Here is a 57548-nt window from a genome sequence, read left to right on the forward strand (position 1 = left end):
CTGCCATGCCAGCCACCGCATCGTCGGCGACACGGCACAGGTGGCGATGCCCGAATGTGCCATCGGCTTGGTGCCCGATGTCGGCGGCTCGGCCCTGCTGGCGCGGGCGCCGGGCAAGCTGGGGGCCTGGCTGGGCACCACCGGCACGCGGATGGGGCCGGGCGATGCGATCTATGCCGGGTTTGCCGATCTCTACCTGCCCGAATCCGACTGGCCCGCCCTGATCGCGCAGCTTTGCGCCACGGGCGACACCGCCAGCATTGCCGCCAAGGCGCCGCCCCCGGCCCGCCTGCCCGCCCTGCAACCACAGATCGACCGGCATTTCGCCGAACCCCGCCTGCCGCTGGTGCTGGCCTCGCTGTCCGCCGACGACAGCGATTTCGCCCGCGACACGCTGAAAGCCCTGTCCAAGGTCTCGCCCCTCGCCGCAGCTCTCACCCTGGCACTGCTGGCCCAACACGGCCCCGCGCCGGATCTGCGCGCAGCACTGGAACGGGAATACCGCATCACCTTCCGCGCGCAGGCCCAGACGGATTTCCTCGAAGGCATCCGCGCCATGATCATCGACAAGGATCGCAAGCCGCGCTGGCGCCATGCCTCTGCCGCCGCCGTGCCGCAGGCCGAGATCGACCACCTTCTGGCGCCGCTGGGCGCCGACACCCTGACCTTTACGGAGTAACACCATGCGCATCGGTTTCATCGGTTTGGGCAATATGGGTGGCCCCATGGCCGCCAATCTTGCGAAAGCGGGGCATGAGGTGCGGGGCTTCGACCTTGCCGCCCCGATGCCCGAAGGCGTGACCCGCGCCGCCACCGCGACCGAGGCCGCCAGCGGCGCCGACGTGGTGCTGACCATGCTGCCCAACGGCGCCATCCTGCGCGCCGTGGCGGCCGAGGTCATCCCCGCCATGGAACCCGGCGCCGTGCTGTGTGATTGCTCCACCGTGGATGTGGACAGCGCCCGCGCCGTGGCCGCACAGGCCGAGGCGGCAGGCCTTGGCGCGCTGGATGCGCCGGTGTCGGGCGGCGTCGGCGGGGCTGCGGCGGGCACGCTGACCTTCATGGTCGGCGGGTCGGATGCCGCTTTTGCCACCGTCAAACCGCTGTTCGACATCATGGGGCAAAAGGCCGTGCATTGCGGCACTTCGGGCGCCGGGCAGGCCGCCAAGATCTGCAACAACATGATCCTCGGTGTCACCATGATCGCCACCTGCGAGGCGTTCGCGCTGGCCGACAAGCTGGGGCTGGACCGGCAGAAGATGTTCGATGTCGTCTCCACCTCCTCGGGCTATAGCTGGACGATGAACGCCTATTGCCCGGCCCCCGGTGTCGGCCCGAAATCGCCCGCCGACAACGATTACAAGCCCGGTTTCGCATCGGAACTGATGCTCAAAGACCTGCGGCTCAGCCAGCAGGCGGCGGAAAGCGCCGATGCCGATACCCCGATGGGCCAACTCGCCGCCGACCTCTACCGCCGCTTCGTCGAAGAGGAAGACGGCAAGGGGCGCGACTTCTCGGCCATGCTGCCACGTTTCAGCGCCCGTCATCGCGGCTGACCCTTGGCGCTGCCCCCGGTGCCCGCTATGCCGGGGGCATGACCTGGGTTCACACCGCCGACCTCGCAGACCTCACCCGCCCCCAGATCGCCGCACTGGAGGCGCTGCCGCCGCGCAGCCTCCCGCAGGGCACGCCGCTGTTTCACGCGGGCGACCGGGCGCAGGGCTTTCTGATGGTGCTGGAGGGCCGGGTGGAGGTGTTCCTCACCGGCCCCTCCGGGCGCGAAATCCTGCTTTACGCCGTCGAACCCGGCCAAAGCTGCGTGCAGACCACGCTCGGCCTGCTGGGCGACGAGGCCTATTCAGGCGAGGCGCTGACCGCCACGCCCTGCCGCGCCGTGATGATCCCGCGCGGCCTGTTCCTCTCGCTGATGGACGACTCGCCCGCCTTCCGCCGCTTCGTCTTTCGCGCCTTCGGCCAGCGGATGCAGGGCATGACCCAGCTTCTGGAACGCCTCGCCTTCCAGCGGGTCGAGGCGCGGCTGGCCGGCGCCCTGCTGGATCTGGCACAAGGCGGCGCGGTGCACGCGACGCAATCCGAACTGGCCACCCGCATCGGATCAGCCCGCGAAGTGGTGTCGCGGCGGCTGGAGGCGCTGGCCCGCAAGGGCCTCGTCACCGTCGAACGGGGCCGGGTACTGCTGCTTTCCCCCGCAGCGCTGGAAGAAATCGCCCGCTCCGACGCGGATATGTGACCAGATCACAGACGGCAGGCGCTGATTCGGCCTAACTTTGCTTCATGGCCCGGGTGACGGGTGTGCAAAGAAGGAAGTTCGACATGGCAAACAATGTTGGCGGCATCGACAAGATCCTGCGCATCGTGATCGGCGCGGCTCTGCTGGTCTGGTTCTTCGTCGATCAGGGCACCGGCTTTTGGCATTACGCCAAGCTGATCGGCATCGTGCCGCTGCTGACCGGGCTGCTGGGCACCTGCCCGCTCTACTCGGTCATCGGCATGAACACCTGCCCGCGCAAGGTCTGACCCCGAACAGGCGGGTTGGCGCCGATGGCCCGGCCCGCTCTGGAACCCGGATGGCGACATGGGCATTGTTCTCCGTAACAGAACAGGAGACATTCCATGTTTAAACCCATGATCCGAACCGGCTTTTTGGCCGCGTTGGTCCTTGGACTTGCAGCCCCTGTGCTTGCCGATGGCAAGGGCAACGGACAGGACAAACAGCCGCACGGCAACAAGGCCGTGCCAATGCATGTGGCCAATCCGGCCACCGGCGCCTGCCCCCCGGGCCTGGCCAAGAAGAACCCGCCCTGCATTCCGCCCGGTCAGGCCAAAAAGCAGTATCACTATGAGGTCGGGGACCGGCTGGAGGGGGACTATATCCTCATCCGCGATCCCTATCGCTATGGGCTGACGGACGGCACCTATTACCGGCTGGGTGATTATGTCTATCAGGTGGACAGCAACACGCTGCAGGTTCTGGCGATCACCGGCTTGGTCTCGGCCCTGCTGAACTGACCACAGACGCGGCGGCGGATCACTCCGCCGCCAGCTTTTTCTTCTTCTGCAACAAGGGCTTCAAATAGCGCCCGGTATGGCTGGCCTCGACCTTTGCCACCTGTTCCGGTGTGCCGGTCGCCACGATCCGCCCGCCGCCATCGCCGCCCTCCGGCCCGATGTCGATCACCCAGTCGGCGGTTTTCACCACATCCAGATTGTGTTCGATCACCACCACGGTATTGCCCTGCTCGACCAACTCGTGCAGCACGTCCAGCAGCTTGCGCACATCCTCGAAATGCAGCCCCGTGGTCGGTTCATCCAGAATATACAGCGTGCGCCCCGTCGCCCGGCGGCTCAACTCTTTCGACAGCTTCACCCGCTGCGCCTCGCCGCCTGACAGCGTAGTGGCCTGCTGGCCGACCTTGATATAGCCAAGCCCCACCTGACACAGCGCTTCCATCTTGTCGCGGATGCTGGGCACCGCCTGAAAGAACTCGCGCGCATCTTCACATGTCATGTCAAGAACGTCGGCTATGTTCTTGCCCTTGAAGCGAACTTCCAAAGTTTCACGGTTATAGCGATGGCCCTTGCAGGTCTCGCAGGTCACATAGACATCGGGCAGGAAGTGCATCTCGATCTTGATGACACCATCGCCTTGGCACGCCTCGCAGCGCCCGCCCTTGACGTTGAAGCTGAACCGCCCGGCCTGATAGCCGCGCGCCTTGGCCTCGGGAAGCCCCGCGAACCACTCGCGGATCGGGGTGAAGGCGCCGGTATAGGTGGCCGGGTTCGACCGCGGCGTCCGCCCGATCGCCCGCTGGTCGATGTCGATCACCTTGTCCAGATGCTCGAACCCCTTGATCGTCTCGCAGGGTGCCGGCGTCTCATGCGCGCCGTTCAACCGGCTGGCGGCGGTCTTGAACAGCGTCTCGATGGTCAGCGTCGATTTGCCGCCGCCCGAAACCCCGGTCACGCAGACAAACTTGCCCAGCGGAAAATCGGCGGTAATGTTCTTGAGGTTGTTGCCGCAAGCCCCCACCACGGTCAGCTTTTTCCCGCTCCCCTCGCGCCGGACACGCGGCACCGCGATCTCGCGCACGCCGCTCAGATATTGCCCGGTCAGGCTGGCCGGATCGGCCATGATCTGCGCCGGTGTGCCATGCGCCACCACCTGCCCGCCATGCACCCCGGCGCCGGGGCCAAAGTCGAACACATAATCCGCCTCGCGGATCGCGTCTTCGTCATGTTCCACCACCAGCACGGTATTGCCCTGATCGCGCAGGTTTTTCAGCGTGGTCAGCAGCCGGTCATTGTCGCGCTGGTGCAGGCCGATGCTCGGCTCGTCCAGCACATACAACACGCCGGTCAGCCCGGAACCGATCTGGCTCGCCAGCCGGATGCGCTGGCTTTCGCCGCCCGACAGCGTGCCCGCATTGCGGGAAAGCGTCAGATAGTCGAGCCCGACATTCACAAGGAATCCAAGGCGTTCGCGGATTTCCTTCAGAATCGCCTTCGCAATCTCGTTCTTCTGGTTGCTCAGGCTGTCGGGCACCGTGCCGATCCAGGCATAAGCCTCCTTGATCGACATTTGCACCACTTGCCCCACATGCAACCCGGCGATGCGCACCGCCAGCGCCTCGGGTTTCAGCCGGTAACCGTGGCAGGTGCCGCAGGGCCGGTTGTTCTGATAGCGCTCCATCTCCTCGCGCGACCAGGCGCTGTCGGTCTCGCGGTAGCGCCGTTCCATGTTCGGGATCACGCCCTCGAACACCCGGCTCACCTGATAGATCCGCCCGCCCTCGTCATAGCGGAAGGTGATCTCCTCGCCGCCCGACCCGCGCAGGAACAGCTCCTTCACCTGGTCCGGCAGGTCTTTCCACTTCTTCTTCCTGTCGAAACCGTAATGCTTGGCAAGCGCCTCGATGGTCTGCAGGAAATACGGGCTTTTCGATTTCGACCAGGGCGCAATCGCCCCCTGCGCCAGCGTCAGCCCCTGATCCGGCACCACAAGCCGTTCGTCAAAGAACAGCTCCACCCCCAGCCCGTCACAGGCCGGGCAAGCGCCCAGCGGCGCGTTGAAGGAAAACAGCCGCGGCTCGATCTCGGCAATGGTGAAGCCCGATACCGGGCAGGCGAATTTTTCCGAAAACGTCTTGCGCTCCGGCTCGCCTTCGCTGGGGGCGGTTTCCAGCACCACGATCCCGTCGGCCAGATCCAGCGCCGTGCGGAAACTGTCGGCCAGCCGCGTGGCGATATCGCCGCGCACCACGATCCGGTCCACCACCACGTCGATGTCATGGCGAAACTTCTTGTCCAGCGTCGGCGGCTCGTCCAGCTCGTAGAACTGCCCGTCCACCTTCACCCGCTGGAAGCCCTGCTTGCGCAGCTCCAGAAATTCCTTGCGATACTCGCCCTTGCGGTCGCGCACGATGGGGGCCAGCAGATAGGCGCGCGTGCCCTCCTCCATCGCCAGCACGGCATCCACCATGTCCTGCACCTGCATCGCGGTGATCGGCAGGCCGGTCGCCGGGCTATAGGGCGTGCCGACGCGGGCGAACAGCAGGCGCAGGTAATCGTAGATCTCGGTCACCGTGCCGACGGTCGAGCGCGGGTTTTTCGAGGTGGTCTTCTGTTCGATCGAAATCGCCGGCGACAGCCCCGAGATGTGATCGACATCCGGCTTGCCCGCCATATCCAGGAACTGCCGCGCATAGGCGCTCAGGCTTTCCACATAGCGGCGCTGCCCTTCGGCATAGACCGTGTCAAATGCCAGCGAGGATTTGCCAGACCCCGAAAGCCCGGTGATCACCACGAACTGATCGCGCGGAATGTCGAGATCGACGCCCTTCAGGTTATGTTCGCGCGCGCCGCGCACCTCGATGAACTTCTGTTCCGCCATTTCCGCACCCAAATCGTTCCGCGTCAGATTTAGGGCATGCTGGCCGAGTCTCCAATCGGAAAACGTGAACAATCTATGAACGGATCTGCTTTTCCTCACCTTTGCGCGATTTTTCTCCGGCGGGCGCGTAACGGACTTGCAAAACACACACATTCATTTATTTGAATGTAAATGCTTCCCAAGAGGTGCCCCATGCTGTCCTTCTTCAAATCCTCCGGCCCGCGCGTGCAGCCCATCGCCCCGGCCGAGGCCGTAGCCCGCGCCGCCAAGGGTGAACTCACCCTGATCGACGTGCGCGATATTTCGGAACTGAAATCCTCAGGCAAGGCCAAGGGCGCGCTGCATGTGCCGCTGGCCGTGCTGCAAACCAAACTGAACCCGCAGATGGGCGAACTGCCCAAGGGCCTGACCACCGAGACCGCGATCTGCCTTTATTGCGCGTCCGGCGGGCGGTCGGGCATGGCAGGCGATGCGCTGCTGCGCATGGGCTTCACGCAGGTCTATAACCTTGGCGGCCTTGGTCACTGGCAGGCGGGCGGCGGCGCGGTCGAACGGGTCTGACGGCGCCAGCCCTGCCACAGATGCAGGGCAATCCCCAGCGCTGAAAAGCCCAGGATGAAGCCCGCCAGCCCCGTGCTGCCAAAGCCAAGGATCAGCGCCGACAACAGCGGCGTGCCGGTCGTGGTGCCCAGATTGCCCAGTTGCGCCACGGCCCCTGCGGCCTGCGCCCGGTCTGCCCCCGCCGCGTTCAACTGCGGGATGGACGCGAAAGAGGCGCCCTGCACCACGCCAAGCGCGGCGGCAATCACCAGACAGGCGGCGATCATCGACGCCGCCTGCCCCCAGACCACGCCCAGCACCGCCGCCGCCAGCACCGCCACGGCAAAGCCCAGCACCACCACCCGCACCGCGCTCATCCGCCCCAGCAGCCAGACGCCCAGCGTCAACGACACGGCAATGCTGGTCAGCGGCATGGCGGTGGCCAGCAGCGCCTGCAGCCCCGGCCCGGCAAACGGCGGCAGCAGCGTCAGCACCGCAACATAGGTGATCGTGTAGCACACGAACCCCATCGCTGGCGCCGCGATCCGGGGCGAGGCGTAAATCGTGCCATGCTGGCGCAACACCGCCTCCGGCGACAGGTTCAACCCGCCGCGCGGCGGATCGGCGGGCAGCAGCCGCGCCAGCAACAGCGCAAACCCCGCCATATAGGCGCCATGCGCCAGCAACAGCGCGCCCGGCCCCATCGCCTCGGCCAGCGGGCGGCCCAGCAGCGCCATCACCGCATAGGTCACGCCGAAAAAGCTCGACCACAGGGTCATCGCCAACCCCTGCCGTGCCACCGGCGCCACCTGTGCGATCAGCACCGGCGCCGCCACCACAATCGCCAGATGCGACAGCCCCTCGATCACCCGCAGCCCCAGCATCAGCGGCAGCGGCAGCATCGGCGCCTGCACCAGCGACAGCACCGCCCCCAGCGCCAGCGCCGCCACCAGCACCCGGCGATAGCCCAGTCCCTGTACGAAAATCCCCGCCGTGGTGCCGAAGATCAGCCCCGGAAAGCCGATGATCGACACCAGCAACCCCAGCGCCATCGGCCCGGCCAACGGATAGCGCAGCGCCGACAGATCATGGATCACCGACATCTTGCCGAATTGCGCCGCAGCGCCCAAGCCCGCGCCCCACAGCGCGATGACCAGCCAGAAGGAAGAAACGGATTTCATGCCGCCAGACCTAGCGCGGTGGTGCTGCCGGGGCCAGATGGAAAACGTGGCGCGGGCGGTGCGGGCAGACCGGGGGCTTCACGCCCCCGGACCCCCGTGGGATATTTGAACCAAGATGAAGGCAGAAGCGCCGGGGATTCGGCGCACCCGCATCAGAAATGCAACGCGCGGCCATAGGCATCCAGCACCGCCTCGTGCATCATCTCGCTCAGCGTCGGATGCGGGAAGACGGTGTTCATCAGGTCTTCTTCGGTGGTTTCCAGCGCCCGGCCCACGACATAGCCCTGAATCAACTCGGTCACCTCGGCGCCGATCATATGGGCGCCCAGCAGCTCGCCGGTTTTCGCGTCGAACACGGTTTTCACCAGACCCTCGGCCTCGCCCAGGGCAATCGCCTTGCCGTTGCCGATGAAGGGGAAGCGGCCGACCTTGATCGTATAGCCCGCGTCCTTGGCCTTCTGTTCCGTCAGCCCGACCGAGGCGACCTGCGGGTGGCAATAGGTGCAGCCCGCGATGGAGTTCGGCTTGATCGGATGCGGATGGCCGCCCGCGATCAGCTCGGCCACCATCACGCCTTCATGGCTGGCCTTGTGCGCCAGCCAGGGCGCGCCCGCGATGTCGCCGATGGCGAACAGACCTTCCACCCCGGTACGGCAATATTCATCCGTCACCACATGCGTCCGGTCGATCTTCACGCCAAGCGCTTCCAGCCCCAGACCTTCGACATTGCCGATGATCCCCACGGCGGAAATCACCGTGTCAAACTCCTGCGTCGTGGTGCCCTTGGCATCTTCCAGATGCGCCACCACCTTGCCGGGGCTGCGATCCAGCTTCTTCACCGTGGTTTTCTCAAGGATCTTCATGCCTTGCTTGACGAAGCTCTTCTTGGCAAAGGCGCTGATCTCGGCATCTTCCACCGGCAGCACGCGGTCCATCACCTCGACCACCGTGGTATCGGCGCCCAGCGTGTTGAAGAAGCTGGCAAATTCGATCCCGATCGCGCCCGAACCGATGACCAGCAGCTTCTTCGGCATCCGCTTGGCCACCAGCGCGTGCTTGTAGGTCCAGACCAGATCGCCATCCGCCTCCAGCCCCGGCAATTCGCGGGCCCGCGCGCCGGTGGCCAGGATGATCGCCGGGGCGGTCAGTTCCTCGACCCCCTTGTCGGTGGTCACCGAAACGACGCCCTTCTTGGGCAGCGTTGCCGCGCCCATCACCACGGTGATCTTGTTCTTCTTCATCAGGTGGCCGATGCCGCCCGAAAGCTGCTTCGCCACACCGCGCGACCGGGCCACCACGGCGTCCAGATCATAGCCGATCCCGTCGGCCTTCAGCCCGAACTCCTTGGCGCGGTGCATCAGATGAAACACCTCGGCCGAACGCAGCAGCGCCTTGGTCGGGATGCAGCCCCAGTTGAGGCAGATGCCCCCCAGATGCTCGCGCTCCACAATGGCGACGTTCTTGCCCAACTGGGCCGCACGAATGGCGGCGACATAGCCCCCCGGGCCCGCACCGATCACGATCACATCAAAGTTTCTGGCAGCCATGCTTCCCCTCCTCGGAAATTAGTTTGCCATTAAACTATTCTTGAAAGTCAAGCAATGCAGCTGGCAGCATGGGCACATGCAGCCACTGCATAGCTCAGCCACGAAGATGGTTTACCATTGAACCATATCCGCCGCCTGCCAAGAACTCGTCTTCTTCCATCCGGCTTTCCCGCCCCAGCGCGGCATTGCGGAACGGAAAGCGCCCGAACCGCGCGATGATCGCCTGATGCGCCCGGGCATGCAGCGCCATTTCCGGGTCGGATGCCATCCGCTCCTCCATCATCCGCACCGCAAGCGCCTGATCTTCCGCATCTTCGCTATGCTCGAACGGCATGTAGAAGAACTGCCGCTCCGGCTCTGGCGCGTTCAGATCCCAGCCCGCCGCCAGCGCCTTGCGCGCGGTGTCGCGGGCCAGCGCATCGGTGGCAAAGGCCTCGGCAGTGCCGCGGAACATGTTGCGCGGAAACTGGTCGCACAGGATGATCAGCGCCAGCGATCCCACCGTGCCATCGGCCCAGTGATCCAGTCCCCCGTCGCGCGCCGCCAGCCACAGATCCAGCCACAGCCCGCGAATCTCGCCATCCAGATCGTCACCGGCCGCATACCAACCTGCCGGGCCTACCTCGCCCAGCCAGTAATCCAGCACCATCACCGGGTCAGACATCGCATCTTCCTTGGGGCGCCCTGCCCGTCGGGGGAAGCCTGACAGGGATTGCTCGGTCAGGCAAGGCCACTGCTAGCGCTATCAGCGATGCGAGGGCGCGTCTTCCGCCTGTTCCATCACCGCCCCCACGGCAAGCGCCGAGGCGGTGGGCGCCAGCGGCGCATAGCCCCCGGTGCCCAGCGGCGCCGCGCGCTGCGTCATCCGCCAGCCGGCATAGGCCGCCAGCGCCACGAACAGCACGCAGATGAACAGGAAGAACCCATGCGGCCCGATCTTGTCCATCAACCAGCCCGTTGCCAGCGGCCCGAAAATCGCCCCCAGCCCGTTCAGGAACAACAGCCCGGAAGACGCCGCCGCCATATCCTCTTTCTGCAGAAAGTCGTTGGTATAGGCGATCAGCAGCGAATACAGCGGGTTGGTGATCCCCCCCAGCGCCATGGCAATACCCAGCAGCGCCACGAAGGGCAGGTCCACCACCGTCGCCACCGCCATGGCCAGCGCCGCCGCCACCGACAGGCCAAGGATCAGCCGCCGCCGGTCGCTGCGATCCGACAGCCAGCCGATCGGATATTGCAGGATCAGCCCGCCCACATACATCGCCCCGATGAACAGCGAGATTTCCCGCACGCTCAGCCCCGCCTTCGCCCCCCAGACCGAGGCCATCCCGAACATCGCCGCAAACACCCCGCCCGTCAGCAGCATCCCCATGCAGCCCAGCGGCGAGATGCGGAACAACTCGCGGAAGCTCAGCCCCTTGATCGTCTCGAAGGTCGGCGCCGGGGTGGCGGCCAGCAGGATCGGCATGAAGGCCAGGCTCACCAGCACCGACGGGATCACGAACAGCGTGAAGCTGGTCGGCTCTGCCACGTTCAGCAGGATCTGGCTGGAAATGATGCCGATCATCTGCACGATCATATAGGCCGACAGCGCCTGCCCCCGCGTGTCATTGGTGGCGGTGTTGTTCAGCCAGCTTTCCGCCGTGACATAGACACCGGAAAAGCAGAACCCGCTCAGCACCCGCAGCGCCGTCCAGACCATCCAGTCCGGCATCACCGGATAGATCACGATCACCGCCGAAATCATCGACCCCAGCGCCGCGAACACCCGCACATGCCCCACCCGCCGGATCATCGTCGGGGCCAGCCGCGTGCCGCCCAGAAAGCCCGCGAAATAGGCCGACATGACGACCGACAGTTCCAGCGTCGAGAATCCCTCGATCGAGCCGCGAATCCCCAAAAGCGACCCCTGTATCCCGTTGCCCACCATCAGCAGCATGACGCCCAGCAGCAGCGGCCAGGACGAGGCGATGACTTTCAACATGAGGCAGGCTCCGCTTTGTGCAGGGAATTTTGCAGGGAAAGGATAGCACGCCCCGCCCGTTGGGCTGGGGCAAAGGCGACATCGGCAGGCGGCTGCGCGCCTCAGGGAATCAGCAGCGAGGCATCGCCATAGGAAAAGAACCGATAGCCGTGGCGGATCGCATGGTCATAGACCCGCATCATCCGGTCCTTGCCCATCAGCGCCGACACCAGCATCAGCAGCGTCGATTTCGGCAGGTGGAAATTGGTCATCAGCGCATCGGCGATCTGAAAGCGGAAGCCGGGATAGATGAAAATATCCGTGGTGCCGCGCCATGCCTGCATCTGCCCGCCCCGGCCCGCGCTTTCGATCAGCCGCAGCGCCGTGGTGCCGACCGGGATCACCCGCCCGCCCGCCGCCTTGGTGGCATTGATCGCCGCCGCCGCCGCTTCCGTCACCTCGCCCCATTCGGCATGCATCCGGTGGGTGGTCACATCCTCCACCTTCACCGGCAGAAAGGTGCCCGCGCCGACATGCAGCGTGACCTCGGTAAATTCCACCCCGCGCGCGCGCAGCGCCGCCAGCAGATCGGCATCGAAATGCAGGCTGGCGGTCGGGGCCGCCACCGCGCCGGAATGGCGGGCAAAGACCGTCTGGTAATCGTCGCGGTCCTGCGCATCGGGGGCGCGCTTGGCGGCGATATAGGGCGGCAGCGGCATCTGCCCGGCCTCGGCCAGCGCCGCGTCGAAATCATCGCCCGCGAGGTTGAAGCGCAACTCCACCTCGGTCTCGCCCTTCTGCACCACCTCGGCCGAAAGCTGATCGGAAAACACGATCACCTCGCCCGCCGCCAGCTTGCGCAACGGCTTGGCCAGCGCCCGCCAGCCGCCTGCGGCGGTGGGCTCCAGCAGCGTGATCTCCACCTTGGCCACCACCGGCCCCTGTGCCGACTGCCGCTGCCGCTGCCCGGTCAGCCGCGCCGGAATCACCTTGGTATTGTTCAGCACCAGCCGGTCGCCAGGCCGAAAAATATCCACCAGATCCGCCACATGCAGATCGCGGATCGCCTCCCCCTCGGCCAGCAGCAGCCGCGCTGCCGGGCGCGGTTTCGCGGGCCGGGTCGCGATCAGCTCTTCCGGCAGGTGAAAATCGAAATCGGACAGTTTCATCCCTGTTTCTCCAGCCGTGGCACCGGGCGGCGAAAGATCTCGCGGAACATGCCGGGGGTGAAGATCGACAGCGGGTTCACGCGGATACTGGCCCGCTCCACCGTGCCGCTGATCGCATAGTTGAAGCCGAACAGCCCCTCGCCCCGGCGCGAGACGATCTGCCCGATGCCGTTCAACAGATAGATCGGCGAGATGACGCCCTGCAAATCAAACACCTTCCGGTTGCTGTCATAAGTGCCCGACATCGACACCCCCATCGAGGCGCCGACCGCCGAGCCTCTCCTGATCTCCACGCCCGAGGGCGTCAAGCGGAACTGCGCATCGGCCTCGTTGAACACCAGCCCGTCGCCATTCAACTGCTCCAGAATCCCCACGACCGACACCGCCGACAGCAGTTCCGCCAGCAGCGGCGCGTCGCGCACCCGGAAATTCGTGGCGGTGGCGCTGCCCTTGTAATAGCCGCGCTCGCCCGTCGGGGTCAGTTGCAGATCCAGCGCACCGCCTCGCGCCCGGCTGAAGATGCCCGAGGCTGCCAGCACCCCGCCCGCATCCTCCGACGTGATGCGCACCGCCGTGCCACCCTTCACCTGCACCACCGTCCCATGCACCGCCGCCGCCCCGTTCACCGCCGCATTGAACGTGCCATTGAAGCCGCCGCGCGTGGTAAAGCCACCCTTCAGCCCGGTCAGCGCGATACTGTCGCTGACCTGTAGCCGCTCCAGCGCCACCTCCATCGTGGTGCTGCCGCCCTTGCCGCCGCTGGTGCCAAAATCGGGCAGCCGCCGCAGGTCCAGCGCGCCCCCTGCCACCTGCACCTTCGGCGCCCGCCCCTTGCCGGTGCCGATCAGCACCACCGGCGCGCGCAGCCAGTCGCCCACCCGCAGCTCGCTCAGGCTCAGCCGGTCCAGCCCGCCATCGCCACGCAGGCTCACCCGGCCCTGCGCCTGCAGCCCCGGCGCCTCCAGCCGCAACGCCTCGACCGCCGCCGGCTTGCCCAGCCGCGCCGTCACCTCCAGCTTGCCCGCCACACCCGCGCCCTTGCGCCACGCCAGTTCCGGCACCTGCAAGCTCACCCCGCGCAGATCCGACCGCGCCACCAGCAGCGGCGGCTCGCCTTTGCGCAGCGACAGGGTAAAGCTGCCCAGCCCCTTGCCGCCCAACATCCCCTCGGGCAGCCCCAGCGCAAATTCGCGCACCAGCAGCGGCGAAAGCTCCGCCGTGCCGGTGATCTCGGCCCGGCCCTTGGCCTCGGGGCCGAATTTCTGGCGATAGACCGCCTCGAACGGCACCGCGCCAATCTGCCCCGGCCCGCCGATCTCCAGCCCCGCCGGGGTGGCGGTCAGCGCCAGCCGGTCCGCCGTCAACACCCGCCCCGGCACCAGCACCTCAGACCGCACATCGCTCAGTTGCCCGTCCACGCGATAGGACACATCCTCGATGCGCACCTTCTTGACCAGCGGCAGGCGCAGCACCGCCTGCACCTCGGCCCGCCCCACGCCCAGCCCGACCGGCAAGCCCGCCTTGGTCAGAAAGCGGAACGGTTCCTGATCCAGCAAGGACAGCGCTGCGGTCAGGCTGGATTTTGTCTTCAGCCGGATCTCCGCCTGCGCCGGTTTCTGCAAGATATCCAGCACCGAAAAGACGGATCCCGCCATGTCGATCCGCCCGCCCTCGGGCGGCGTCACCTCGCCCCGGTCCAGCACCATCGTATAGCTGTTGCCGTCAATCGTGGCATAGCCGCTGCCCTTGCGGATCGGCGGCAGGGTTTTCAGAAAGCGCACATCGCCATCCAGAAAATCATAGCCCAGCGAAAAGCGCGGCTCGGCCCCCGGCTCCAGCCGCAGCGCCACCTTCACATTGCGCAGCAGCCCCTGCTGCACGTTCTCCACCAGCCATTCGCGCGTCTTGGGCACCGCTGACACCGGCCACAACGCCAGCAGCCGGTCATGGCGGATCACATCCAGCGCCAGATCCAGCCCGACATGCCAGCCCGCCGCATCGGCACGCGCCTGCCCCTTGGCCTGCAAGCGCCGCCCGTCGCCCAGCAAGGTGAACTGCCCCACCTCGATGCGGAACGGATCCAGCCGCAGCCGCATATCCACCGCCCCTTCGGTAAAGCTCACCGGCTCGGTGAACAGCCCTTCGGGATCGACCATCAACTGCGAGAACGCCACCTGCGCCAGAAAGCTCTCGGCCCGCCCGGTCAGCACCCCGGGCGCGTAAAGATGGCCCTGCGCCTTCACCCGCAGCGACGGGCTTTGCACATCCAGTTGCGTCAGCGTGATCACCTCGCGCGCCGCATCGAAGCCCAGCCCCAGCTCGGCCTTGTCGAACAGCACCGGGCGGCTGCCCGCTTCGGGGCGCAATGCCCCCGCCCCAAGCGACAGCCCGCCCTCGAACGCAGTCAACTTGCCATCCGCCCCCAGCGCCGCCGTCAGCTTGCCGGAAATCGGCGCCTCCAGCACCGACAGCAGCGCCAACACCTGCGATTGCGCCGCAATGTCGCGCGCCGCCACCCGGTCCACCGTCACCCGCAACCGCGCCTCGGACGAGGCTTTTTGCGAGGTCACCTGCAACAGCGCCTGCGCCGGGACGCCATCGGGGTTGGCCAGTGACAGCCCAAATTCCATCCCCAGCGTCTGGGGGTCATTGGCCAGCACCAGCCGCCCGTCGCCCACCCGCCAGACCCGCCCGGCCCGCGCATCCTCCAGCGTCAGCGACAGCGCCTCGGCCTCCACCTGCCGCAGCCCGGCCAGTTGCGGCACCGCAAACAGCGCCTCCACCCGGTCCAGCACTTCGGCAAAACTGCCCAGCGGGCGCATCGCCGTGCCATCCCCCAGCGCCAGATCGAACCGCCCCGCCGCATCGCGCCGCAACCGCAGCGTCATGCCCGACAGCACCACCGACGATGGGCGCAACCGCACCTCCAGCAGCGCCGCCGGATCAAAGGCCACCCGCGCTTCGGGCAGGCTGACAATCGTGCCACCGCCCTGCCGGGTCAGCCGCAGATCCTCCAGCCGCAGCCGGGGCACCCAGTCGCGCCCCACCGTGATCTCGATCCGCTCCAGCGACAGGCTGGCATCCTTCAGCGGCAGCGCCGCATTCAGCCGCGCCTCCGCCTCGGCCACCACCCAGACCGGCAAGGCGATGGGCCGCCCGGTCAGCGCCAGCACCCCGATACCCGCCACCGCCGCCAGCAGGCCCAGGCTCAGCAGCAGCCACAGACCAAAGCGCGCACGGCGGCGCCTGCGGCGCGGTGCCCGCCCCTGCTCTGCCTGTTTGCCCTCGCTCTCGCCCATCGTCGCCTTCTGCACCCTTTTCGCCGGGGTTGCCTTTATCTTTGCCGGAAGGCAACTAAAACCCCAAGCACCTTCATCTTTCCGGCAAGGAGCCGCCCATGATCGACCTCGGACAGCCCGCCCCCGATTTCACCCTGCCGCGCGATGGCGGCGGCACCGTCACCCTCTCCGCCCTGCGCGGCGGCAAGGTCGTGCTATATTTCTATCCCAAGGATGATACACCCGGCTGCACCACCGAAGCGCTGGATTTCACCGCCCGCGCCGCCGATTTCGCCGCCGCTGGCGCAACCGTGATCGGCGTCTCCAAGGACAGCGTGAAGAAACACGACAAATTCGTCGCCAAACACGGGCTGGGCATCGCGCTGGTGTCGGATGAGTCCGGCACCACCTGCGAAGATTACGGCACCTGGGTCGAAAAAAGCATGTATGGCAAAACCTACATGGGCATCGAACGCGCCACGGTCCTGATCGACGCGCAGGGCCACGTCGCCCGCGTCTGGCCCAAGGTCAAGGTTGCCGGCCATGTGGACGAGGTTCTGGCGGCAGCACAGGCGCTATGACCACTCTGGCCGACATGGCGGTAGAGGTGCTGACCACCGCCGACGGGCGCGCGAAATGCGCGCTGTCGCGCGCCCATGCGGCGGCGTGGTTCGCCGCACGCGCCGCAGGCACGCCGCTCCCCATCGGCACGGCACAGCCGCCGCTGCACCCCGCCCGCCCGGCCCGGCCCGAACTGCTGCCCCCGCGCGACGTGCCGCGCCGCCGCCCCGGCAGCCCGCAGGGCCGCATCGCCCTGCTGCACGCCGTGGCGCATATCGAACTGAACGCCGTCGATCTGCATTGGGACATCCTCGCCCGCTTCGGCCATGTCCCGATGCCGCTCGGCTTCTATGACGACTGGGTGAAGGCGGCGGATGAGGAATCCAAACATTTCGGCCTGATCTGCGACTGCCTCGAGTCGCTGGGCAGCCATTACGGCGCCCTGCCCGCCCATGCCGGCATGTGGCGCGCCGCCGAAGATACCGTGGACGATCTGTTTGGTCGCCTCGCCGTAGTCCCCATGGTGCTGGAGGCGCGCGGCCTCGACGTGACCCCCGGCATGATCGAGATCTTCCGCAAGGCGGGCGTCACACAGGCCATCGACGCGCTGTCGGTGATCTATGCCGAAGAGGTGGGCCATGTCGCCTATGGCTCCAAATGGTTCAACTGGCTGTGCGGGCGCGACGGGCTGGACCCGAAAGAACAGTTCCACGCACTGGTGCGCCACTATTTCCATGGTGCGCTGAAGCCCCCCTTCAACGAGGAAAAGCGCGCCGAGGCGGGCCTGCCTCCCGATTTCTACTGGCCCCTCGCCGAACAGTCCGACGAACCGGCAGCCCCCTGATCGGCGAGATATTGCCGATCTGCCGCCCGCTGTCGGAACCGTTCCGCCTGTGCGACGCCAAACCCGTTGCGACAGGGCCGGGCGCGCTTTAATCACAGCGCGGGGGATATATGCCGCTTCCCACCCAAGCGGCGGGCCTGTTTGCGCTGCCTTACGCGAACGGGCAAAACTGAAGTGGAACCTGCCACGTGCTGACGCGCCTTTCCTACCGGATCAACGCCGCTCTCGAACGCATCCTGCCCGAGCAACGCCTGTTCCTGAAATCGGACGCCTCGACCCGGTTCATCCGCCTGCGCCCGATGACGCAGGCCGCAGCCCTCGCCATCTCGACTGCGCTGGTCGGCTGGACCTTCGTCGCCACCTCCATCGTGGTGATGGACAGCATCGCGGCGGGCTCCGACGAAGACAATGCCGGGCAGCGTCAGGCGCTGTTCGAACAACGCCTCACCGCCCTGTCCAACGACCGCGACCTGCGCGCCGAAGAGGCCGTGCGCGCGCAAGACCGCTTCAACGTGGCACTGGCGGAAATGAGCCAGATGCAGACCCGGCTCCTCGCCTCCGAAGACCGCCGCAAGGAGTTGGAAACCGGCATCGACGTGATCCAGAACACCCTGCGCCGCACCATCCAGGAACGCGACGCCGCCCGCGCCGAGATTGACCGGGTGGCCGCCCAACTCACCGCGACCGGCCAGCCCCATACCGAGGCGGGCCGCGTGCAGGATACCGTGGCCACGCTGGAAATCATGTCCGGCGCGCTGAAACAGACCGCCGAACAGCGCGATGAACTGGCCCGCGTCGCCACCGAAGCGCGCGAGGAAACGCAAGCCATCGCCGAGGCCAAGCAGGAACTGCAACTGCGCAACGACGCCATCTTCGCCCGGCTGGAAGAAGCCGTCACCGTGTCGATGGAGCCGCTGGACAACATGTTCCGCGCGGCAGGCCTGTCGCCCGAGGCGCTGCTGAAACAGGTGCGCAGCGGCTATTCCGGGCAGGGCGGCCCGCTGATGCCCATCGTCTCCACCAAGGGCAGCCCGCTCAGCCCCGACGAGGCCCGCGCCAATGGCATCCTTGGCAGCCTTGACCGGATGAACCTTTACCGGCTGGCCGCCTTCAAGGCGCCTTTCGCCAACCCGATTCCTTCGGGCCGCTACCGCTTCACCTCCGGCTTCGGCGTGCGGTCAGACCCGTTCAACGGCGGCGCCCGCCGGCACGAGGGGCTGGATTTCGCCGGCTCCTACGGCACCCCCATCGCCGCCACCGCCGACGGCACCGTTGTCACCGCAGGCTGGAAGAACGGTTATGGCCGCGCCATCGAGGTGCGCCACGACTTCGGCCTCACCACGCTTTACGGACATTTGTCTGAAATCCATGTGACCGTCGGTCAAAGGGTATCGCGCGGCGACGTGATCGGTGATATGGGCAATTCAGGCCGGTCCACCGGCACACATCTCCACTATGAGGTCCATGTCGGCGGTCGCCCTGTCGATCCGATGACCTATATAAAGGCTGCGAGCAATGTTTTCTAAAAGCAGAATCAACGAACCCGGTCCGAAGCAGGTTGAGGCTGACAAGCCGAAGACGCCCGACCTTCCGGCGACGAAGCCTGCCATGGATTTCGGCGCGCCGCTGAAAGCCAAACCCAATGCCTCCGTGCTCTCCTCCGACCTCACGGTCGTCGGCAACCTGAAAACCTCCGGCGACATTCAGGTCGAAGGCACGGTGGAAGGCGACATTCGCGCCCATCTGCTGACCGTTGGCGAAACCGCCACCATCCGCGGTGAAATCGTGGCGGATGACATCGTGGTCAATGGCCGCGTCATCGGCCGCGTGCGCGGGCTGAAGGTTCGCCTCACCTCCACCGCGCGGGTCGAGGGCGACATCATCCACAAGACCATCGCCATCGAAAGCGGCGCGCATTTCGAAGGTTCGGTGCAGCGGCAGGACGATCCGCTGAACGGCGTGAAGGCCATCGCCCCGCCGCAAGCGGAATAAGCAACCCGCACCCTACGGCAAACAGGGGCGCCTTCGGGCGCCCCTTCGCGTTTCAGGCCCCTGCGTGTTTCACGACAGCGCGCGCCGATACAGATGCCATGTCGCATGGCCCAGCACCGGCAGCACCACCAGCAGCCCCAGAAACCCCGGCAACATCGCCAGAAACAAGCTGGCGCCGACAAACGCGCCCCAGGCCAGCATCACCAGCGGATTGGCCTGCACCAGCGCGAAACTCGTCAGCATCGCGGTCACGAAATCCACCTCGCGCTCCAGCAGCAGGGGCAGGCTGACCACGGTCAGCGCATATAGCAGCGTGGCGAACACCGCCCCCACGCCGCTGCCGATCAGCAGCATCAGCAAGCCCTGCCCGGTCAGGAACACCTCGAACGAGCTGGAGATATTGGTCAGCGTCGAAGTGCCCAGAAACAGCGCAAAGATCATATGCGCCAGAAAGTTCCAGAACAGGAAGAACACCACGATCACCGCCGCCATCGACGGGATCTGCCGGTCCTTCTGCCGAAAGATCACCCCGGCGATGCCGCCCCATTGCAGCGCCTCACCCGCCTGCAAGCGCCGCGAAATCTCGTAAAAGCCGCAGGCGATGAACGGGCCAAGGATCGGAAACCCGGCGCTGGCGGGCAGCGTCCACCACAATTGCCCCTTGGCGGTCACCGCCCACAGGATCAGCCAGCCGCCCAGCACATAGACCGCCGAAAACGCCAGCCCATACAGTGGCGCGGCGCCAAAGTCGCGCAGCCCCGCCCGCAGGCTCGCCGCCAGATCGGCAAAGCCGACCTCGTTGATTTCCGGCACATCCGGCGGCCCGGTCTCGGTCTGCGGCATCTTGTCCTCCCTCTTTCGCCGCAGCTTAGGCGAGAGGGAAAGGCGCGGAAAAGATGTATCTTTCCCGCGCCTATGCCTTGCTCGGCGCCAGCCCCTGCGCCCGCGCGTCTGTCTTCTGGAAACCCGTCAGAATCCCAGGGCGTCTCAGCCCTCGGCGTTGGCCTCGGCGCGCGATTTGCCCGCCACATCCATCGCCAGCGTCGCCGCCATGAACTTGTCCAGATCGCCGTTCAGCACCCCGTCGGTATCCGAGGTTTCCACCCCGGTCCGCAGATCCTTCACCATCTGATAGGGCTGCAACACATAGGACCGGATCTGGTTGCCCCAGCCCGCATCGCCCTTCGCCTCATGCGCCGCGTTGATCGCCGCATTCCGCTTGTCCAGCTCCATCTGATACAGCCGCGACTTCAGCGCCTTCATGGCGATGTCGCGGTTCTGGTGCTGCGATTTTTCCGAACTGGTGGTCACGATCCCGGTCGGCAAGTGGGTGATCCGCACCGCCGAGTCGGTGGTGTTGACGTGCTGCCCGCCCGCGCCAGACGAGCGATAGGTGTCGATGCGAATGTCGTTGGGCAGAACCTCGATCTCGATATTGTCGTCCACCACCGGATAGACCCAGACCGAAGAAAACGAGGTATGCCGCCGCGCCGCCGAATCATAGGGCGAAATCCGCACCAGCCGGTGCACGCCGCTTTCCGATTTCAGCCAGCCATAGGCATTCGGCCCGCTGATCTTGTAGGCCACCGATTTGATCCCGGCCTCTTCGCCCTCCGACATGGATTGCATCTCGACCTTGTAGCCCTTCTTCTCGGCCCAGCGGACATACATCCGCGCCAGCATGCTGGCCCAGTCGCAGCTTTCGGTGCCGCCCGCGCCGGCATTCACCTCAAGGAAGGTGTCATTGCCATCGGCCTCGCCGTCCAGCAGCGCCTCCAGTTCCTTCGCCCGCGCGGTTTCCACCAGCGCCTTGATCGCCGCCTCGGCCTCGGCCACGATTTCCGCGTCGCCTTCCATCTCGCCCAGCTCGATCAGCTCCAGATTGTCGCGCAACCCGCTGTCGATCAGCTTGTAGGTGCCCACGGCATCCATCAGCATCTGCCGCTCGCGCATCAGCTTCTGCGCCTTGGCCGGATCGTTCCACAGGTTCGGGTCTTCGATCATCGCGTTGAATTCTTCCAGGCGATGCGGCGCCGTCTCCCAATCCATGCGCTGCGCCAGCAGGGCCAGCGACTTGCGGATGGCTTCGGCGTGGTTCTGGGTCTCGGCGCGCATGAAAAGGCTCTTTCCGTCGAAGGTATGGAACTTGGCGCGGGTGATACCCGCTTGCAGGCCGCCGGGCAAGGGACAGGCGGCCCGCTGCAGGCAGGTTCAGTACAGCCCGCCCGAAGACAGCGTGCCGAAATCGGCCTTCTTGGGGATGACCTTGGTCTTGCCCGTGGCCGTGGTCACCGTCGAAGAGCCGCCGCTGTCCGTTTCCCCCGCCGCGAACAGCGGCAGATTGGCGCCCATGGCAAAGCCACCATCCACCATCTGGCCGATGCCATAGCTGTCTTCCTGTCCGTCGCGGAAATATTCCGCCACCACATTGTCGCCTGTCGCATCGTCGGACAGGCGCGCGCCGCTGAACCGGTCGATCTTCACGAAATGCCCGCCCGGCGGTATGGCAAATTCACCGCCACCATATTTCTTGATCGCGGTGCGCATGAAGCTTTCGAACACCGGCCCGCAGAGCCCGCCCCCCGACACGCTGCCCAGCGTGCGCGGATTGTCATAGCCGATGTAGCAGCCCGCCACGATATTCGAGGTGAAGCCAAGGAACCACACGTCCTTCGCGTCATTCGTCGTCCCGGTCTTGCCCGCCACCGGCACCGGCAGGTTGATCCCCCGTGCCGTGCCGCGTTTCACCACCCCCTCCATCATCGAGGTCAGCTGATAGGCGGTGATCGGGTCCATCACCCGCTCGCGTTCCGACACGATCTGCGGCGCGGCGCCACTTGCCAGAACCGGTGCCGCGCAATCGTCGCAGCGGCGGGTGTCATGGCGATACACGGTCTTGCCATAGCGATCCTGCACCCGGTCCACCAGCGTCGGCTCCACCCGCTCGCCGCCATTGGCGAACATCGCATAGGCCGCCACCATCTTGAACAGCGTGGTTTCCTGCGCCCCCAGCGAATTCGACAGGAAGGGCTGCATCCGGTCATAGACGCCAAAGCGTTCGGCATAGGTCGCCACCGTCTCCATCCCGATTTCCTGCGCGATCCGCACGGTCATCAGGTTGCGGCTCTGCTCGATCCCGGTGCGCAGCGGCGTCGGCCCGTAGAACTTGTTCGACGCGTTCTTGGGCCGCCACAACCCCTGCGGCGTGTCCAGCTCGATCGGCGCATCGACCACGATGGTCGCGGGGGTAAAGCCGCTGTCCAAAGCCGCCGCATAGACAAAGGGCTTGAAGCTCGACCCCGGCTGCCGCGCCGCCTGCGTGGTGCGGTTGAACACCGAATCCTGATAGGAATAGCCGCCCTGCATCGCCAGCACGCGGCCCGAAAACACATCCATCGCCATGAAGGCGCCCTGCACCTCGGGCACCTGCCGCAGCGACCAGCGCACGAAACTGTTGTCCTCGTCCGAGGTGATCGCCCGCACCAGCACCACATCGCCGACATCGACCAGATCGGCGGCCACCCGGGCCTTCTTGGCCAGCTTGCCATCCGACAGCCGCTTGCGCGCCCAGACCACGTCCTCGGCCGGGATGAAATGCCCGTCGGCATCCTCCTCCACACCCTCGATGCCGATGCGCGCGGCACTCTCGCCAAGACTCAACACCACCGCCGGATGCCAGCCCTCGATGTCGCGCGGCACCGCCGTCTCGGCCAGCGCCTTGCGCCAGTCGGCCTCGCGGCCCAGGTGATCGGCGCTGATGGTCTTGCGGGTGCCGCGCCAGATGCCCAAGCCCCGGTCGTATTTCTCCAGCCCCGCCCGCAGCGCCTTGGCGGCGGCGGCCTGCAATTCCGGGTCCACCGTGGCGCGGATCGCCAGACCACCCGAGAAAAATTCCTTCTCGCCGAACGAGCCGGAAAGCTGCCGGCGGATTTCATCGGTGAAATAATCGCGCGGCGGCAGCGACTGGCGGAAGGCGCCGTAATCGCCGCGCTGCACCGATTTCAACTCGGTCGCGGCTTCCGCCTCGGCGGTGGCCGCGTCGATATAGCCATTCTGCCGCATCTCGCGCAGCACATAGTTGCGGCGATCCACCGCCTCGTCATATTGCCGCACCGGATGCAGTTCGGCAGGCTTTTTCGGCAGCGCCGCCAGATAGGCCGCCTCGCCCGCCGTCAGCGCCTGCAGCGGCTTGTTGAAATAGGTCTGCGCCGCCGCCGCCACGCCATAGCTGTTGGCGCCCAGATAGATCTCGTTCAGATAGAGTTCCAGAATCTTGTCCTTGGGCAGCGCCTGCACCAGCCGGGTGGACAGGATCAATTCCTTGATCTTGCGCTCTGCCGTGCGGTCGCCCGACAGCAGCATGTTCTTCGCCACCTGCTGCGGAATGGTCGAGGCCCCGCGCAACCGCCCGCCCCGCGCCGCATCCAGCGCGGCCGAGGCCATGCCCATCAGATCGAACCCCTGATGGGTGTAGAAATTCTTGTCCTCGGCGCTGATGAAGGCGTGTTTCACCAGATCGGGCACATCCTCGATCGGCACGAACAACCGCCGCTCTTCGGCGAATTCGTCGATCATCCGGCCCTCGCCGTCATAGATCCGGCTGATCGTCGCAGGGGTGTAATGGGTCAGCAGCTCATAGCTCGGCAGATCGCGCGAATACATCCAGAACACCGCGCCAATCGACAGCGCCGTGAACAGCAGCCCCAGTGTCACCAATGTGAAAATGGCCCCGAAGAAGGATCCGATGAACCTGACCACGCAATCACCCCCGCTCAGCCGTGCCCCCATATAGGCGCAAAGGGGCGCAAGGTCAAAACCCCGCAGCCCCCGAACCGGCGCTTTCCCGCCCCGTTCGCGCAAGCGTGACCGTCAGTTATGCGCCGCCCCCTGCACCGCCGCATCTTCCGCCGCCCAGACCTTGATCCCGTCGCGGATCGCCCCGGCCATTTTCGCCCGCCACTCCGGGTCGCGCAGCCGCGCCAGATCGCGTTCCGACGACATGAACCCCAACTCGATCAGGACCGAGGGGATATCAGGCGATTTCAGCACCGAAAACCCGGCCTCCTGATGCGGGTGGCGGTGCATCTTCAGCTTGGCCGCCTTGATCGCCGCCTCCAGCGCGGTCGCCAGCCGCGCCACGCGCGGCGCGGTTTCGGTGCGCGCCATGTCCATCAACACCTTGGCCACGGTATCATCCTGTTCGGTCAGATCGACCCCCGCCAGCAGATCGGCCCGGTCATGCCGTTCGGCCAGCGTTTCCGCCGCCACGTCAGACGCCGCGTCCGACAGGGTGTACAGCGTGGCGCCCACCGCCTCGCCCTCGGCCAGCGCATCGGCGTGCAGCGACAGAAACACCTGCGCCCCCGCCGCCCGCGCAATCGAGATGCGGGTTTCCAGCGGCACGAACACATCCTCCTCGCGCGTCAGCACCACCACAAAACCGCCATCGCGCAGCAGTTCTTCCTTCAACTCGCGCGCAAAGCCCAACACCAGATCGGCCTCGTTGCCACCCTCGCGCTCGGCGCCCGGATCAATCCCGCCATGGCCCGGGTCCAGCACCACCACCAGCGGCCCCTCGCCCTGTTTCACCGGCTTGGGCACATCCGCCGCCGCCGGCAAGGCCCAGCCCGCAGGCTCCGGCGCCGCCGCCTTCTCGGCAAACTCCGCCGCCGTGGCGGGGCGCAGCGTCACCTCCACCGCCGCAGCGCCCTCGGTCACCATGCCCGCGCGGGCCACCACCATCGGCCCCGGCAACACCGCCACCAGCCGCGACCAGCCGGGGCGGAACACGCCCGCGCGCAGTTCCACATTGCCCTGACGCGGCACCGCATCCAGCCCCGCCCAATCCACCTCGCGGAAATCCATCACCAGCCGGGGCGGCTGATCCAGCAGCCGCACCCGCCACGGCACCGGCTGCGTCAGCCCCAGCCGCAGGCTCAGCCCGCCGTCCTCCACCGCGATGCGCGACACCTCCGGCTGCAACCGCGCCAGCGCCGAAAGCTCCTGCGCCACCGCGCCAAAAGCCGCCCAGATCATCACCAGCGCCAGACCCACAACCCGCATCACGCCCCCCATTTCACCCTGGCACAAATACTCTCGCCGAAGGCGCACATCCAATCACGCCTGCGCGCGGCCCGCCATGAAGACCTGCAACCGCCGCAGCCCTTCCACGATATCCGCCGTGGACCGTGCATAGGAAAACCGCAACCTGCGCGCCCCGCGCACCGGATCGAAATCCAGCCCCGGCGTCACCGCCACCCCGGCGCCCTCCAGAATCTCCGCCGCAAAGCCCAGCGAATCCTCGGTCAGATCCGACACATCGGCATAGATGTAGAACGCCCCGTCCGGTGGCGCCAACCGGGTGAACCCGGCTTTCGGCAAACCCTCCAGCATCAGCCGCCGGTTTTCGGCGTAAACCGCCCGGTTCGCCTCCAGCTCGTCGATGCAATCCAGCGCCGCCAGCGCCGCGATCTGGCTGGCATGGGGCGGGCAGATGAACATGTTCTGCGCCAGCCGCTCGACAATGCGCACATGATCCTCCGGCACCACCATCCAGCCGATCCGCCACCCCGTCATGCTGAAATACTTGGAGAAACTGTTGATCACATAGACATCGTCACTGATCTCCAGCGCACTCACCGCCCGGTCACCGTAATGCAGCCCGTGATAGATCTCGTCCGACACGAAGCTCACGCCCCGCTGATCGCAAAACCCGATCAGATCGGCCAACGCCTCGCGCGACAGCATGGTGCCCGACGGGTTGCCCGGGCTGGCCACGATCAGCCCGCGCATCGCCACCCCCTCCAGATCGGCGGGCACCGGCTGCAGCCGGTTCGCCTCGGAGGCCGGTATCCCCACCGGCTCCAGCGACAGGGCGCGCAGGATCTGCCGATAGCTCGGATAGCCCGGCTCCCCCAGCGCCACCCGGTCGCCCGCATCGAACAGCGCGGTGAAGGCCAGCAGAAACGCCGCCGAAGACCCCGCCGTCACCACCACCCGCTCGGGGTTCAGATCGACGCCATACCAGCGCTTGTACAGTGCCGCGATCCCGGCGCGCAGTTCCGGCAGCCCCAGCGCCACCGTATATCCCAGCGCATTGCCATCCATCGCCGCCGCCAGCGCCACCCGCGCGCCCGCTGGCGCCGGGGTGCTGGGCTGGCCCACCTCCATATGGATGATGTGCCGCCCTGCCGCCTCGGCCGCCCGGGCCGCCTCCATCACATCCATCACGATGAAGGGATCGACAATTCCGCGTCTTGAAACCTGCATCACAGCCCCCTTAAAGTCGGCGCGACACTGGCCCGGCGGGGCGCGCGCGTCAAGGCGGGGCCCCGCTCTTGCGCGCCCGCCCCCCTGACGGAGACTTTGATGCGCAAGACCCTGCTGACGACCGCCCTTCTCACCCTGCCCTTCGCCACCCCGGCGCTGGCCTTCGACCCCGCCGCGATGACCGAGGCCGAACGCGCCGCCTTCCGCACCGAAATCCGCAGCTATCTGATGGAAAACCCCGAAGTGCTGATGGAGGCGATCGGCGTGCTGGAACAACGCCAGCAGGAAAACGCCGCGCAGGCCGATCTCGACATGCTCGCCACCAATCACGACACCATCTTCAACGATCCGGCAAGCTGGGTCGGCGGCAACCCCGAGGGCGACATCACCGTCGTCGAATTCCTCGATTACCGCTGCGGCTATTGCCGCAAATCCTATGAAGAGGTCGAGGAGCTGGTGAAATCAGACGGCAATATCCGCTTTGTCGTCAAGGAGTTCCCGATTCTCGGCGAACAATCCACCCTGTCCTCGCAATTCGCCATCGCCACCCGCATGGTCGCGGGCGACGAGGCCTATAAACGCGCCCATGACGCGCTCATCACCCTGCGCGGCGATGCCACGCCGGACACGCTGGGCGCGCTGGCCAAAGACCTTGGCCTTGATGCCGACGCGATCCTTGCCAAGATGTCCGCGCCCGAGGTGCAGGCGATCATCGCCGCCAACCACGCGCTTGGCACCACGATGCAGATCAACGGCACGCCCAGCTTCGTGATCGACCAGACGATGGTGCGCGGCTATGTCCCGCTGGATGCGATGCGCCAGATCGTCGAAGGCCAGCGCCGCGACGGCTAAGCGGCCTCAGCGCGGCTCCGCCACCGGGGCCGCGCCGCGCACCTGCCGCAGCACGATCAGAAACGCGCCAAGCGCCAGCAGCCCGAAGCCCATCATCTCGAACGCGCCGCGCAGCCCGAAGGCGGCCACCAGCGGCGCCGACACCAGCGGCGAGGCGAACTGCCCGGCAAAGAACGCCGTGGTCAGCAGACCCGAAGCCCGGCCCCGCTGCGACGCGGGCACAAACCCCATGAAATAGGTGGTGTAATTGGGCATCGACGGCCCCATCCCCACCCCGGCCACCAAAGACCCCAGCACGATCAACCCCGCCGATTGCGCCTGCGAAATGATCAGCAGCCCCAGCCCCATCAACAGATAGGACGCCGCAAAGATCCCCATTGGCGACAGGAACCGCCGCACCTGCCCATACAGCAGCGCCCCGGGCATCGAGGCCAGCGTCATCGACGCCATGATCGCGCCGGTCACCAGCGTATTGGTCATCCCCAGCTCCGCCAGCAGGAACGGCAGCCGGGTCGGCATCACATAGAAGGTGACCATGAACAGAAAGGCCAGCGGCGCCACCACCGCAAAAGCCCGCCACGGAAACGCCTCGCGCGGGGCGGCGGCCTGCTGCGCGCGCCGCGCATCGCGGCTGGCGGCATGGGCGCGGGCATGGGGGGCCAAGGCGCTCAGCGCCAGCAGCGCAATCGGCAGCACCAGCGCATAAACCGCAAAAGCGCCGCGCCAGTGCAGCGTCGCCAGCGCGCCCCCCAGCAGCATCACCACGATGCCACCGCCCGACATCGCCGCCCCCTGCAAGCCCATATAGCGCGCCCGCGCCTCACCCTGCCACAGATCAGCGGCCCAGGCCATCGACAGCGTCATCGTGCCCGCGACCCCCAGCCCCAGCACCACCCGCCCGGCCAGCAGTTGCGGCAGCGTGTCCGCCCAAAGCCCCGCCGTGCCGCCCACCGCATAGGCCAGCGCCGCCAGCGCCAGCAGCATCTGCCGGTTCACCCGGTCCGCCAGCGCGCCGACCAGACTGGCGCTCAGCATGATCGACAGCGAGGGCAGCGTGACGATCAGCCCCGCCAGCGTGTCGATCCCCGGCACATCGGCGAAATGCGCCTTCAATCCGGGCAGCGATGGCGCAATCGTCGCATTCGCCATGATGGTCATCGAGGCAAGCAGCAATACCGAAACGGTCAGCCGCCGGCCCGGCTGGGGCACGTCGGTCATAAGTTCACTCTTTCAGTCAGATTATCTTGACCTCTAGATGCATCAATCCAACTATGTGGACAAGAAAGCCAACATGGGAAGCTTTGTTCACATTCATGGAAAGTGATCTCGATCTCTCGGCGCTGCGCGCCTTCCGTGCCGTGGTGCGCGAAGGCTCGTTCACCGCCGCCGCCGCCGCCCTGCGCGTGCCCAAATCCACCCTCTCCAAACGCATCGCCGATCTGGAATCGTTTCTCGGCGTGCGGCTGGTCGAACGCACCACCCGCCAGATCCGCGTCACCCAGGAAGGCGAGGTGCTGGCCGCCCGCGCCGAACGCCTGCTGGGCGAGGCCGAAGACATCCGGCGCGTGCTGGGCGAACAGGGCGGGATGCCCAAGGGCCATCTGCGCATCGCCGTGCCCTCGGTCACCGGCAATGTGCTGATCGGGCGCATCGCCGCCGAATTCCGCGCCCGCTTCCCCGATGTGGCGCTGGAGGTGCATTTTCTCGACCGCGCCCCCGATCTGCTGGAAGAAGGTTTTGACGGTGCGATGCGCTTCGGCCCGCTGGAGGATTCCGGTCAGGTGGCGCGGTTGCTGATGCACGGCCATGCCGTGCTGACCGCAGCCCCCGATCTGCCCGGCCTCGCCAGCATCAGCCATCCCGACGATCTGGCCCATGTGCCGCTGATCACCCAGTCAGCCGGCTGGCTTGGCCCCTGGCAACTCGTCAAAGGCAACGAAACCGTGCCGGTGATCCAACGCCCCGGCCTGGCCCTCGGCTCGTTTCTTGCAGCCCGCGATGCGGCGATTGCGGGGGCAGGCGTGGCGCTGCTGCCCTGGCTGCTGGCCAAACCCTCACTGGAACAGGGCATATTGGTCCGCGTGCTGCCCGAATGGGAAAGCCCGCGGCGCGGGCTTTATTTCGTCTACCCCTCGGCCCATAGCGTCACCGCCCGCCTGCGCGCCTTCATCGACCATCTGGCCGACAGCCTGCGCGGCATGGACGCGCCGCGCTGATCACTCCGCCGCTTGCGCCGCCTCGATCTCGGCGGCGCGGACCTCGACCAGTTCCACGATATGGTCGATCATCTTGTCATTGCCCAGCTTGTGCACCTGCTTGCCCGCCAGATACACCATCCCCGATCCCGCCCCGCCCCCGGTAAAGCCGATATCGGTCATCAGCGCCTCGCCCGGCCCGTTCACCACGCAGCCGATGATGCTCAGGCTCAGGCTGGTCGTCACATGGGCCAGCCGCTCTTCCAGCGCCGAAACCGTCTTGATCACGTCGAACCCCTGCCGCGCACAAGACGGGCAGGAAATGATCGTCACCCCCCGGTGCCGCAAGCCCAGCGATTTCAGGATCTCGAACCCGACCTTCACCTCTTCCACCGGATCGGCCGACAGGCTCACCCGGATCGTGTCACCGATCCCCGACCACAGCAGATTGCCCAGACCGATGGCCGATTTCACCGTGCCCGACACCAGCCCGCCCGCCTCGGTGATTCCCAGATGGATCGGCGCATCCGTCACCTCGGCCAGTTGCTGATAGGCCGCCGCCGCCAGAAACACGTCCGATGCCTTGACCGAGATCTTGAACTCGTGAAAATCGTTGTCCTGCAACAGCTTGATGTGATCGAGGCCAGATTCCACCATCGCCTCGGGGCAGGGTTCGGCGTATTTCTCCAGCAGATGCCGCTCCAAAGACCCGGCATTCACCCCGATGCGGATCGAACAGCCGTGATCCTTGGCCGCCCGCACCACCTCGGCCACGCGCTTGGCGTCGCCGATATTGCCGGGGTTGATGCGCAGACAGGCCGCCCCGGCCTCTGCCGCCTCGATGGCGCGTTTGTAGTGGAAATGGATATCCGCCACGATCGGCACCGGACTTTCCGCCACGATGGCGCGCAAGGCCCGCGTGCTGTCCTCGTCCGGGGTGGAGATCCGCACAATATCGGCCCCCGCCACCGCACAGCGCTGCACCTGTTCCAGCGTCGCCGCCACGTCCGAGGTGATCGTGTTGGTCATCGTCTGCACCGAGATCGGCGCATCGCCCCCCACGGCCACCTTGCCCACCATGATCTGCCGCGACTTGCGCCGCGCGATGTTACGCCAGGGACGAACGGGATTGTGCGACATGGGCGGGGCCTTTCACTGCATCTGGCGGGATAGATAAAAGCGAAACGGCCCCGGGGCAATGCCGCCGGGGCCGTTTCGCATCAAACCCGCGTCAGGATCACTCGCTCGGCGTGGCAACCGGCGCAACCGCCTGCGCATTTTCCGCAACGTTCACGATCTGCGCCAGCGCCTCGTCATCCGACAGATTGGCGATGCTGTATTTCGCCTTCAGCGCCTCTTCGCTCAGATCGACATTCTTCACCACCTGCGGGCCGGGCGCCGCCGGGCCATAGGTGGTGCCATTGACCACGAAATAGACCGAGCCGGAATTGCCCGAGCGCAGCAGCGCCGCCTGTTCCATCACCGGCACCGCATAGCGCTCGCCCGCGTCGAGGATCTTTTCAAACAGCACCGTGCCATCCGCCGCCGACACCCGCACCCAGGACGGGCGCACCGCCAGCACTTCGACGCCCGGTTTGGCATCGGCCACCACCTGCACCTGATCGGCCAGCGCCGCGCCGCCCGGTTGCTGTGCCGCCGGGGCCGCCGCCGTGCCGACCGTATTCGCCGCCACCTGCGCCGTGCCCGATCCGGCCAGAACGCCGCTCTGGTTCGGGTCGATCGAGGCAATCGGCCCATCGCGCGACACCATCACCGGCACATCCAGCGCCTCGGGGCGATAGACGCGGTTTAGCGGATCGACGGCTTCGGCCTGCGCCAGGTCCGTGCCGGGGGTGCTGCGCACCATCGGGGTCACAGCGTCCAGCGTGCTCAGCGGGTCGATCTCGGCCACCACTTCGGGCGCCTGATCCACCGGGGCCAGTTGCACGCGCTGCACTTCCTGCAACACCGACCAGCCGCCATATCCCAGCGCACCGATCAGCGCGACCAGCACCAGAACCGAGCCGACGGCGCCCGGCTCGATCCGGCTCAGAAAGCTCTGGCTGCGCGGAATGAACAGGGCATTGGGGTTGGCCAGCGGATCACGCGATTCGAAATTCGCCGTGCGGGCGCGGGCAGCGGTGATCGCGGCCGGGGCAGCGGCGGCAGACATGCCATGTGCCACCTCGAAATTCGCCTCGACACAGAACCGCTTGAAGGCCAGATCCGGGTCCATGCCCAGATAGCGCGCATAAGAGCGCACAAATCCCGCCACAAATCCCTGCGTTTCAAAGGCCGACACATCGCAGTTTTCAATCGCGGCGATATAGGTCGCCTTGATTTTCAGCTCCCGCTGCACATCCAGCAGCGATTTGCCAAGCGTCGCCCGCTCTCCGCGCATCATATCGCCGAGACGCAGTTCGAAATCGTCAAATCCCTTAGGCTTGTCGATCTCTGTCGTCGAAGGTGCCGTCCTCCGCCAGATCATGCGCGCCCCTGCCCCGTATCTGTCCCAAGATCCGAGTCGGGTTGATCCCCGACTCGCTCTGTCTATTGGCCTCAACGCTAACACAGGGCAAGCAGCATTTGCACCTGCAGAAGGAATTCAGGCGCTGGCCTCGGCGCGATTCAGCGCACAATGCCCCCAAAGCGTGTCCATCGCCTTCACGAGTGCGTCAATCTGTTGCAGGTCATGTACGGGCGACGGGGTAAAGCGCAGCCGCTCGGTGCCACGCGGCACGGTGGGGAAGTTGATCGGCTGCACATAGACGCCGAACTGCTCCAGCAGCATGTCCGACAGCATCTTGGTATGCACCGGGTCGCCGATCACCACCGGCACGATATGGCTGCCATGGTCGATGATCGGCAGCCCCAGCGCTTTCAGACGCATTTTCAAGACCTTGGCGTGCAACTGCTGCGCATCGCGCAAATGCTGCGCCGTCTTCAGCACCCGGACCGAGGCCGCCGCCCCCGCCGCCACCACCGGCGGCAGCGAGGTGGTGAAGATGAAGCCCGGCGCGTAGGACCGCACCGCGTCGATCATCTTCGCGCTGGCCGCGATATAGCCGCCAAACACGCCAAAGGCCTTGCCCAGCGTGGCGTTGATGATGTCCACCCGCGCCATCTGGCCATCGCGTTCCGCCACCCCGGCGCCGCGCGGGCCATACATGCCCACCGCGTGAACCTCGTCCAGATAGGTCAGCGCGCCGACCTCTTCCGCCAGATCGCAGATGTCCTTGATCGGTCCGAAATCGCCATCCATCGAATAGATCGACTCAAAGGCGATCAGCTTCGGCGCCGCCGGATCATCCGCCGCGATCAGCTCGCGCAGATGCGCCACGTCATTGTGCCGGAACACCCGCCGCGCCCCGCCATTGCGCCGGATGCCTTCGATCATCGAGGCATGGTTCAGCGCGTCGGAATAGATGATCAGCCCCGGAAACAGCTTGGGCAGCGTGCTCAGCGTGGCATCATTGGCAACATAAGCGCTTGAAAACACAAGCGCCGCATCCTTGCCATGCAGATCGGCCAGTTCGGCCTCCAGCCGGTTGTGATAGACGGTGGTGCCCGAAATGTTGCGCGTGCCGCCCGAGCCTGCGCCGGTGGCATCCAGCGCCTCGTGCATCGCGGCCAGCACCTCCGGGTGCTGCCCCATGCCCAGATAATCATTGCCGCACCAGACGGTGATCTCTTTCTCCGTGCCATCCGGCCTGCGCCAGATCGCATGGGGAAAATGGCCCTTGCGCCGCTCGATGTCGATGAAGGTGCGATAGCGCCCCTCCTCATGCAGCCGCGAAATCGCGCCATCGAGAGCCTTGTCGTAATCCATCTTCCATCTCCCTGGCTTCCGGCCTTGATCCGCCGTGCTGGGCCTCAGTTACGCCCCGCGATAGGGCGCCGCCTTGATACTGGTCAAATGCTGCATCTCAAAGCAGGCATTTTGCCGCCCCTGTCAATCGGCACCTTTGGCCGATCAGTCCGCAACCGCGACCACGCAATCCCCCGCCTTGGCCTTTTCCTCGCAGGCCGCCACCGCCGCCGCCCCGGCATCGGTGCCCTTGGCCAGCCCGAACATCCCCGTGGACCCCGAAATCGCCAAAGCCCCCGGCGCCGTGTAATCGCCCTGCACCGCCGCCGTCGCATCGCTGGAAAGCTGCAAGTCGCGCGCCTCCCACCCCTCGGGCCGGATCAGCGCCACCACCGCACAGGCCGCCTCGCCCTTGCGCTTTTCCTCGCAGCCCTTCAGCGCCGCCGCTTCCGCCGCCTCGGTGCTGTGATGATTCACCGCCGCCACCGTCGCCTCGACCATCAACCCTTCCGAGGGCGAAATCGCGATGGCGCCATAATAGGGCTGCCCGGTGCCCACCATGGTCAGCGCCTTCACATCCGTCTCGCTCAGCACATCTTGCGGCAGCATCTCCACCGCCGATCCCTTGGCCGGATACAGCAAGGCCCCGGCCGCCTCTGCCCCCATCGGCTCGGCCAGCACCGGCGCCGCACAGCACAGCACCCCACCCAGAACAGCCGCAAGTTTCCGCATGGTCATGGACTCCTTCATCAATCGCCGCCCTTTTAACCGCTCCCGCCGCCTCTGGACAGGGGGGAGCAGCCTGCTACGCTCCGCCCGAAATCACGAACAGGAGAAGACCCATGTCGCTTGATGCGGTGCTTGCGCAGATCGACACCACCCTGCCCGCGGCGCTGGACCGGCTGATGGCCCTGCTGCGCATCCCCTCGATCTCCACCGATCCGGCCTTCAAGGCGGATTGCGACCGCGCCGCCGACTGGCTGGTGGCCGATCTGCAATCGCTCGGCTTCGATGCCGCCAAACGCCCCACGCCCGGTCACCCGATGGTCGTCGCCCATGGCGGGACAGGTGGCCCGCACCTGTTGTTCTACGGTCATTACGATGTGCAGCCCGTCGATCCGCTGGCGCTGTGGGACCGTGATCCCTTCGATCCGCAGCTTCAGGACACGCCGAAAGGCCAGGTGATCCGCGCCCGCGGCGCCTCGGACGACAAGGGCCAGTTGATGACGTTTCTGGAGGCGCTGCGCGCCTGGAAGGCCGTGCACGGCACCCTGCCCTGCCGCCTGACGATCTTTCTGGAGGGCGAAGAGGAATCAGGCTCTCCCTCGCTCATCCCCTTCCTGCAGGAAAACGCCGCCGAACTGCGCGCCGACATCGCGCTGATCTGCGACACCGGCCTGTTTCAGGATACCGCCCCCGCCATCGTCACCATGCTGCGCGGGCTGCTGGGCGAGGAAATCACCATCCATGCCGCCAACAAGGATCTCCACTCCGGCATGTTCGGCGGCCTCGCCCGCAACCCGATTCATGTGCTGGCCTCGATCCTCGCCCGGATGCACGACGACACCGGCCACATCACCATCCCCGGCTTCTACGAAGGCGTCAGCGAATTGCCCGATGCGATTCGCGCGCAATGGCAGAACCTCGCCTTCGATCACGCCAAATTCCTGGGCGATGTCGGCCTGTCGCTGCCTGCGGGCGAGCAGGACCGCACGCCGCTGGAAATGATCTGGGCCCGCCCCACCGCCGAGGTGAACGGCATCCTTGGCGGCTATACCGGCGATGGGTTCAAGACCGTGCTGCCCGCTCAGGCCCGCGCCAAGGTCAGCTTCCGCCTTGTCGGCACGCAAGACCCGGCCGCGATCAGCGCCAGCTTCCGCCAATGGGTGCGCGATCAGCTTCCCGCCGATTGCACGGCCACCTTCACCGAGCACGGCGGCAGCCCCGCCGGGGTGATGCAGATCACCCACCCGGCGTTCGAGGCCGCCCGCGCCGCCCTGGGCGAAGAATGGGGCCGCGCGGCAGCCTATGTCGGCTGCGGCGGCTCGATCCCGATTGCAGGCTATTTCAAGACGCATCTCGGCATGGATGCCATGCTGCTGGGCTTTGGCCGCGACGACGATCAGATCCACAGCCCGAACGAGAAATACGATCTCGAATGTTTCCACAAAGGCATCCGCTCCTGGGCCCGCCTGCTGGAGAAACTGGCATGAGCGCCGCCAGCCCCAGCCCCGCCCCCAGCCCCGTCGAAATCCGCGACGCCGCCCCCGGTGACGAGGCCGCCTGGCGCGCGCTCTGGGCGCAATACCTCGCCTTCTACAAGGTCGATCTGGCGCCCGAGATCACCGCCCGCACCTGGGCGCGGCTGATGGACGCGTCCGCCCCGCTGCAAGGCCGCTTCGCCTTTGTCGATGGCCAGATGCAGGGCTTTGCCCTGCATCACCACCATTGCAGCACCTGGGTCATGGGCGACGATTGCTATCTCGAAGACCTGTTCGTCGCCCCCACCGCCCGTGGCCACGGCCTGGGCCGCGCCTTGCTCGATGACCTCAAGGCGCTGGCCAAGGCCAAGGGCTGGCACCGGCTCTACTGGCACACCGACGAATCCAACAGCCGCGCCCGCGCGCTCTATGACAGCTACGCCCCCTATGACGGCCATGTCCGCTACCGCCTGAAACTGTAATCACGCGCCCACCACCCCACACGCCAAAAAGCCCTCTCCCCCCGGGGGAGAGGGTTGGGTGAGGGGGCGCCCCCCCCAAAGCCCAACCCAAACCACCCGCGCCTCCCCTCCCCCTGACAGGGGGAGGGTCAGGGAGGGGGGAGCCGCACCCCCCAACAACCCGCACACGCCAAAAAGCCCTCTCCCCTCGGGGGAGAGGGTTGGGTGAGGGGGCGCCCCCCAAAGCCCAACCCAAACCACCCGCGCCGCGCCTCCCCCTGACAGGGGGAGGGTCAGGGAGGGGGTAGCCACCCCCCAACAACCCGCACACGCCCCAAAGCCCTCTCCCCCCGGGGGAGAGGGTTGGGTGAGGGGGCGCCCCCCGCCCCCCATCACCCCGCCTTCACCGCCATCCGCGCCAGCTTCGCCCCCAACAGCACCCAGGGCGCCGCATGCAGCGCCAGATCGAACATGTCGATCGGCCGCACCAGCGTCCCCGCCGCCAGCATCTTCAGCTTCTCCCAGATATGCGGCTCCGGCACGAAGGGCGCGAGGCCCAGCGTCAGCGCGGCAATCACAAGATAGGGCAAGTGGTCAAGACTTTGCATGGAACCTCCGGTTTTCACGCCGTAGTCACATTCATATAAAGGAATATGTCAACCACACAAATCGCGGCACCGAAAGCCAACCGATGTCCGACAGGGGGTGTACGCATGTCACCCCCCCTTTTCCGCCCCCGGAAACGCAAACAGCCGGACCCGAAGGTCCGGCTGTTTTGCCGTGTTGTAAGTGGCGCGGTGGACGGGGCTCGAACCCGCGACCCCCGGCGTGACAGGCCGGTACTCTAACCAACTGAGCTACCACCGCGCATTTTACAACATCCGGGGCTGGCTTGGGCGGTGGCGCGGTGGACGGGGCTCGAACCCGCGACCCCCGGCGTGACAGGCCGGTACTCTAACCAACTGAGCTACCACCGCATTGCCGCCCGGGTCAGCGCCCGGATGTGGGGAGGGTATTACGGTTACCCGCGACCGCCGTCAAGCGCCCCCTGCGAGGATTTTTTCATAATCTCGCAAATTATTGGCAGGGCATCATTTTTCCGGGGCCGGGATGAATTCTGCATTGTCATGCGGTGGCAGGCGAAAGCGGCCATGCGCCCAGTCTCCGGCGCGCCAGGCCTCCTTCGCGGCATCGATCCGGTCCTGGCTGGAGGCCACGAAATTCCACCAGATGAAGCGCGGCCCATCCATCGTGGCGCCGCCCAGAACCATCACCCGCGCCCCCTGATCCCCTGCTTTTACAGCGATCCGGTCGCCCGGACGGAAGATCAGCATCTGCCCCGGCCCAAAGCTCTGCCCGCCCACCGACACCTCGCCCGACAGCACATAGACCCCGCGATCCTCATGGTCATCCGGCAAGGGCAAGCTGGCCCCCGCCGCCAGAATCGCATCGGCATAGATCGTCTCGCTCGCCGTCGGCACCGGCGCCCGCGCCCCCCAGCCATGCCCCATGATCAGCCGCACCTGCTTGCCCTCGCCCTCCAGCATCGGCAGCTCTGCCTTGCCGGAATGGTGAAAGGCGGCGGGGCTGTCCTCGGCCGATTTCGGCAGGGCGACCCAGCTTTGCAGACCCAGCAACCCATGGGGATGATTGCGAATTTCCCCATCCGTGCGCTCGGAATGGGTGATGCCGTGGCCCGCCGTCATCAGGTTCACCTCGCCCGGTTCGATCCAGCGGTCGGTGCCCAGACTGTCGCGGTGGTGCATCTTGCCGCGCAGCAGATAGGTCACCGTCGCCAGCCCGATATGCGGATGCGGACGCACGTCGATGCCCTGCCCGGTCACGAATTCGGCCGGCCCCATCTGGTCGAAAAAGATGAACGGCCCCACCATCTGCCGCCGGACCGAAGGCAGCGCGCGCCGCACCTCGAATCCGCCCAGATCGCGGGCGCGGGCAACGATCACCGTGTCGATGGCATCGACGGCATCGCCGATCGGAATGTCGGGGTCCAGTGCGGGGTTCCAGCTCATCTCGTCCTCCTGTGGCGTTGCAGGAAAGATAGGCGCTTCCCGCCTGCCCGTCATCTGCCGCAATCGGCAAAGACCTGTGCAAACGGGACGCTCTCAGCCCTTGATCCGCGCCATTTTGGGGTCATACAGCGGGGCGAGATGCACCGTCGCGGGCAGTCTTTCGGTTGCAACTTCAAGCTCATAGCGGCCCGACAACACATAGTCCGCGCTCACCCCTTCGGGGTTGCGCACATAGCCCATCCCGATGGAAAGCCCCAGCGTGTGCCCATAACCGCCCGAGGAGAGCCAGCCCACGCGCACCCCGTCGCGGTAGATCGTCTCGCGCCCCGACAGGATCACATCGGGGCTTGCGGTAAAGGTGGCCAGCATCTTCTTCACCCCGCCCGCCCGCTGCGCCGCAATCGCCGCGCGGCCCTTGAAGGGGATGTTCTTGCGCAGCTTCACCGCCCAACCCAACCCGGCCTCTTCCGGCGTATGGTCCGGCCCGATATCGCCCGCCCAGGCGCGATAGCCCTTTTCCAGCCGCAGCGTTTCAATCGCGCGGTAGCCCGCATTGCGCAGCCCCAGCGGCCCGCCCGCCGCGTGCAGCGCCTCGTAAATGCCCACGGCACATTCCACCGGGAAATGCAGTTCCCACCCCAGTTCGCCGACATAGGTCACCCGCAGCGCCTGCACCGGGCATCCGGCGATGCCGATGGTCTGCACCGTGCCGAAGGGGAAGGCCTCGTTCGACAGATCGGCCTCGGTCACCGCCTGCAAAATGGCGCGCGCCTGTGGCCCCATCAGGGCCAGAACGCCAAAACCGCTTGTGACATCAAACAGTTGTGCATTCATCCCGTCGGGGATGTTGCGCGCGATCCAGTCGAAATCATGGGTGGCAAAGCCCGTGCCGGTGACGATGTAGAACGCGTCGCGCTGCAACCGCGCCACCGTCACATCCGCCTCGATCCCGCCGCGGTCGTTCAGCATCTGCGTATAGGTCAGGCTGCCCGGCGGTTTGGCCACGTCATTGGCGCAGATCCAGCTCAGCGCCGCTTCGGCATCCGGGCCTTTCAGCGCGAATTTGGCGAAGGAGGTCTGGTCGAACAGCACCGCCGCCTCGCGCGCGGCGCGGTGCTCGCGGCCCACGGCCTCGTGCCAGTTGGGGCGTGCGAAAGTGTAGATATCCTGCGCCACCTCGCCCGGCGCGGCGAACCAGTTCGGGCGCTCCCATCCCAGCTTTTCGCCGAACACCGCCCCTTCGGCCTTCAGCCGGTCATAGAGCGGCGAGCGGCGGCAGGGGCGGCCCGACTGATGCTCTTCGGAGGGCCAGGCCATGGTGTAATGCTTGCCATAAGCCTCGTAGGTGCGCTTCCTGATCCAGTCGCTGTCGAAATGCGGGCGGCCAAAGCGGCGGATGTCGGCGGGCCACAGGTCAAACGGCGCCTCGCCCTTGGCCACCCATTCGGCCAGCGCCATGCCCGCCCCCCCGCCCGAGGCGATGCCAAAGGCGTTGAACCCCGCCCCCACGAAAAAGCCGGGCTGTTCCGGCGCCTCGCCCAGGATGAACATGCCGTCGGGGGTAAAGCTTTCCGGCCCGTTGATCATCTGCTTGATCCCGGCGGTTTCCAGCGCGGGCACCCGGCCCAGGGCCAGTTCCATGATCGGGGTGAAATGGTCGAAGTCATTGTCCAGCAAGGTATAATGAAAGCCCTGCGGCGGCACGCCCTTGCCCCAGAGCTTGGGGTTCGGCTCGTAGCCGCCCATCACCAGCCCGCCGACCTCTTCCTTGTAATAGGTCAGCCGGTCCGGGTCGCGCAGCGTGGGCAGGCCGGTCGGCACGCCTGCGATGCGGTCGGTGATGATATATTGATGCTCCACCGGCACCAGCGGCACATTCACCCCATGGGCGGCGGCAAAGGGGCGCGTCCACATGCCCGCGCAGACCACCACCTTTTCGCAGCCGATCCGGCCCTGATCGGTCATCACACCCTTGATGACCCCATTCTCGATCTCGACCGACAGAACCTTCACATCCTCGAAGATCTGCGCCCCCGCCATCCGTGCGCCCTTGGCAAGGCTGAGCGTGATGTCCGACGGGTTGGCCTGCCCGTCGGTCGGCAGAAACGCGGCGCCGACCAGATCGGAAATATCCATGATCGGCCACAGATCGAACGCCTCTTGCGGGGTCAGCAACTGCATGTCCAGCCCGAAGGAATGGGCGGTGGTGGCTTGCCGCTTCACCTCGGTCCAGCGTTCGGGGGTGCAGGCCAGCCGCAGCCCGCCGTTCATCTTCCAGCCGGTGGCCTGCCCGGTTTCCGCCTCCAACCGCTTATACAGATCCACCGAATAGCCCAGCAATTGCGTGACATTGGCATTGCTGCGCAACTGCCCCACCAGCCCCGCCGCGTGGAAGGTGGTGCCCGAGGTCAGCTTCTTGCGTTCCAGCAGCGTGACCTCCACCCCCAGTTTGGCAAGGTGATAGGCGGTCGAGCAGCCGATGATGCCGCCACCGACGATCACGACTTTCGAGGCGCTGGGAAGGTCTGTCATGGTATCCTCACAGGGATTGCAGGTCTTGATGCGCGGCCCGGTAGGCCGCGAGGTTGTCCGCCGTATAGGTGGCGTAATCGAAGGCGATGGCGGAGGTCAGTTCCGACACCATGCTCCACAGGGTTTCGCGCAAGAGCGAGGCGCATTTCATCGCCTGATAGCTGCGCCACAGCGCAGGCGCAGGCGGAGTGCCGAAATAATGGGTCAGCAAGGCACGCTCCTCCTCGGCCGAAAACCCGGCATTGGAGGCCAGCCCGCCCAGATCGAACAGCGGGCTGTTGAAGCCGCCATATTCCCAGTCGATCAGCCAGAAGCGGCTGCCATCGGTCAGGATATTGGCGGGCAGCAGGTCGTTATGGCCCAGCGTCAGGGTGACGGGGCCGACCATCGCCTCCAACCCCGCCGCCTGCGCCAGAAGGCCGGGCAGCAGCGGCAGATGCGGCGACTGGCGGGCGGCCAGCGTATGGCCGTAATCGCGGATCACATGGAATACCCAGAAGGTGAGGATCGGCCCGCGCAGGTGTTGCGGCACCTCGCCGTGCATCTGCCGCAACAGCGCGGCCAGCGGCGCCAGATGGGCGCGCACATCGGCGGGTTCCAGCGGGCTTGCGTCAAGATACTCCAGCACCATCACGCCGGGGGCCGCGTAATGCACGGCAGGTGCCAGCCCTGCGGCATGGGCGGCGCGGCTGATCGCCAGCTCGTTGAACCGCATCACCCCATGTTCCGGGATGTCATGGCCCAGCCGCACGACAAAGTGGCGCCCGGCATCCTCGATCAGAACATTGTGGTTGGTCTTGCCGCCGCCCAGCAGCCGCGCGCCATGCGGCGCGACCCAGCAGGGCAAGGCCATGGCGCGGGCAAGCGCCGCGTGCTGTCTGTCACCCATGACCGGCCTCCCCCCGCTCCATCCCGCGGGCGGCGGCGGTCAGGATGCGGTCCACCATGATGGCGATGAAAGCCACGCAGAGCCCCGCCACGATCCCCTGCCCGGTATTGGCCTTGGTCAGCGCCATATAGACCTGCTGACCCAGATCGCGCGTGCCCACCAGCGCGGTGATCACCAGCATAGACAGCGCCAGCATCACCGTCTGGTTCATCCCCACGATCAGCGAGGGCAGCGCCAGCGGCAGCTTGATGCGCCACAGGATCTGCCGCCGGGTGCAGCCCGAAACGATGCCAGCCTCCACCATCTGCGGGTCAATCTCGCGGATGCCATGGGCGGCATAGCGGATCGCGGGCACGATGGAATAGGCGACCACCGCGATCATCGCCGAAAAATCGCCCACCCGGAACAGCATCACCACCGGGATCAGATAGACAAAAGACGGCAGCGTCTGCAGCGTGTCGATCAGCGCCGACAGCACGGTATTCGCCCGGTCGGATTGCCCGGCCCAGATGCCAAGCGGCACCCCGATCAGCATGGCGACAAACACCGACACGCCACACAGATAGACGGTGATCATCGCCTCGGGCCAGAAGCCGGTCAGCGCGATGAAGCCGGTCATAAGCAGCGCCATCAGCCCCAGCCGCCAGCCCGCCATGCGCCAGCCGATCAGCCCCATCGCCACGATGCCCCAGGCCCATGGGATGCCAAGGAAGAACCCCTTCACCGGCAGCAGCAGCCCGATCAGGATCGCCACTTTGACCGCCTCGATATGATCGTAAAGATTGATGTTGATCCACTCGATGGCCTGCGCCCAGATCGTGCCGGTGGTCAGCGTGGCCCCGGCCGGATAGGTCTGCACAAAGGGCAGCACATATCCCAGCGCCGAAGTGGCAAGGATCACCGCCAGCCCGATCCAGACCAACCGCCCGCCCCGGCCCGTGCCGGGCACCCGCCGCGCCTCGGCCTGGCTCAGCCGGTCCAGCGCGATGGCCATGACGACGATCGCCACCCCGGCCTCCACCCCGCCGCCGATGTCGAGCTTGCGCAGAGCGGTCAGCACGTCATAGCCAAGCCCCCCCGCGCCGATCATCGAGGCGATGATGACCATGTTCAGCGACAGCATGATCACCTGATTGACCCCCACCATCAGCATGGGCATCGCCGTGGGGATCAGGCATTTCCACAGCAGTTGCCGCCGGGTGCAGCCCGCCATGCGCCCGGCCTCGGCCACCTCTTCGGGCACTTCGCGCAGCGCCAGCGTGGTCAGCCGCACCATCGGCGGCATGGCATAGATCACGGTCGCCACCAGCGCCGCCGTGGGGCCAAAGCCGAACATGAACAGGATCGGCACCAGATAGGCGAACACCGGCACCGTCTGCATCAGATCCAACACCGGGCGCATCGCGCGTTCGGCCCAAGGGTGGCGAAAGGCCAGAATCCCCAGCGCCACGCCTCCCGCCACCCCCATCGGCACCGAGATCAGCACCGAGGCCAGCGTCGCCATGGCGCTTTCCCAGCGCCCGAACACCGCAAGATACAGGAAACAGGCGCCGACCAGCCCCACCAGCCCGCGCCGCCCGCTGCGCCAGGCCAGCAGGCAGAAGATCGTGGTCACCGCGATCCACGACAGCGGCGGCAGGATCTGCACCGCATAGCTGCCCTGCCCGCGTTGCAGCCCATCCACCAACAGCCCGCGCACCGCCAGATAGGGCGCCTCGATCAGCGCCGAGATGAAGCGCGTCACCGCATGAAAGGACAGCGGCCCGATGGCGGCCTCTTCCAGCAGCCATTTCATCGCGGCGGAAATCAGCTTGTCCAGCGGCAGTTCCAGCGGTTTGGGGAATTTCATCACCCATTTTGCGCCGATGTCCTTGGCCAGATCACCCGCGAACAGCGACAGCGCCAGTGTCAGCGCGAACAGCCCGCCCCAGAACAGCCGTGGGTCGCGGATCAGCCGGTGCAGCGCCGTCATCGCGGCACCTCGCGCCCGATCAGCACATCGACCACCGCCTGCCGCGCCACCTGCCCCACGGGCTGCCCGGCCTCGTCCAGCACGCGATGGGGCAGATCGGCGCGCTCTACCGCATCGGCCACATCCCCCACCCGCGCCTGGCCCGGCAGATCGCCCGCAAAGGGGCCAGCGCCCAGAGGCGCCATGATTGTGGCCAGCCGCACCACCTTGGCCCGCGCCACATGCTGGGTAAATTCGGCCACATAGGCATCGGCGGGATTCAGCACCAGCTCTTCCGGCGTGGCGGTCTGCACGATGGCCCCGTCTTTCATCACCGCGATACGGTCGGCCAGACGGATCGCCTCGTCAAAATCATGGGTGATGAAGACGATGGTCTTTTGCAGCCGCGCCTGAAGGCGCAGCAATTCGTCCTGCATCTCGCGCCGGATCAGCGGGTCCAGCGCGGAAAACGGTTCATCCAGAAACCACAGATCGGGTTCGACGATCAGGCTGCGCGCGATACCCACCCGCTGCTGCTGCCCGCCTGAAAGCTGGCGCGGGTAATGCCCCTCGCGGCCCTGCAGCCCGACCAGTTCGATCACCGCGCGGGCGCGGTCTTCGCGGGTCTTGCGGTCGATCCCCTGCACCTCCAGCGGGAAGGCGGCGTTTTGCAGCACGGTCAGATGCGGCAGCAGCGCGAAATGCTGGAACACCATGCCCATCCGCTTGCGCCGCAGGTCGATCAGCTCCGCCTCGCCCATCTGCAGCAGATCGCGCCCCTCGAACCGCACCTCGCCGCCCGAGGGTTCGATGAGCCGCGACAGACAGCGCACCAGCGTCGATTTGCCCGATCCCGACAGGCCCATGATGACGAAAATCTCGCCCTTGCGGATGGTCACATCCGCCGCGCGCACCGCGCCGACCAGATGCGCCGCGCGCAGGGTTTCCGCCGTGGGGGCGCCGTGACGGGCGAGGAAGGTTTCGGCATTCGGGCCATACAGCTTCCACACGCCCCGGCAGTCGAGCATGACCGGACGATCCATGAACTTATCCTGACTTGGGGAAAGGAGGGGGCAGCACGCCGCCCCCGGCCGCCTCACTTGATCCAGGCGGACCAGATCGCCTCGTTCTTCGCCACCCAGTCGGCGGCCACATCCTCGACGGTCTTGCCATCCAGATCGACCGCACCGACCATGGCGCCCATGTCTTCATTGGTCAGCGTGAAGGCGCGGATCGCCTTGGCCGCCCCCGGCCATTTGGCATCCACCCCCTTCCACGCCGCCTTGTAGATCGGGCCGCTGGGCTTGCCGCAATCATAGGCCATGTCGGGGTTCAGACCCACCGCCGGATCTTCGTAACATTCCTTCGAATAGGCCGGGAATTCGACGAATTTGCCCTCGTATTTCGCGGGCGCCCAATGCGGCGAATAGATCCACAGGATGATCGGGTCTTTCCGCTGATAGGCGGCTTCCAGTTCCGCGAACAGCGCCGCATCGGTGCCCGCATGAACCACCTCGAAATCCAGCCCCAGCGCCTCGACCCGCTCCTCGTCATAGCCGCCCCAGGTGACCGGCCCGCCCAGATAGCGCCCTTTCGGGGCGGTTTCGGGGGTGGAGAACGCCTCGGCGCAGTCTTTCAGCGCTTCCCAGTTCGGCAGGCCGGGGCAGCTTTCCTCCATATAGGACGGATACCACCATTCCTCGATGGCCTTCATGCCGGTCTCGCCCATGTTGACGACATCGCCGGTCGCCACCGCCTCGTCCAGCGCCTCTTTCGCGGTGGTGGCCCAAAGCTCCATCGCCACATCCAGATCGCCGGTGCGCATCCCGGCGAATTGCGCCAGATAATCGGCCTGCACATATTCGACGTTGTAACCGGCCTTTTTCAGCACATCCCCCATGATGGTGGTGGTGATAAGTTGCCCCGTCCAGTCGTGCAGGGTCAGTTTGATTGGGTCGGTCGATTCCACTTCCGCATGAGCCGTCGTCGCCAGTAGCATGGCGAGCAGACACGCAGGAGCCTTGGTCAGAAAGGTCATGGCAGTCTCCCCGTTGGTCTTGTTATGGGCGCGACGGGTCGGAATCGTCCGTCACAGAAAAACGGTAACAAGAAACCAACACGAATCAACGAAGTTTCCACAAAATCCATCACGCATTTGGCCTGAAATGTTGATTTCCCGCGGCATTTCGCCTAATCCACAGGAAAGCGGCACAAGGAGCAGGCAGATGGCCCAAACGGATGCCTCGACCAACCATCGCCAGAGCGAAATCCTGCAGGCGCTGCGCCGGGCGGGCGGGTCTTTGCGCATCCAGTCGCTGGCGGCCGAGCTTGAGGTGACCGACGAAACCGTGCGCCGCAACATCAAGCGGCTCGCCGAAGACGGGCTGGTCGAAAAGCTGCATGGCGGGGTGCGGCTGGTCGATGACAGCGACGAGGGCGACTTTCAGACCCGCCTGCAAGACAGCCCCGACGCCAAGCGCCGCATCGCCGGATGCGTGGCGGGCATGGTGGCCGACGGATCGTCGCTGTTTCTGGATGTGGGCAGCACCACCGCCTTCATCGCCGATGCGCTGCGCGATCACCGGCGGCTGACCGTGGTCACCAATTCGGTCGTGGTGGCCTACAAGCTGGCCACGCGCAACGGCAACCGGGTGTATTTCGCCGGGGGCGAACTGCGGGCGCAGGATGGCGGGTCGTTCGGGCCGGATGCCACCGCCTTTGTCGAGAATTTCAGCCCCGATCTGGCAATCCTGTCCACCACCGGGCTGAGCGCCGAGCGCGGCTTCATGCTGTTCGATCTGGCCGAAGCGCGGCTGGCGCGGCTGGTGCTGACACGCGCCACGCGCACCATCGTCGCCGCCGACAGCCGCAAGTTCAACCGCATCGCGCCGGTCACGCTGGGCGATCCGCAGCGCGTGCGGATGCTGGTGACCGAAGCCGCCCCGCCCGCCGACATCGCCGCCGCCGCCGCCGACTGGGGCATGGAAATCCGGATCGCGCCGTAAGGAGCCACTGATGCAGACCCCCGACATTCTGGCGCAGGCCATTGCCATTGCCGAAGCCGCCAGCGCCCTGCCGATGGGCCATTTCCGCACACCGCTGCCGGTCGAAGCGAAAGAGGATGACAGCCCGGTAACCATCGCCGACCGCGCGACCGAGGCCTTCATCCGCGACCGTCTGCGCGCAGCCTTTCCGCAGGACGGCATCTTCGGCGAGGAGATGGGGGTGGAAAACGGCGAGGCCGAGGCGCTGTGGATCATCGACCCGATTGATGGCACGCGGTCCTTCATCACCGGCAATCCGCTGTTCGGGATGCTGCTGGGCCGCGTGTTGGCCGGGGTGCCGCAAATCGGCATCGTGCGGATGCCTGCGCTGGGGGAAACCTTTGCCGGCAGGACTGGCGGGGGCGCCACGCTGAACGGCGCGGCGATCCGCTGCCGGATGACCACCCGCCTTGACGGTGCGCTGGTCTATATCAACGAGGCGGAAAAGATCCATGCCGCCGATCCGGCGCGCTTTGCGCGGCTGTGCGGCATCGGCCATACGCGGCGGATGGCCTATGACTGCTACCCCCATGCGCTGGTCGCGGCGGGGCAGATCGACGCGGTGGTGGATTGCGGCTTGCAGCCCTATGACTATCTGCCGCTGATCGCGCTGGTCGAGGCGGCGGGCGGGGTGATCTGCGACTGGCAGGGTCAGCCGCTGACGCTGCAATCCGATGGGCGGGTGGTGACCGCCGCAACGCCTGCGCTGCGCGACGCGCTTCTGGCGGTGCTGGCCGCTTAACCGGCGCGCACCGCCGCCAGATGGGCGGCGAAATCGGCGTTTTGCATCAGCGCCTTGCAGCGCGCAAAGCGGGCAAAGGCATAGGCCCGGAAATCATCCGCCGGATTGCCGTCGGCATGCTGGATCAGCCCCCACAGCGTCCAGAGCAGATCGCACATCGCCTTGTAGATCACCACCCGCCCCTGTTCGGCCGGTGTGGGCGGACGCCCGAAATAGGCCTGCAACAAGGCGTCCTGCTGCGCCGCATCCATCCCCGCCTCCACCGCCAGATCGCCCAGATCCCAAAGCGGGTCGTTCATGCCGGAATATTCCCAATCGACGATCCACATCCGCGCGCCGTCATCGAGGAAGTTTTCGCACAGCGGGTCGCAATGGCAGGGGGCAAGCCGCGCCGGATGGGCGGCCAGCGCGGCCTTGACCGGCGCCGCCTCGGCCACCACGGCGCCATAGCCTTCGGGCAGGCTGACGGTTTTCGTGGCCAGCAACGCCAGATAATCCTCGATCATCGTGAACAGTTCGAAGCGGAAATCGAAGATCTGGCCAGAGCGGTGCAGGTGCCCCAGCGCCACCCCGGCGCGGGCGGGCGCGCCGGGGTGGCTGCGGAACAGATCGGGGGTCATCGTCGTGATCCCCGGCAGAGCGCGGGTGATCATCACCCCGGTTGTGGCATCGGCCCAGATCACCTCGGGCGCCACGCCCGCGCGATGGGCCGCGCGGGCATTGGCAATTTCGACCCGTCTGTCGATATAGGCCTCGGTGCCGCTGCCGGGAATGCGGACGATCACCGCCTGCCCCCGCACCTCGACCCGATGCACCAGATTGGTGAGGCCACCCAGCCGGGTGATGCGCGCCTCGCCTGCCGAAAGCCCGGCAAAATCGGGCAGAACGGAAAGGGCCGCCAGAAGCTCTGCCTCATGCTCTGCCATGGCGCCCCTACCCTTTCAGCCGCAGGTTCTGAGGGTCATAGAGCGGTCCGTCCACGCGGCGGATCGGGAAACGATCCCCGAACACCTCGATCTCGAAATCCTCCTGCGCCAGATCGGCGGTGTCGAGATAGCCGAAGACGATGGTCTGCCCCAGCGTATGGCCAAACCCGGCAGAAGACACCAGCGAGGCCACGCGGTTGCCCAGCAGGATCGTCTCGCCGCCATACAGCGGCAGGCGCGCGGGCGTGGTGAAGGTACAAAGCCGCCGCTTCGGCCCGGTTGCGCGTTCCGCCTCCAGCGCCGCGCGGCCCCGGAAGGCGCCTTTCGCGGCCAGATGCACCCGGAAGCCCAGCCCGGCCTCGTAGGGCGTGTAATCGGGCGAAATATCCGAGGACCAGTAAAGATACCCCTTCTCCAGCCGCAGCGTATCAATCGCGCGATAGCCGACATCGCGGATGCCATGGGCGGCGCCCGCCGCGCGCAGCGTGTCATAGACATGCAGGCCGAATTCGGTCGGCACATGCAGTTCCCACCCCAGTTCGCCCACAAAGCCGATGCGCACCGCGCGCACCGGCGCCGCCCCGATGGTGAGAGTGCGGGCGGTGGCAAAGGGGAAGGCGGCGTTCGACACGTCCTCTTCGCAGACCTGCGCCAACACCTCGCGCGCTTTCGGCCCGCACAGGTTGATGACGGCACGGGCCGAGGTCATGTCGATCAGGTGCAGCGTGCCATCGCCGGGCATTTGGCGGCGGATCCAGTCGGCGTCATGGGTGCCGAAGGCGGCGCCGGTGACGATGTAATACTGCTCGGGCGCCAGCCGGGTGATCGTCAGATCCGCCTCGATCCCGCCGCGATCATTGCAAAGCTGGGTGTAGATGACAGACCCCACCGGCCGATCCATGTTCGCCGCCGCGATGGATTGCAGAAAATCGGTGGCGCCCGGCCCGATCAGTTCGAATTTTGAAAAGCTGGACTGGTCGATCAGCGCCACGCCATCGCGCACCGCGCGGTGTTCTTCGGCGGCAAAGGCGTGCCAGCCGGGGGCGAGGAAATCCAGTTGATCCACCGGCGGCACCCCTTCCGGTGCGAACCACAAGGGGCGCTCCCAGCCGTTGCGGGTGCCATAGACGGCGCCGTTGCCCTTCAGCCGCTCATACAGCGGCGACAGGCGCAATTGCCGCACGGTTTGATGTTCGGTCCCCGGATACCGCATCTTGTAGTGATGCGCGTAATGTTCCACCGCGCGCGGATACATGAAGGCGCGGCTGCCGTGATGCGGGCCAAAGCGGCGCACATCCAGCGGCCAGAGGTTCAGCGAAGGCGCGCCCTGCACGATCCACTCCGCGATCATCTCGCCCGCGCCGCCGCCTGCGGCAATCCCATACAGAAAGCCGGTCGCCATCATCAGGTTCTGGAAGCCCGGCGCCCAGCCCAGCACGAAATCGCCATCCGCCGAATAGGGGATCGGCCCGTTGATCACCTGCCGCACGCCGACCTCGTTCAGCACCGGCGTCACCTGCGCGGCCAACTCGGCCAAGGGGGCAAAGCGTTCCATGTTGTCGGGCAGCAACTGGCGCACGAAATCGCCGGGGATGCCCCGGTTGCCAAAGGGCAGCGTGTCATCCTCGTAACCGCCCACCACCAGCCGCCCGCCCGCATCGGGCTTGTAATAGACCAGCCGTTCGGGGTCGCGCAGCGTCGGCAGGCGTTTCACCAGTTCCACATCGGGCAAGGGTTCGGTGACGATATACTGATGCTCCACCGCGCAGGCGGGCACCTTGATCCCCAGTTTCGCGCCCAGCTCGCGGCTCCACATCCCCGCCGCAAGGGTGACGGTTTCCGCCTGCCATGTGCCTTCCGAGGTGAGAACCTCGGTAATCCGCCCGTTCTTCACCGTGAAATCCAGCACCGTGACGCCCTGCCGGATCTGCGCGCCATATTTGCGCGCACCCGCCGCCACCGCCTGACACAGGCTCGCCGGGTCCACATGGCCATCCGAGGGGATGAAGGCCGCGCCCTCCAGCCCGGTCGCGTCGATATAGGGGAACAGGTCTTTCGCCTCGGATGCCGAGATGATGTGCATTTCCAGATCGAAACTGCGCGCCATGGTGGCCAGACGCTTCGCCTCCAGCAGGCGCTCGGTCGTGGCGGCAAGACGCAGGCTGCCGACCTTCTTCCAGTCGAACTCCATCCCGGTTTCGGCGGCAAGCCGGTCATACATCGCCACCGAGCGTTTCAGCATCCGCGTGGTATTGCGCGAAGATCGCAACTGCCCCACCAGCCCCGCCGCGTGCCATGTGGCGCCTTCGGTCAACGCAGCCTTTTCCAGCAGCACCACATCCTTTTCACCGTTCTTCGCCAGATGATAGGCCGTCGAACAGCCGATGATGCCCCCGCCGATGATGAGGTGCCTCGCCGCAAACTGCGCCATGACTCACGATCCCTGTTGCCCTGCTTTCCCGCATCATGCGCCAGATCACACATATATCAATGATCTTGTGTTGGGTTTTGTTGGATTATGCGCGTATCCGTCAGGCCCGCGCCCGCAGCGCCCGAAAACCGGGCAGCCCCCAAAACGCGACAGGCCCCGCGCCGCGATCTGCGGAACGGGGCCTGTGCCTGCGTTTGGGAAGGGGTCAGAAATCCAGACCCAGATCCAGCACCGGCGCCGAATGGGTCAGCGCGCCGACCGAAATGAAATCGACGCCGGTCGCCGCCACTTCGGCGATGCGCGGCAAGGCCATGTTGCCCGAGGCTTCCAGCACCACGCGCCCCTTGGCCAGCCGCACCGCCGCCGCCAGATCGGCGGTGGTCATGTTGTCCAGCAGCACGACATCCGCCCCGCCGATCTCCAGCACCTCGGCCAGTTGATCCAGCCGGTCCACCTCGATCTCCACCCGCATCATATGCGAGCGGGCGCGGCTGGCGGCGGCCAGAACCGGGGCGATGCCACCGGCGGCGGCAATGTGATTGTCCTTGATCAGGATCGCATCCGACAGGCCATAGCGGTGGTTCGATCCGCCGCCATGGCGCACCGCCTCTTTCTCCACCGCGCGCAGGCCGGGGGTGGTTTTGCGCGTGCAGGTGATGCGCGCCTTGGTGCCGTGGGTTTGCGCCACGAACCGCGCGGTCAGGCTGGCAATGCCGCACATCCGCCCGGCGAAGTTCAGCGCCACCCGTTCCGCCATCAGGATCGACGCGGCAGAGCCCGCGATCACCATCAGCGTATCTTCGTGGCCGATCTCTTGCCCGTCCTGCGCCAACGCCTCGATCCGCAAGGCCGGATCGACCAGCCGGAACGCCAGCGCCGCCAGCCGCAGACCCGAGGCCACGCCCGCGCCCCGCGCATTCAGCCGCGCCTCGTAGGTCAGCCCCGGCGGGATCACCGCGCGGCAGGTGGCATCGCCCATCGGGCCCAGATCCTCGATCAGCGCGGCGCGGACGAGCGGTTCCAGCAGAAGGTCGGGCAACATCAGGCAGTCTCCGGTTGCGGCAATTGGTCAAGCGTCAGGCGGCTGCGCTGCGCCTGTGCGGGGTCAGTGCCGGGGTAATCGGTGCGGCAATGGCCACCCCGGCTTTCCTGCCGCAAAAGCGCCGCCCCGGCAATCAGCCGCGCGGCGGTCAGCATATTGGTCAGCGCCTCGGACGGGGTGGCGCCTGCGGCGATTGCGTCCATCTCGGCCAGCGCATGGCGCAGGCCCGGCCCGTCGCGCAGCACGCCGACATGCTCGGTCATCACTCGGCGCAGTTGCGCCACGGCAGCGTCATCCAGCCGTTGCGATCCGGGCGGGAAGGCGATCTGCACCGGGGCGGCAGGCGAGCCGGGCTGCTCGGGCGTTGCCGCCGCCAGCGAATCTGCCGCCAGCCGCGCAAAGACCAGCGCCTCCAGGAGCCCGTTGGAGGCAAGGCGGTTGCCGCCATGCAGGCCGGTGGAGGCCGCCTCGCCACAAACCCACAGCCCCGGCAGGGACGCGCGGCCCGCATGGTCCACCGCTACACCGCCCATATGGTAATGGGCAGCGGCGGCCACCGGGATCGCATCGCGCACCGGATCAATGCCCGCGCGCAGGCAGGCGCCCGCAACCGCCGGGAACCGATCAAGGATGTCAGCGCCCAGACAGGCGCGGGTGTCCAGCATCGGGCGCAGCCCGGCCTGGGTTTGCGCAAAGATCGCGCGGGCCACCACATCGCGCGGCGCCAGTTCGGCATCGGGGTGCAGGGCGACCATGAAGCGCTGGCCCTGCGTGTTGATCAGCACGGCCCCCTCGCCGCGCAACGCCTCGGTCGCCAAGGGCGCCGGGTCTTCGCCGGTGGCAATGGCGGTGGGGTGGAACTGTACGAATTCCGCATCGGCGATCACCGCCCCCGCCCGCGCCGCCATGCCCATCGCCTGCCCGCGTATCCGCGCCGGATTGGTGGTGACCGCATAAAGCCCCGCCGCCCCGCCCGCCGCCAGCAGCACCGCAGGCGCGCGCAGCAGCGCCAGCCCCGAGGTGCCATCGGCCCGGCCCAGCCAGACCCCAACCACCCGGCCTGCCTGCACCTCCAGCCGCGCCGCCGCCACGCCTTCCAGCACCTGAACCGAGGGCGTGGCGCGCACGGCAGCGATCAGCGTCGCCATGATCTCGCGCCCGGCCTGATCACCCTTCACCCGCACCACCCGCGCCCGGCCATGCGCCGCCTCGCGCGACAGGACATAGTTGCCCTGCGCATCGCGGTCGAAGGGGGCGCCCTTGGCCGTCAGGTCCAGAATATGGTCGCGCGCCAGACGGGTCACCAGATCCGCCACCGCCGGATCGACGATCCCCGCCCCGGCGCGGCGCGTATCGGCCGCGTGATCCTCCGCACTGTCGCCCGCGCCCATCGCTGCCGCCACCCCGCCCTGCGCCCAGGCGGAACTGGCCCCTTCGCCCAGCGGCTCGGGCGAGATCACCAGCACCGGACGGGGGCTCAGCCGCAGCGCAGCGGACAGCGCGGCCATCCCCGCGCCGACGATCACGATGCGCGGGGTTGTCTGCATCACGCCGCAGCCTTGCGCGACAGGGCGATCATCCGCTCCACCGCCACGCGGGCCTTGGCTGCCACGCTGTCCTCCACCTCCACCGGGGTGGTCATCGAATGCAGCGACCACAGCACCTTTTCCAGCGTGATCATCTTCATGTAGGGGCACATGTTGCAGGGCCCGACAAACTCCACCTCGGGCAGCGCATCGGCGATGTTCGACGCCATGGAACATTCGGTCACCAGCAGCGCCTTGGCCGGGCGATGGCGCTCCACAAACTCGATGATGCCAGAGGTGGAGCCGGAAAAATCCGCCTCGGCCACCACATCGGGCGGGCATTCGGGATGGGCGATGATCGTGGTATCCGGCTGGAAGGCGCGGAAATCGCGCAGATCGGCGGCGGTGAAGCGTTCATGCACGATGCACGACCCCTCCCACCAGACGATGCGCTTGTGCGGCACCTGTTTGGCCACGTTCTGCGCCAGATACTGGTCGGGCGTCATGATCACCGTGTCGCCCGGCATCGCCGCCACGATCTGCGCCGCGTTGGACGAGGTGCAGCACACATCCGACGCCGCCTTCACCGCCGCCGTGGTGTTCACATAACTGACCACTGCCGCACCGGGAAAGCGGGCGCGCATCTGCGCGATCCCCTCAGGCGTGATCGATTCGGCCAGGCTGCAGCCCGCGCCCATGTCGGGCATCAGCACGGTTTTCGCCGGGTTCAGGATCTTCGAGGTTTCGGCCATGAAATGCACACCGCATTGCACGATGACCTGCGCACGCACCTTGGTCGCCTCGATCGCCAGTTGCAGGCTGTCGCCCACCACATCGGCGATGCCGTGATAGATGTCGGGCGTCATGTAGTTATGCGCCAGGATCACCGCGTCGCGTTCGGCCTTCAGCTTGTTGATGGCGATCACATAGGGCGCGTGGCGGGCCCAATCGGCCAAGGGCACGACGCGGGCCATTTTCGCATGGATGTCGCGCGTTGCCTCGGCCGCCTGCAACGAGGGGGCGAGGTCATAGTGCCGGGCAAGCTCGGCGCGCAGGGCGGCGGTGGCGGTCATGGGCTGTCCTCGCGGGGCGCAAAATCGCGGCGAGGCTTACAGCACTGTGGACAGTGTTACAATATCTTTCTAAATCAATGGGTTATTGTTTGCATACACACAGATGCACACATATGAACCCTAAGCCACCTGCCGCCCCGACACCCAGACCCGCGCGATATTGGCGCGGCTGGTGCCGTAGAGGATACGCTCCAGCAGCAGCGCGCCGCTTTGGCCGGGCCAGAGCCGCAGCGTGCCTTGCGGGGCTGTGGGGTCGATCAGCATGGCGTCGAACTGCAGGCCGGGGCGAAAGCTGCCCACCGGCAGTTCCAGCGCCGCGGCCCCGCCCGCAGTGGCAAGGTGGAACGCAGTCGCCATGTCGATCCGCGCGCCGGGATGGGCCGAGCGTTGGGCGGGCGGCAGATCGGGGTCCACGCCGCTTTCCAGCATCCGTGCTGCGGCCACCGCCATGCGCGCGGTTTCCCAGATCGTGCCCGCCGGGCCGCCCGAAATGTCGGACCCCAGCCCCACCCGCAGCCCCCGGTCCAGTGCCGCGCGCAGGGGAAATGCTGCACCTGCAAAATACGCATTCGACAGCGGACAATGCGCCACGCCGCTGCGATTGCTGCGCAGCAATTCCATGTCCGGGGGCGACAGGAAATTGCCATGCGCAAAGACCGAACCGGGGGTCATCAGCCCGAAATGATGCAGGGATTGCGCATCCGAACAGCCATGCCGCGCCTGCACATGACTGTGCTCCCAATCGCTTTCCGACACATGGCTTTGCACCCGGCAGCCGGTTTCCTGCGCCAGCGCGCCCAAGCCTCGCAACGCCGCGTCAGAGCAGGCCGGAATGAAGCGCGGCGTCACTACCGGCTGCACCAGCCCGTCATTGCCGGGCAGGCCCCGGATATGGTCGATCACCGCCCGCGTGCCCGCCACCGCCTCGGCAGCCGAGCCATCGCGGTAATAATCGGGGCAGGTCTCGGGGTGATCCATCGCCACCTTGCCGATCAACGCGCGCTGCCCGGCCTTCAGGCACAGATCGGCCAGCAGTTTTGTCGCCTCTACATGGACCGTTGCGAAATACAGCGCGGTCGTGGTGCCGCAGGCCAGCAGATCGGCCACCAGCAGGCGGTAAACCCGCTCGGCAAACCCCAGATCGGCATAGCGCGCCTCCAGCGGGAAGGTATGGCGGTGCAGCCAGTCTTCCAGCGGCACATCCAGCGCGCTGCCCAGTTGCGGATATTGCGGCGCGTGGACATGCAGATCGACAAAGCCGGGCAGCAGGATCTGGCCTTCAGGCAGATGCAGCGCGTCGTTCGACACGCTGTAGCCATCGCTGCCCGGATGCCGCACCGCCGCAATCGTGCCATCGGCACCGATCTCGATCACTGCATCGCGGAATTCCTCCACCCCGCCCCGCTCCGGCGCGTGAAAGCCCGAGGCGACGAGCGTCCGCCCGCGCAGGGTCATGCGGCGTCCTGCGCGGTGCCCAATGTCGTGCCGTAGGTCAGCCCCTTTTCCTTCAGCCAGCGCCGATAGGCGATGGAGGAGGCGTCGGCCCGTGTCGGAATCTCGGCCCGGGGTTCCAGCGGCAGCAAGACGGGGCGCTGGTTTTCAAGGATGATGCGATCCTGCAGGAAGATCACCTGCTGGAAGCCGATCAGATCGGCGCTGCGCGCGGCATCGTCGATCAGAAACATCACCGGATGCGCCCGGCACCGTCCGGGGTCGAGCGGTTGCACAAACAGGCAGATCACATCCCAGCGATCCGCCGCCATCGGGCAGGTTTTATACAGCAGCACGGTAAAGGGCGTGGTGATGCGATAGATGTAATCGGTCTTGATCGCACCGCCCGCCGACAGCGCCGCTTTCGGCTGCACAAAGGTGCAGTTGGTGGCCCAGACCTCATCCACATCGCGGCGGATTTCGCAATCGTAGTGTTCGACCTCGGTATGGGGTTCGGAACCCAGAATATCGGTATGCACAAAGGGAAAATGCGCCATGTCGAGAAAGTTTTCCACAATCCGCAAGCCAGAGGCTTTCACCGCAATGGCGCCGCAGGGCACATAGCGGCGGTCGGGTTCGTCCGCCTCGGGGATCGGCGGCACCTCGGGCGGGGCCTCGCCCAGCGTGACCCACAGATAGCCATAGCGTTGCCGCGTGGGCAGCGCGCGCCCCTCGGCCATCACGGCGATGCCTTCGCCCCGCGTCACCGTCAGATCCACCCCCAGCAGGCGGTTGCGGCTTTCGCCCATGGGAATATCGGCCAGATTGTCGATGCAATACCACTGATCAAGAGCGGCTTTTTCGGCCATCGGTCAGACCTCATAGATGCGGCGCACGGTGGCGCGATGATCGGCCAGGGCCTGCCCGATGTCGAGCCGGGTAAAGCCGCCCCCGTCCACCACCTGCACGCCGTTGATGAAGGAATGGTTCACCTTGAACGGGCCGCACATCACGAGGGCGGCCAGCGGGTCACGTTCGGTGCCCGCAAAGCCCAACTGGTTCAGGTTCACCGCGATAATGTCTGCAGATTTGCCCGGCGCGATCTGGCCGATGTCCTCTCGCCCCAGCAGCTTTGCGCCGCCGCGTGTGGCCATCCACAGCGCCTCGCGCGCCGACAAGGCGCCGGGCGTGCCGCCAAAACCGCCCCGCCCGCCGGGCTTGGCCGAAAGGTAACGGTCAGGCGCCACGCGTTGCAGAAACTGCGCCATGCGCACCTCTTGAAACATGTCCGACGTGTCGTTCGAGGCGGAACCGTCCACCCCCAGCCCCACCGTCACCCCCGCATCCAGCATTTCGCGCGCCCGCATGATGCCAAGACCGCAGCGCATATGCGCCGAGGGGCAGAAGGTTGCCCCCGTGCCGGTTTCGGCGAACAGCCGGATCTCACTGTCATCCAGAAAGATCGCATGGGCAAACCACACATCCGGCCCCAGCCAGCCCACGCTTTCGGCGAATCCGACCGAGCGCATCCCGTAGATCTGCTGGCAATAGGTTTCCTCATCCAGCACCTCCGCGATATGCGAATGCAGGCGCACGCCGTGGTGGCGCCGCGCCAGTGCGGCGGCATCTTTCATCAGTTGCGGGGTCACCGAAAACGGCGAACAGGGCGCCAGCACGATGCGCGTCATCGCATGGTCGGCCATATCGTGATACCGCCCGATCAGCCGTTCGGCATCGGCCAGAATGGCGTCTTCCTCCTCCACACAGCTATCGGGCGGCAGCCCCCCTTTGCTTTCGCCGCGCGACATGGCGCCCCGCGCGGCGTGAAAGCGCAGGCCCATCTCGGCCGCGACCTCGATGGTGGTATCCAGCGTGCAATTGTTGGGCAGGATATACAGGTGATCGGAGGATGTGGTGCAGCCGGTGGCGATCAGTTCTGCCATCGCCATCTGCGCCGAAACCCGGATCGCCGCATCATCCAGCCGCGCCCAGATCGGGTAAAGCGTCTTCAACCAGACGAACAGCGGGTCATCCTGCACCATGACGCGGGTCAGGTTCTGATACATGTGATGGTGGGTGTTCACCATTCCGGGCATCACCACATGGTCGGTCAGATCCACAACCCGGTCGCCCTGCCCGGCCAGATCGCAGGCCTTGCC

The 57548-nt window shown here is 66.4% G+C and carries 48 protein-coding genes and 2 tRNA genes (2 of these 50 running past the window's edge); 16 read left to right on the top strand and 34 right to left on the bottom strand.

All coding sequences use genetic code 11. The features are described from left to right. The 5 genes from BMX43_RS04605 to BMX43_RS04625 form a co-directional block, all read left to right on the top strand. Nucleotides 1–679, top strand: the 3' portion of a protein-coding gene (locus BMX43_RS04605; RefSeq protein ID WP_091297693.1) for an enoyl-CoA hydratase/isomerase family protein. Its footprint begins 353 nt before the window's first position; the window shows 679 of its 1032 coding nt (coding positions 354–1032); the start codon falls outside the window, past its left edge; the stop codon is at nt 677–679. 4 nt (nt 680–683) lie between these two features. Beyond that, nucleotides 684–1556, top strand: coding sequence for a 3-hydroxyisobutyrate dehydrogenase (gene mmsB, locus BMX43_RS04610; RefSeq protein WP_091297696.1), 873 nt, complete (start codon nt 684–686; stop codon nt 1554–1556). Nucleotides 1557–1594: 38 nt separating this feature from the next. Next, nucleotides 1595–2251 (top strand): Crp/Fnr family transcriptional regulator, encoded by a 657-nt coding sequence (locus tag BMX43_RS04615; protein WP_091297699.1) that lies wholly within the window; start codon nt 1595–1597, stop codon nt 2249–2251. Between the two features lie 83 nt (nt 2252–2334). Further along, nucleotides 2335–2538 carry a YgaP family membrane protein gene (locus BMX43_RS04620; RefSeq protein ID WP_091297702.1) on the top strand — a complete coding sequence of 68 codons (204 nt, stop codon included), beginning with the start codon at nt 2335–2337 and terminating at the stop codon, nt 2536–2538. A 96-nt stretch (nt 2539–2634) separates the two neighbouring features. Continuing rightward, nucleotides 2635–3030, top strand: coding sequence for a hypothetical protein (locus BMX43_RS04625; RefSeq protein WP_245749372.1), 396 nt, complete (start codon nt 2635–2637; stop codon nt 3028–3030). A 19-nt stretch (nt 3031–3049) separates the two neighbouring features. On the opposite strand, the gene uvrA is transcribed toward BMX43_RS04625, so the two are convergent. Continuing rightward, nucleotides 3050–5911 carry an excinuclease ABC subunit UvrA gene (gene uvrA / locus BMX43_RS04630; RefSeq protein WP_091297706.1) on the bottom strand — a complete coding sequence of 954 codons (2862 nt, stop codon included), beginning with the start codon at nt 5909–5911 and terminating at the stop codon, nt 3050–3052. A 192-nt stretch (nt 5912–6103) separates the two neighbouring features. On the opposite strand from uvrA, the gene BMX43_RS04635 reads away from it, so the two are divergent. After that, a complete protein-coding gene (locus BMX43_RS04635) occupies nt 6104–6472 on the top strand; it encodes a rhodanese-like domain-containing protein (protein ID WP_091297710.1) in 369 nt (122 codons plus the stop codon). Here BMX43_RS04635 and BMX43_RS04640 read toward each other — a convergent pair. The 6 genes from BMX43_RS04640 to BMX43_RS04665 all read right to left on the bottom strand — a co-directional run bounded on the left by BMX43_RS04640 (nt 6433) and on the right by BMX43_RS04665 (nt 15610). Then, a complete protein-coding gene (locus tag BMX43_RS04640; RefSeq protein WP_091297714.1) occupies nt 6433–7632 on the bottom strand; it encodes an MFS transporter in 1200 nt (399 codons plus the stop codon). The two genes, BMX43_RS04635 and BMX43_RS04640, sit on opposite strands and share 40 nt — an antisense overlap. A 152-nt stretch (nt 7633–7784) precedes the next feature. After that, nucleotides 7785–9179, bottom strand: a complete 1395-nt coding sequence (gene lpdA, locus BMX43_RS04645; RefSeq protein ID WP_091297722.1) for a dihydrolipoyl dehydrogenase — start codon at nt 9177–9179, stop codon at nt 7785–7787. A gap of 94 nt (nt 9180–9273) precedes the next feature. Beyond that, nucleotides 9274–9843, bottom strand: a complete 570-nt coding sequence (locus BMX43_RS04650) for a DUF924 family protein (protein ID WP_091297726.1) — start codon at nt 9841–9843, stop codon at nt 9274–9276. An 81-nt stretch (nt 9844–9924) separates the two neighbouring features. Further along, nucleotides 9925–11163 carry an MFS transporter gene (locus BMX43_RS04655; protein WP_091297728.1) on the bottom strand — a complete coding sequence of 413 codons (1239 nt, stop codon included), beginning with the start codon at nt 11161–11163 and terminating at the stop codon, nt 9925–9927. 101 nt (nt 11164–11264) lie between these two features. After that, entirely contained in the window at nt 11265–12311 is a 1047-nt protein-coding gene (gene queA, locus BMX43_RS04660) for a tRNA preQ1(34) S-adenosylmethionine ribosyltransferase-isomerase QueA (protein WP_091297730.1), read from the bottom strand. Then, nucleotides 12308–15610: a YhdP family protein gene (locus BMX43_RS04665; protein ID WP_091298979.1), complete on the bottom strand. Its 3303-nt coding sequence runs from the start codon at nt 15608–15610 to the stop codon at nt 12308–12310. Before BMX43_RS04665 ends, queA begins: the two co-directional genes overlap by 4 nt. Before the next feature lie 98 nt (nt 15611–15708). On the opposite strand from BMX43_RS04665, the gene BMX43_RS04670 reads away from it, so the two are divergent. The 4 genes from BMX43_RS04670 (at nt 15709) to BMX43_RS04685 (ending at nt 18986) form a co-directional block, all read left to right on the top strand. After that, nucleotides 15709–16170, top strand: a complete 462-nt coding sequence (locus BMX43_RS04670; RefSeq protein WP_091297732.1) for a peroxiredoxin — start codon at nt 15709–15711, stop codon at nt 16168–16170. Beyond that, complete coding sequence (locus BMX43_RS04675) at nt 16167–16994, top strand: ferritin-like domain-containing protein (RefSeq protein ID WP_091297734.1); 828 nt, start codon at nt 16167–16169, stop codon at nt 16992–16994. Before BMX43_RS04670 ends, BMX43_RS04675 begins: the two co-directional genes overlap by 4 nt. Nucleotides 16995–17182: 188 nt before the next feature. Continuing rightward, nucleotides 17183–18520: a M23 family metallopeptidase gene (locus BMX43_RS04680; RefSeq protein ID WP_091297747.1), complete on the top strand. Its 1338-nt coding sequence runs from the start codon at nt 17183–17185 to the stop codon at nt 18518–18520. Continuing rightward, nucleotides 18510–18986, top strand: a complete 477-nt coding sequence (locus tag BMX43_RS04685; RefSeq protein WP_091297750.1) for a bactofilin family protein — start codon at nt 18510–18512, stop codon at nt 18984–18986. The genes BMX43_RS04680 and BMX43_RS04685 overlap by 11 nt, the downstream gene beginning before the upstream one ends. Nucleotides 18987–19055: 69 nt before the next feature. Here BMX43_RS04685 and BMX43_RS04690 read toward each other — a convergent pair whose 3' ends face one another. From BMX43_RS04690 to BMX43_RS04710, 5 genes are all read right to left on the bottom strand, one after another. Continuing rightward, nucleotides 19056–19829: a DUF2189 domain-containing protein gene (locus BMX43_RS04690; RefSeq protein ID WP_091297753.1), complete on the bottom strand. Its 774-nt coding sequence runs from the start codon at nt 19827–19829 to the stop codon at nt 19056–19058. Between the two features lie 144 nt (nt 19830–19973). Further along, nucleotides 19974–21101: a peptide chain release factor 2 gene (prfB, locus tag BMX43_RS04695; RefSeq protein ID WP_091298982.1), complete on the bottom strand. Its 1128-nt coding sequence runs from the start codon at nt 21099–21101 to the stop codon at nt 19974–19976. 96 nt (nt 21102–21197) lie between these two features. Further along, nucleotides 21198–23744: a penicillin-binding protein 1A gene (locus tag BMX43_RS04700; protein WP_091298985.1), complete on the bottom strand. Its 2547-nt coding sequence runs from the start codon at nt 23742–23744 to the stop codon at nt 21198–21200. Nucleotides 23745–23855: 111 nt separating this feature from the next. Then, nucleotides 23856–25049, bottom strand: a complete 1194-nt coding sequence (locus BMX43_RS04705) for an N-acetylmuramoyl-L-alanine amidase family protein (RefSeq protein ID WP_245749373.1) — start codon at nt 25047–25049, stop codon at nt 23856–23858. Nucleotides 25050–25103: 54 nt separating this feature from the next. Then, nucleotides 25104–26255 (bottom strand): pyridoxal phosphate-dependent aminotransferase, encoded by a 1152-nt coding sequence (locus tag BMX43_RS04710; protein ID WP_091297757.1) that lies wholly within the window; start codon nt 26253–26255, stop codon nt 25104–25106. Nucleotides 26256–26354: 99 nt separating this feature from the next. On the opposite strand from BMX43_RS04710, the gene BMX43_RS04715 reads away from it, so the two are divergent. Continuing rightward, nucleotides 26355–27107: a DsbA family protein gene (locus BMX43_RS04715; RefSeq protein WP_091297760.1), complete on the top strand. Its 753-nt coding sequence runs from the start codon at nt 26355–26357 to the stop codon at nt 27105–27107. Between the two features lie 6 nt (nt 27108–27113). Here the strand turns inward: BMX43_RS04715 and BMX43_RS04720 are convergent, their stop codons facing one another. Beyond that, nucleotides 27114–28325, bottom strand: a complete 1212-nt coding sequence (locus tag BMX43_RS04720) for an MFS transporter (RefSeq protein WP_091297763.1) — start codon at nt 28323–28325, stop codon at nt 27114–27116. Nucleotides 28326–28420: 95 nt separating this feature from the next. Here BMX43_RS04720 and BMX43_RS04725 point away from each other — a divergent pair, with 95 nt between their 5' ends. Next, nucleotides 28421–29323, top strand: a complete 903-nt coding sequence (locus BMX43_RS04725) for a LysR family transcriptional regulator (RefSeq protein ID WP_175482023.1) — start codon at nt 28421–28423, stop codon at nt 29321–29323. Here the strand turns inward: BMX43_RS04725 and ispG are convergent, their stop codons facing one another. The 4 genes from ispG to BMX43_RS04745 form a co-directional block, all read right to left on the bottom strand. Next, entirely contained in the window at nt 29324–30442 is a 1119-nt protein-coding gene (gene ispG / locus BMX43_RS04730; protein WP_091297769.1) for a flavodoxin-dependent (E)-4-hydroxy-3-methylbut-2-enyl-diphosphate synthase, read from the bottom strand. Nucleotides 30443–30539: 97 nt separating this feature from the next. Next, nucleotides 30540–31790: a helix-turn-helix domain-containing protein gene (locus BMX43_RS04735; protein WP_091297772.1), complete on the bottom strand. Its 1251-nt coding sequence runs from the start codon at nt 31788–31790 to the stop codon at nt 30540–30542. A 117-nt stretch (nt 31791–31907) separates the two neighbouring features. Then, nucleotides 31908–33131 (bottom strand): 5-aminolevulinate synthase, encoded by a 1224-nt coding sequence (gene hemA, locus BMX43_RS04740; protein ID WP_091297773.1) that lies wholly within the window; start codon nt 33129–33131, stop codon nt 31908–31910. A gap of 144 nt (nt 33132–33275) precedes the next feature. Next, a complete protein-coding gene (locus BMX43_RS04745; RefSeq protein WP_245749374.1) occupies nt 33276–33848 on the bottom strand; it encodes a DUF4189 domain-containing protein in 573 nt (190 codons plus the stop codon). 104 nt (nt 33849–33952) lie between these two features. Between BMX43_RS04745 and BMX43_RS04750 the strand changes: the two genes are divergently transcribed. Both BMX43_RS04750 and BMX43_RS04755 read left to right on the top strand, forming a co-directional pair. Continuing rightward, nucleotides 33953–35323 carry a M20/M25/M40 family metallo-hydrolase gene (locus BMX43_RS04750; protein ID WP_091297776.1) on the top strand — a complete coding sequence of 457 codons (1371 nt, stop codon included), beginning with the start codon at nt 33953–33955 and terminating at the stop codon, nt 35321–35323. Next, nucleotides 35320–35793, top strand: a complete 474-nt coding sequence (locus BMX43_RS04755; protein WP_091297779.1) for a GNAT family N-acetyltransferase — start codon at nt 35320–35322, stop codon at nt 35791–35793. Before BMX43_RS04750 ends, BMX43_RS04755 begins: the two co-directional genes overlap by 4 nt. Before the next feature lie 371 nt (nt 35794–36164). Here BMX43_RS04755 and BMX43_RS04760 read toward each other — a convergent pair whose 3' ends face one another. The 9 genes from BMX43_RS04760 to BMX43_RS04800 all read right to left on the bottom strand — a co-directional run bounded on the left by BMX43_RS04760 (nt 36165) and on the right by BMX43_RS04800 (nt 45212). Further along, on the bottom strand, nt 36165–36380 hold the full coding sequence (locus tag BMX43_RS04760; RefSeq protein WP_091297782.1) for an RND transporter: 216 nt from the start codon (nt 36378–36380) through the stop codon (nt 36165–36167). A 182-nt stretch (nt 36381–36562) separates the two neighbouring features. Next, nucleotides 36563–36639 (bottom strand) — tRNA-Asp (locus BMX43_RS04765). A gap of 33 nt (nt 36640–36672) precedes the next feature. Beyond that, nucleotides 36673–36749, bottom strand: a tRNA-Asp gene (locus BMX43_RS04770). 114 nt (nt 36750–36863) lie between these two features. Continuing rightward, nucleotides 36864–37802, bottom strand: a complete 939-nt coding sequence (locus BMX43_RS04775) for a pirin family protein (RefSeq protein ID WP_091297785.1) — start codon at nt 37800–37802, stop codon at nt 36864–36866. 93 nt (nt 37803–37895) lie between these two features. Then, complete coding sequence (locus tag BMX43_RS04780) at nt 37896–40334, bottom strand: GcvT family protein (protein ID WP_091297788.1); 2439 nt, start codon at nt 40332–40334, stop codon at nt 37896–37898. Nucleotides 40335–40341: 7 nt separating this feature from the next. Next, complete coding sequence (locus BMX43_RS04785; protein WP_091297791.1) at nt 40342–41223, bottom strand: choline kinase family protein; 882 nt, start codon at nt 41221–41223, stop codon at nt 40342–40344. Further along, the gene (locus BMX43_RS04790) at nt 41216–43195 is read right to left on the bottom strand and encodes an ABC transporter permease (protein WP_091297792.1); all 1980 of its coding nucleotides are present in this window, start codon (nt 43193–43195) and stop codon (nt 41216–41218) included. The genes BMX43_RS04785 and BMX43_RS04790 overlap by 8 nt, the downstream gene beginning before the upstream one ends. Beyond that, nucleotides 43192–44217 carry a quaternary amine ABC transporter ATP-binding protein gene (locus BMX43_RS04795; protein ID WP_091297794.1) on the bottom strand — a complete coding sequence of 342 codons (1026 nt, stop codon included), beginning with the start codon at nt 44215–44217 and terminating at the stop codon, nt 43192–43194. Before BMX43_RS04795 ends, BMX43_RS04790 begins: the two co-directional genes overlap by 4 nt. Nucleotides 44218–44270: 53 nt before the next feature. After that, entirely contained in the window at nt 44271–45212 is a 942-nt protein-coding gene (locus BMX43_RS04800) for an ABC transporter substrate-binding protein (protein WP_091297799.1), read from the bottom strand. Between the two features lie 187 nt (nt 45213–45399). On the opposite strand from BMX43_RS04800, the gene BMX43_RS04805 reads away from it, so the two are divergent. Both BMX43_RS04805 and BMX43_RS04810 read left to right on the top strand, forming a co-directional pair. Further along, nucleotides 45400–46179 (top strand): DeoR/GlpR family DNA-binding transcription regulator, encoded by a 780-nt coding sequence (locus tag BMX43_RS04805; protein ID WP_091297802.1) that lies wholly within the window; start codon nt 45400–45402, stop codon nt 46177–46179. 10 nt (nt 46180–46189) lie between these two features. Continuing rightward, entirely contained in the window at nt 46190–46960 is a 771-nt protein-coding gene (locus BMX43_RS04810) for an inositol monophosphatase family protein (protein ID WP_091297805.1), read from the top strand. Here the strand turns inward: BMX43_RS04810 and BMX43_RS04815 are convergent. From BMX43_RS04815 to BMX43_RS04850, 8 genes are all read right to left on the bottom strand, one after another. Beyond that, complete coding sequence (locus BMX43_RS04815; protein ID WP_091297808.1) at nt 46957–47886, bottom strand: choline/ethanolamine kinase family protein; 930 nt, start codon at nt 47884–47886, stop codon at nt 46957–46959. The two genes, BMX43_RS04810 and BMX43_RS04815, sit on opposite strands and share 4 nt — an antisense overlap. A 7-nt stretch (nt 47887–47893) precedes the next feature. After that, nucleotides 47894–50317 (bottom strand): GcvT family protein, encoded by a 2424-nt coding sequence (locus tag BMX43_RS04820; RefSeq protein WP_091297811.1) that lies wholly within the window; start codon nt 50315–50317, stop codon nt 47894–47896. Nucleotides 50318–50522: 205 nt separating this feature from the next. Beyond that, the gene (nadC, locus tag BMX43_RS04825) at nt 50523–51359 is read right to left on the bottom strand and encodes a carboxylating nicotinate-nucleotide diphosphorylase (RefSeq protein WP_091297812.1); all 837 of its coding nucleotides are present in this window, start codon (nt 51357–51359) and stop codon (nt 50523–50525) included. Continuing rightward, entirely contained in the window at nt 51359–52906 is a 1548-nt protein-coding gene (locus tag BMX43_RS04830; RefSeq protein WP_091297817.1) for an L-aspartate oxidase, read from the bottom strand. The genes nadC and BMX43_RS04830 overlap by 1 nt, the downstream gene beginning before the upstream one ends. Beyond that, nucleotides 52906–53958 carry a quinolinate synthase NadA gene (gene nadA, locus BMX43_RS04835; RefSeq protein ID WP_091297820.1) on the bottom strand — a complete coding sequence of 351 codons (1053 nt, stop codon included), beginning with the start codon at nt 53956–53958 and terminating at the stop codon, nt 52906–52908. The genes BMX43_RS04830 and nadA overlap by 1 nt, the downstream gene beginning before the upstream one ends. Before the next feature lie 120 nt (nt 53959–54078). Beyond that, on the bottom strand, nt 54079–55413 hold the full coding sequence (locus BMX43_RS04840; RefSeq protein WP_091297823.1) for an amidohydrolase family protein: 1335 nt from the start codon (nt 55411–55413) through the stop codon (nt 54079–54081). Continuing rightward, complete coding sequence (locus BMX43_RS04845; protein ID WP_091297826.1) at nt 55410–56258, bottom strand: aromatic ring-hydroxylating dioxygenase subunit alpha; 849 nt, start codon at nt 56256–56258, stop codon at nt 55410–55412. Before BMX43_RS04845 ends, BMX43_RS04840 begins: the two co-directional genes overlap by 4 nt. A 3-nt stretch (nt 56259–56261) precedes the next feature. Beyond that, nucleotides 56262–57548 carry the 3' portion of an 8-oxoguanine deaminase gene (locus BMX43_RS04850; RefSeq protein WP_091297830.1) on the bottom strand. The gene runs 120 nt beyond the window's last position, so 1287 of the gene's 1407 nt are visible here — the last part of the coding sequence; its start codon lies off the right edge, out of view; its stop codon occupies nt 56262–56264.

This window comes from Gemmobacter aquatilis, assembly GCF_900110025.1.
GTDB classification, from domain to species: domain Bacteria; phylum Pseudomonadota; class Alphaproteobacteria; order Rhodobacterales; family Rhodobacteraceae; genus Gemmobacter; species Gemmobacter aquatilis.

Bases quoted from the DNA above. Each gene is read 5' to 3' on its own strand.
- mmsB (WP_091297696.1), top strand. From the start codon at position 684: ATGCGCATCGGTTTCATCGGTTTGGGCAATATGGGTGGCCCCATGGCC.
- BMX43_RS04615 (WP_091297699.1), top strand. From the start codon at position 1,595: ATGACCTGGGTTCACACCGCCGACCTCGCAGACCTCACCCGCCCCCAG.
- BMX43_RS04620 (WP_091297702.1), top strand. From the start codon at position 2,335: ATGGCAAACAATGTTGGCGGCATCGACAAGATCCTGCGCATCGTGATC.
- BMX43_RS04625 (WP_245749372.1), top strand. From the start codon at position 2,635: ATGTTTAAACCCATGATCCGAACCGGCTTTTTGGCCGCGTTGGTCCTT.
- uvrA (WP_091297706.1), bottom strand. From the start codon at position 5,911: ATGGCGGAACAGAAGTTCATCGAGGTGCGCGGCGCGCGCGAACATAAC.
- BMX43_RS04635 (WP_091297710.1), top strand. From the start codon at position 6,104: ATGCTGTCCTTCTTCAAATCCTCCGGCCCGCGCGTGCAGCCCATCGCC.
- BMX43_RS04640 (WP_091297714.1), bottom strand. From the start codon at position 7,632: ATGAAATCCGTTTCTTCCTTCTGGCTGGTCATCGCGCTGTGGGGCGCG.
- lpdA (WP_091297722.1), bottom strand. From the start codon at position 9,179: ATGGCTGCCAGAAACTTTGATGTGATCGTGATCGGTGCGGGCCCGGGG.
- BMX43_RS04650 (WP_091297726.1), bottom strand. From the start codon at position 9,843: ATGTCTGACCCGGTGATGGTGCTGGATTACTGGCTGGGCGAGGTAGGC.
- BMX43_RS04655 (WP_091297728.1), bottom strand. From the start codon at position 11,163: ATGTTGAAAGTCATCGCCTCGTCCTGGCCGCTGCTGCTGGGCGTCATG.
- queA (WP_091297730.1), bottom strand. From the start codon at position 12,311: ATGAAACTGTCCGATTTCGATTTTCACCTGCCGGAAGAGCTGATCGCG.
- BMX43_RS04665 (WP_091298979.1), bottom strand. From the start codon at position 15,610: ATGGGCGAGAGCGAGGGCAAACAGGCAGAGCAGGGGCGGGCACCGCGC.
- BMX43_RS04670 (WP_091297732.1), top strand. From the start codon at position 15,709: ATGATCGACCTCGGACAGCCCGCCCCCGATTTCACCCTGCCGCGCGAT.
- BMX43_RS04675 (WP_091297734.1), top strand. From the start codon at position 16,167: ATGACCACTCTGGCCGACATGGCGGTAGAGGTGCTGACCACCGCCGAC.
- BMX43_RS04685 (WP_091297750.1), top strand. From the start codon at position 18,510: ATGTTTTCTAAAAGCAGAATCAACGAACCCGGTCCGAAGCAGGTTGAG.
- BMX43_RS04690 (WP_091297753.1), bottom strand. From the start codon at position 19,829: ATGCCGCAGACCGAGACCGGGCCGCCGGATGTGCCGGAAATCAACGAG.
- prfB (WP_091298982.1), bottom strand. From the start codon at position 21,101: ATGCGCGCCGAGACCCAGAACCACGCCGAAGCCATCCGCAAGTCGCTG.
- BMX43_RS04705 (WP_245749373.1), bottom strand. From the start codon at position 25,049: ATGCGGGTTGTGGGTCTGGCGCTGGTGATGATCTGGGCGGCTTTTGGC.
- BMX43_RS04710 (WP_091297757.1), bottom strand. From the start codon at position 26,255: ATGCAGGTTTCAAGACGCGGAATTGTCGATCCCTTCATCGTGATGGAT.
- BMX43_RS04715 (WP_091297760.1), top strand. From the start codon at position 26,355: ATGCGCAAGACCCTGCTGACGACCGCCCTTCTCACCCTGCCCTTCGCC.
- BMX43_RS04720 (WP_091297763.1), bottom strand. From the start codon at position 28,325: ATGACCGACGTGCCCCAGCCGGGCCGGCGGCTGACCGTTTCGGTATTG.
- BMX43_RS04725 (WP_175482023.1), top strand. From the start codon at position 28,421: ATGGAAAGTGATCTCGATCTCTCGGCGCTGCGCGCCTTCCGTGCCGTG.
- ispG (WP_091297769.1), bottom strand. From the start codon at position 30,442: ATGTCGCACAATCCCGTTCGTCCCTGGCGTAACATCGCGCGGCGCAAG.
- BMX43_RS04735 (WP_091297772.1), bottom strand. From the start codon at position 31,790: ATGATCTGGCGGAGGACGGCACCTTCGACGACAGAGATCGACAAGCCT.
- hemA (WP_091297773.1), bottom strand. From the start codon at position 33,131: ATGGATTACGACAAGGCTCTCGATGGCGCGATTTCGCGGCTGCATGAG.
- BMX43_RS04745 (WP_245749374.1), bottom strand. From the start codon at position 33,848: ATGACCATGCGGAAACTTGCGGCTGTTCTGGGTGGGGTGCTGTGCTGT.
- BMX43_RS04750 (WP_091297776.1), top strand. From the start codon at position 33,953: ATGTCGCTTGATGCGGTGCTTGCGCAGATCGACACCACCCTGCCCGCG.
- BMX43_RS04755 (WP_091297779.1), top strand. From the start codon at position 35,320: ATGAGCGCCGCCAGCCCCAGCCCCGCCCCCAGCCCCGTCGAAATCCGC.
- BMX43_RS04760 (WP_091297782.1), bottom strand. From the start codon at position 36,380: ATGCAAAGTCTTGACCACTTGCCCTATCTTGTGATTGCCGCGCTGACG.
- BMX43_RS04775 (WP_091297785.1), bottom strand. From the start codon at position 37,802: ATGAGCTGGAACCCCGCACTGGACCCCGACATTCCGATCGGCGATGCC.
- BMX43_RS04780 (WP_091297788.1), bottom strand. From the start codon at position 40,334: ATGACAGACCTTCCCAGCGCCTCGAAAGTCGTGATCGTCGGTGGCGGC.
- BMX43_RS04785 (WP_091297791.1), bottom strand. From the start codon at position 41,223: ATGGGTGACAGACAGCACGCGGCGCTTGCCCGCGCCATGGCCTTGCCC.
- BMX43_RS04790 (WP_091297792.1), bottom strand. From the start codon at position 43,195: ATGACGGCGCTGCACCGGCTGATCCGCGACCCACGGCTGTTCTGGGGC.
- BMX43_RS04795 (WP_091297794.1), bottom strand. From the start codon at position 44,217: ATGGATCGTCCGGTCATGCTCGACTGCCGGGGCGTGTGGAAGCTGTAT.
- BMX43_RS04800 (WP_091297799.1), bottom strand. From the start codon at position 45,212: ATGACCTTTCTGACCAAGGCTCCTGCGTGTCTGCTCGCCATGCTACTG.
- BMX43_RS04805 (WP_091297802.1), top strand. From the start codon at position 45,400: ATGGCCCAAACGGATGCCTCGACCAACCATCGCCAGAGCGAAATCCTG.
- BMX43_RS04810 (WP_091297805.1), top strand. From the start codon at position 46,190: ATGCAGACCCCCGACATTCTGGCGCAGGCCATTGCCATTGCCGAAGCC.
- BMX43_RS04815 (WP_091297808.1), bottom strand. From the start codon at position 47,886: ATGGCAGAGCATGAGGCAGAGCTTCTGGCGGCCCTTTCCGTTCTGCCC.
- BMX43_RS04820 (WP_091297811.1), bottom strand. From the start codon at position 50,317: ATGGCGCAGTTTGCGGCGAGGCACCTCATCATCGGCGGGGGCATCATC.
- nadC (WP_091297812.1), bottom strand. From the start codon at position 51,359: ATGTTGCCCGACCTTCTGCTGGAACCGCTCGTCCGCGCCGCGCTGATC.
- BMX43_RS04830 (WP_091297817.1), bottom strand. From the start codon at position 52,906: ATGCAGACAACCCCGCGCATCGTGATCGTCGGCGCGGGGATGGCCGCG.
- nadA (WP_091297820.1), bottom strand. From the start codon at position 53,958: ATGACCGCCACCGCCGCCCTGCGCGCCGAGCTTGCCCGGCACTATGAC.
- BMX43_RS04840 (WP_091297823.1), bottom strand. From the start codon at position 55,413: ATGACCCTGCGCGGGCGGACGCTCGTCGCCTCGGGCTTTCACGCGCCG.
- BMX43_RS04845 (WP_091297826.1), bottom strand. From the start codon at position 56,258: ATGGCCGAAAAAGCCGCTCTTGATCAGTGGTATTGCATCGACAATCTG.